Annotated in this window: 42 protein-coding genes (1 of these 42 cut by a window edge); 17 read left to right on the forward strand and 25 right to left on the reverse strand. The window is 54.7% G+C overall.

Annotation, left to right across the window (positions count from 1 at the left end; genetic code table 11):
• The 6 genes from nqrE to AC0IM9_RS09340 form a co-directional block, all read right to left on the reverse strand.
• Nucleotides 1-356: the 5' portion of an NADH:ubiquinone reductase (Na(+)-transporting) subunit E gene (gene nqrE, locus AC0IM9_RS09315; RefSeq protein WP_140913990.1), read on the reverse strand. The gene continues 253 nt to the left of window position 1, outside the view; only the first 356 of its 609 coding nucleotides appear in the window; its start codon is at nucleotides 354-356; its stop codon lies beyond the left edge, outside the window.
• Nucleotides 356-1,024 carry an NADH:ubiquinone reductase (Na(+)-transporting) subunit D gene (locus tag AC0IM9_RS09320; RefSeq protein ID WP_054759006.1) on the reverse strand — a complete coding sequence of 223 codons (669 nt, stop codon included), beginning with the start codon at nucleotides 1,022-1,024 and terminating at the stop codon, nucleotides 356-358. Before AC0IM9_RS09320 ends, nqrE begins: the two co-directional genes overlap by 1 nt.
• An 8-nt stretch (nucleotides 1,025-1,032) precedes the next feature.
• Nucleotides 1,033-1,893 (reverse strand): Na(+)-translocating NADH-quinone reductase subunit C, encoded by an 861-nt coding sequence (locus tag AC0IM9_RS09325; RefSeq protein ID WP_482803823.1) that lies wholly within the window; start codon nucleotides 1,891-1,893, stop codon nucleotides 1,033-1,035.
• Complete coding sequence (locus AC0IM9_RS09330; protein ID WP_140913988.1) at nucleotides 1,886-3,085, reverse strand: NADH:ubiquinone reductase (Na(+)-transporting) subunit B; 1,200 nt, start codon at nucleotides 3,083-3,085, stop codon at nucleotides 1,886-1,888. The genes AC0IM9_RS09325 and AC0IM9_RS09330 overlap by 8 nt, the downstream gene beginning before the upstream one ends.
• Entirely contained in the window at nucleotides 3,086-4,429 is a 1,344-nt protein-coding gene (locus AC0IM9_RS09335) for a Na(+)-translocating NADH-quinone reductase subunit A (RefSeq protein ID WP_140913987.1), read from the reverse strand. It abuts the gene before it with no gap.
• A gap of 188 nt (nucleotides 4,430-4,617) precedes the next feature.
• The gene (locus tag AC0IM9_RS09340; protein ID WP_505331440.1) at nucleotides 4,618-5,322 is read right to left on the reverse strand and encodes a metallophosphoesterase; all 705 of its coding nucleotides are present in this window, start codon (nucleotides 5,320-5,322) and stop codon (nucleotides 4,618-4,620) included.
• Nucleotides 5,323-5,441: 119 nt separating this feature from the next.
• Here AC0IM9_RS09340 and ispG point away from each other — a divergent pair, with 119 nt between their 5' ends.
• On the forward strand, nucleotides 5,442-6,662 hold the full coding sequence (gene ispG / locus AC0IM9_RS09345) for a flavodoxin-dependent (E)-4-hydroxy-3-methylbut-2-enyl-diphosphate synthase (protein WP_140913985.1): 1,221 nt from the start codon (nucleotides 5,442-5,444) through the stop codon (nucleotides 6,660-6,662).
• Between the two features lie 49 nt (nucleotides 6,663-6,711).
• Here the strand turns inward: ispG and AC0IM9_RS09350 are convergent, their stop codons facing one another.
• From AC0IM9_RS09350 to AC0IM9_RS09360, 3 genes are all read right to left on the reverse strand, one after another.
• A complete protein-coding gene (locus tag AC0IM9_RS09350; RefSeq protein WP_482803825.1) occupies nucleotides 6,712-7,887 on the reverse strand; it encodes an NnrS family protein in 1,176 nt (391 codons plus the stop codon).
• Nucleotides 7,880-8,683 (reverse strand): ferritin-like domain-containing protein, encoded by an 804-nt coding sequence (locus AC0IM9_RS09355; protein WP_482803826.1) that lies wholly within the window; start codon nucleotides 8,681-8,683, stop codon nucleotides 7,880-7,882. Before AC0IM9_RS09355 ends, AC0IM9_RS09350 begins: the two co-directional genes overlap by 8 nt.
• 838 nt (nucleotides 8,684-9,521) lie before the next feature.
• On the reverse strand, nucleotides 9,522-10,580 hold the full coding sequence (locus AC0IM9_RS09360) for an OmpA family protein (protein ID WP_482803827.1): 1,059 nt from the start codon (nucleotides 10,578-10,580) through the stop codon (nucleotides 9,522-9,524).
• 404 nt (nucleotides 10,581-10,984) lie between these two features.
• On the opposite strand from AC0IM9_RS09360, the gene AC0IM9_RS09365 reads away from it, so the two are divergent.
• From AC0IM9_RS09365 to AC0IM9_RS09375, 3 genes are all read left to right on the forward strand, one after another.
• Complete coding sequence (locus tag AC0IM9_RS09365) at nucleotides 10,985-11,299, forward strand: BON domain-containing protein (protein ID WP_445370797.1); 315 nt, start codon at nucleotides 10,985-10,987, stop codon at nucleotides 11,297-11,299.
• 14 nt (nucleotides 11,300-11,313) lie between these two features.
• The gene (locus tag AC0IM9_RS09370; protein ID WP_140912789.1) at nucleotides 11,314-11,544 is read left to right on the forward strand and encodes an ElaB/YgaM/YqjD family protein; all 231 of its coding nucleotides are present in this window, start codon (nucleotides 11,314-11,316) and stop codon (nucleotides 11,542-11,544) included.
• Between the two features lie 90 nt (nucleotides 11,545-11,634).
• Nucleotides 11,635-12,000, forward strand: coding sequence for a phage holin family protein (locus AC0IM9_RS09375; protein ID WP_260839336.1), 366 nt, complete (start codon nucleotides 11,635-11,637; stop codon nucleotides 11,998-12,000).
• A gap of 441 nt (nucleotides 12,001-12,441) precedes the next feature.
• Here AC0IM9_RS09375 and AC0IM9_RS09380 read toward each other — a convergent pair whose 3' ends face one another.
• Together AC0IM9_RS09380 and AC0IM9_RS09385 are read right to left on the reverse strand one after the other, a co-directional pair.
• A complete protein-coding gene (locus AC0IM9_RS09380) occupies nucleotides 12,442-12,591 on the reverse strand; it encodes a lmo0937 family membrane protein (RefSeq protein ID WP_140912787.1) in 150 nt (49 codons plus the stop codon).
• 97 nt (nucleotides 12,592-12,688) lie between these two features.
• Entirely contained in the window at nucleotides 12,689-12,865 is a 177-nt protein-coding gene (locus AC0IM9_RS09385) for a CsbD family protein (protein ID WP_140912786.1), read from the reverse strand.
• Nucleotides 12,866-13,561: 696 nt separating this feature from the next.
• Between AC0IM9_RS09385 and AC0IM9_RS09390 the strand changes: the two genes are divergently transcribed.
• Entirely contained in the window at nucleotides 13,562-14,134 is a 573-nt protein-coding gene (locus AC0IM9_RS09390; RefSeq protein ID WP_482803828.1) for a hypothetical protein, read from the forward strand.
• A 127-nt stretch (nucleotides 14,135-14,261) separates the two neighbouring features.
• Here AC0IM9_RS09390 and smbP read toward each other — a convergent pair whose 3' ends face one another.
• The 3 genes from smbP to AC0IM9_RS09405 form a co-directional block, all read right to left on the reverse strand.
• Entirely contained in the window at nucleotides 14,262-14,579 is a 318-nt protein-coding gene (gene smbP / locus AC0IM9_RS09395) for a small metal-binding protein SmbP (RefSeq protein WP_445370801.1), read from the reverse strand.
• An 85-nt stretch (nucleotides 14,580-14,664) separates the two neighbouring features.
• On the reverse strand, nucleotides 14,665-14,856 hold the full coding sequence (locus tag AC0IM9_RS09400; protein ID WP_482803829.1) for a hypothetical protein: 192 nt from the start codon (nucleotides 14,854-14,856) through the stop codon (nucleotides 14,665-14,667).
• Between the two features lie 132 nt (nucleotides 14,857-14,988).
• The gene (locus AC0IM9_RS09405) at nucleotides 14,989-23,709 is read right to left on the reverse strand and encodes a GH36-type glycosyl hydrolase domain-containing protein (RefSeq protein WP_482803830.1); all 8,721 of its coding nucleotides are present in this window, start codon (nucleotides 23,707-23,709) and stop codon (nucleotides 14,989-14,991) included.
• 36 nt (nucleotides 23,710-23,745) lie between these two features.
• Here AC0IM9_RS09405 and AC0IM9_RS09410 point away from each other — a divergent pair, with 36 nt between their 5' ends.
• Complete coding sequence (locus AC0IM9_RS09410) at nucleotides 23,746-23,892, forward strand: hypothetical protein (RefSeq protein WP_482803846.1); 147 nt, start codon at nucleotides 23,746-23,748, stop codon at nucleotides 23,890-23,892.
• On the opposite strand, the gene AC0IM9_RS09415 is transcribed toward AC0IM9_RS09410, so the two are convergent.
• The gene (locus AC0IM9_RS09415; protein ID WP_140912781.1) at nucleotides 23,851-24,009 is read right to left on the reverse strand and encodes a DUF3309 family protein; all 159 of its coding nucleotides are present in this window, start codon (nucleotides 24,007-24,009) and stop codon (nucleotides 23,851-23,853) included. The two genes, AC0IM9_RS09410 and AC0IM9_RS09415, sit on opposite strands and share 42 nt — an antisense overlap.
• Nucleotides 24,010-24,075: 66 nt before the next feature.
• A complete protein-coding gene (locus AC0IM9_RS09420; protein WP_140912780.1) occupies nucleotides 24,076-24,207 on the reverse strand; it encodes a DUF3096 domain-containing protein in 132 nt (43 codons plus the stop codon).
• Nucleotides 24,208-24,658: 451 nt separating this feature from the next.
• Between AC0IM9_RS09420 and AC0IM9_RS09425 the strand changes: the two genes are divergently transcribed.
• Together AC0IM9_RS09425 and AC0IM9_RS09430 are read left to right on the forward strand one after the other, a co-directional pair.
• Nucleotides 24,659-27,187, forward strand: a complete 2,529-nt coding sequence (locus AC0IM9_RS09425; RefSeq protein ID WP_482803831.1) for a chemotaxis protein CheB — start codon at nucleotides 24,659-24,661, stop codon at nucleotides 27,185-27,187.
• 120 nt (nucleotides 27,188-27,307) lie between these two features.
• Nucleotides 27,308-29,419 (forward strand): sensor domain-containing protein, encoded by a 2,112-nt coding sequence (locus AC0IM9_RS09430; protein ID WP_482803832.1) that lies wholly within the window; start codon nucleotides 27,308-27,310, stop codon nucleotides 29,417-29,419.
• A gap of 81 nt (nucleotides 29,420-29,500) precedes the next feature.
• Here the strand turns inward: AC0IM9_RS09430 and AC0IM9_RS09435 are convergent, their stop codons facing one another.
• From AC0IM9_RS09435 to AC0IM9_RS09455, 5 genes are all read right to left on the reverse strand, one after another.
• Nucleotides 29,501-30,085, reverse strand: a complete 585-nt coding sequence (locus tag AC0IM9_RS09435) for a hypothetical protein (RefSeq protein WP_482803833.1) — start codon at nucleotides 30,083-30,085, stop codon at nucleotides 29,501-29,503.
• Between the two features lie 33 nt (nucleotides 30,086-30,118).
• The gene (locus AC0IM9_RS09440; RefSeq protein ID WP_445370807.1) at nucleotides 30,119-30,406 is read right to left on the reverse strand and encodes a sll1863 family stress response protein; all 288 of its coding nucleotides are present in this window, start codon (nucleotides 30,404-30,406) and stop codon (nucleotides 30,119-30,121) included.
• Between the two features lie 135 nt (nucleotides 30,407-30,541).
• A complete protein-coding gene (locus AC0IM9_RS09445) occupies nucleotides 30,542-30,955 on the reverse strand; it encodes a carboxypeptidase regulatory-like domain-containing protein (protein ID WP_482803834.1) in 414 nt (137 codons plus the stop codon).
• 116 nt (nucleotides 30,956-31,071) lie between these two features.
• Nucleotides 31,072-31,956: an OmpA family protein gene (locus AC0IM9_RS09450; RefSeq protein WP_140914321.1), complete on the reverse strand. Its 885-nt coding sequence runs from the start codon at nucleotides 31,954-31,956 to the stop codon at nucleotides 31,072-31,074.
• Between the two features lie 20 nt (nucleotides 31,957-31,976).
• Nucleotides 31,977-32,363, reverse strand: a complete 387-nt coding sequence (locus tag AC0IM9_RS09455; RefSeq protein ID WP_482803835.1) for a DUF4398 domain-containing protein — start codon at nucleotides 32,361-32,363, stop codon at nucleotides 31,977-31,979.
• Nucleotides 32,364-32,647: 284 nt separating this feature from the next.
• Here AC0IM9_RS09455 and AC0IM9_RS09460 point away from each other — a divergent pair, with 284 nt between their 5' ends.
• Nucleotides 32,648-33,202, forward strand: coding sequence for a PAS domain S-box protein (locus AC0IM9_RS09460; RefSeq protein ID WP_482803836.1), 555 nt, complete (start codon nucleotides 32,648-32,650; stop codon nucleotides 33,200-33,202).
• 407 nt (nucleotides 33,203-33,609) lie between these two features.
• Here the strand turns inward: AC0IM9_RS09460 and shc are convergent, their stop codons facing one another.
• The gene (gene shc, locus AC0IM9_RS09465) at nucleotides 33,610-35,589 is read right to left on the reverse strand and encodes a squalene--hopene cyclase (protein WP_482803837.1); all 1,980 of its coding nucleotides are present in this window, start codon (nucleotides 35,587-35,589) and stop codon (nucleotides 33,610-33,612) included.
• 372 nt (nucleotides 35,590-35,961) lie between these two features.
• Between shc and AC0IM9_RS09470 the strand changes: the two genes are divergently transcribed.
• Nucleotides 35,962-36,681, forward strand: a complete 720-nt coding sequence (locus AC0IM9_RS09470; protein WP_445370811.1) for a Crp/Fnr family transcriptional regulator — start codon at nucleotides 35,962-35,964, stop codon at nucleotides 36,679-36,681.
• Between the two features lie 195 nt (nucleotides 36,682-36,876).
• Here the strand turns inward: AC0IM9_RS09470 and AC0IM9_RS09475 are convergent, their stop codons facing one another.
• A complete protein-coding gene (locus AC0IM9_RS09475; protein ID WP_482803838.1) occupies nucleotides 36,877-37,215 on the reverse strand; it encodes a hypothetical protein in 339 nt (112 codons plus the stop codon).
• A 443-nt stretch (nucleotides 37,216-37,658) separates the two neighbouring features.
• Here AC0IM9_RS09475 and AC0IM9_RS09480 point away from each other — a divergent pair, with 443 nt between their 5' ends.
• Nucleotides 37,659-38,372, forward strand: a complete 714-nt coding sequence (locus AC0IM9_RS09480; RefSeq protein WP_140914314.1) for a Crp/Fnr family transcriptional regulator — start codon at nucleotides 37,659-37,661, stop codon at nucleotides 38,370-38,372.
• A 54-nt stretch (nucleotides 38,373-38,426) separates the two neighbouring features.
• On the opposite strand, the gene AC0IM9_RS09485 is transcribed toward AC0IM9_RS09480, so the two are convergent.
• On the reverse strand, nucleotides 38,427-38,795 hold the full coding sequence (locus tag AC0IM9_RS09485) for a DUF4870 family protein (RefSeq protein ID WP_140914313.1): 369 nt from the start codon (nucleotides 38,793-38,795) through the stop codon (nucleotides 38,427-38,429).
• 471 nt (nucleotides 38,796-39,266) lie between these two features.
• Here AC0IM9_RS09485 and mgtA point away from each other — a divergent pair, with 471 nt between their 5' ends.
• The 6 genes from mgtA to AC0IM9_RS09515 all read left to right on the forward strand — a co-directional run bounded on the left by mgtA (nucleotide 39,267) and on the right by AC0IM9_RS09515 (nucleotide 44,117).
• On the forward strand, nucleotides 39,267-41,858 hold the full coding sequence (mgtA, locus tag AC0IM9_RS09490; RefSeq protein ID WP_482803839.1) for a magnesium-translocating P-type ATPase: 2,592 nt from the start codon (nucleotides 39,267-39,269) through the stop codon (nucleotides 41,856-41,858).
• Nucleotides 41,859-41,941: 83 nt separating this feature from the next.
• Nucleotides 41,942-42,322 carry a hypothetical protein gene (locus tag AC0IM9_RS09495; RefSeq protein WP_482803840.1) on the forward strand — a complete coding sequence of 127 codons (381 nt, stop codon included), beginning with the start codon at nucleotides 41,942-41,944 and terminating at the stop codon, nucleotides 42,320-42,322.
• A complete protein-coding gene (locus tag AC0IM9_RS09500; RefSeq protein WP_482803841.1) occupies nucleotides 42,267-42,827 on the forward strand; it encodes a PRC-barrel domain-containing protein in 561 nt (186 codons plus the stop codon). Before AC0IM9_RS09495 ends, AC0IM9_RS09500 begins: the two co-directional genes overlap by 56 nt.
• 54 nt (nucleotides 42,828-42,881) lie before the next feature.
• The gene (locus tag AC0IM9_RS09505; protein WP_482803845.1) at nucleotides 42,882-43,100 is read left to right on the forward strand and encodes a BON domain-containing protein; all 219 of its coding nucleotides are present in this window, start codon (nucleotides 42,882-42,884) and stop codon (nucleotides 43,098-43,100) included.
• Between the two features lie 17 nt (nucleotides 43,101-43,117).
• Nucleotides 43,118-43,639 carry a hypothetical protein gene (locus AC0IM9_RS09510; protein ID WP_445370815.1) on the forward strand — a complete coding sequence of 174 codons (522 nt, stop codon included), beginning with the start codon at nucleotides 43,118-43,120 and terminating at the stop codon, nucleotides 43,637-43,639.
• A complete protein-coding gene (locus tag AC0IM9_RS09515) occupies nucleotides 43,560-44,117 on the forward strand; it encodes a ferritin family protein (RefSeq protein WP_482803842.1) in 558 nt (185 codons plus the stop codon). The genes AC0IM9_RS09510 and AC0IM9_RS09515 overlap by 80 nt, the downstream gene beginning before the upstream one ends.
• Before the next feature lie 236 nt (nucleotides 44,118-44,353).
• On the opposite strand, the gene AC0IM9_RS09520 is transcribed toward AC0IM9_RS09515, so the two are convergent.
• The coding region (locus AC0IM9_RS09520) for an IS3 family transposase (RefSeq protein WP_482803843.1) at nucleotides 44,354-44,957 on the reverse strand (604 nt) is incomplete at its 5' end.

Consider the following 44,957-nt stretch of genomic DNA (forward strand, 5'->3'; position numbering starts at 1 on the left):
AAAGGCAGGAAGATACCCAGCGCGTTGTACAAAGCCGGTACGAACTTATCCAGGAACATTTCCAGAATTTGCACGATCGCGGCGATCATACCGATACAGCTCAGCAAGCTCAAAAAGCTCAAATCCACGCCGGTGATACCCAGCCAAGCCAAGGCATCTTCTTTCAACAAAGTTTGATAGATGAACTGGTTGGCCGGTACGGTCAAGGTTTGCACGACCATTACCGCAATGCCCAAACCCATGGCGGTGGCTATCTTCTTGGACACGGCCAAGAAGGTACACATGCCCAGGAAGAACGACAGAGCCAGGTTTTCAATGAAAACCGCTTTAACAAATAATGCGATATAGGCGTCCATTAGTGATGCCCTCCTTCACCGTGAGCAATAGCCATGATTTTGAACTCATTGTGTTCGACTTGTTTGGGTTTCCAGGTACGGAAGGCCCAAATAATCAAGCCGATAACGAAGAAAGCGCTGGGCGGCAACAGCATCAAGCCGTTCGGCACGTACCAGCCGCCGTCTTTGACCAGCGGCAGAATTTCGATGCCCAACAACTTGCCCGATCCTAGAGTTTCGCGCACCAGCGCCACCAGAATCAGAATCAAGCTGTAGCCGGCGCCGTTGCCGATACCATCGATAAAGCTTTGCAGCGGCGGATTTTTCATCGCGTACGCTTCGGCGCGACCCATCACGATACAGTTGGTGATGATCAAACCGACGAATACCGACAGTTTTTTGCTGACATCGAACGCGAAGGCTTTCAGCAACTGGTCGACCACGATTACCAGCGAAGCGATGATAATCATCTGCACGATAATCCGGATGCTGCTCGGCGTGTGCTGGCGCACGGCACTAATCGCCGCACTGGAGCAGGCTGTAACCGAAGTCAGAGCCAACGCCATGATCAACGAGGTCGACATTTGCGAGGTCACCGCCAACGCCGAGCAAACCCCCAACACCTGCAAAGTGATGGGGTTGTTATCGACCAACGGTTCAAATAATACTTTTTTGGTTTCTTTGTCCATGACGACTCCTAACCGTTTGCTTTGATTTTGTTCAGGTAAGGCGCAAAACCTTCCGGCCCCATCCAGTACAGGATCAGATTGCTGACGCCGCGGCTGGTCAAAGTCGCACCGGCCAAACCGTCGACCTTGGTCGCAGCATCCGGACGGCTATTGTCGACCGTGCCTTTAACCAAGGTCAAAGCCACTTCGCCACTGTCACCGTAAACTTTCTTGCCTTTCCACAGCGCACGCCAGTTCGGGTTGACCACTTCGCCGCCCAGACCCGGAGTTTCGCCTTGGTCGTACAGGTTGATGCTTTGCACGGTTTGGCCGTCGGCATCCAAAGCGAGGAAACCGTACATGGTCGACCACAAACCGTAACCGTTGATCGGCAAAATAATGGATTGCAACTTATCGCCGTTCTTGACCAGGAATACCTTAGCCAACTTCGCTTTGGTACGGATGCTGGCGATGTCTTTTTCCGGCGGAATCACTTCGTTTTGCGCAGGATCCTTGGCAGCTTTGCGTTGGTCGTATTCTTCGACGTTACCGTCCACGTATTCGCCGGTCGCAATGTCGACCAATTTAGCTTCGATCCGTTCTCTGAAAGCTTGGTCGATATCGGTACCGTCTTCCAGCAAGCCTGCAACATCCAGAATATTCTTCTTCATGTCCAGGGCCTTGTTATGGGACTGCAAAGGCCGCAACGCCACGGTGGCTATCGATACCAGAACCGCGCAGACCAAACACAGCGCCAGCGCGACGTTAACCGTTTTTTCCAGACTATCGTTGCTTAATGCCAGGATGCGGTCGGCATAAACCCGGAACTGCGCGTAGTACTTACACAACTGCTCGTTAAAGTTATTGGTCTTGTTTTCGGCATTAGGCATGACGTTTGATCCTTCTTCTGATATTCGCTTGAATCACAAAATAATCAATCAATGGTGCGAACATATTGGAGAACAGAATCGCCAGCATGACGCCTTCCGGAAAGGCCGGGTTGATTACGCGGATAATGATGATCATGACGCCGATCAGCACGCCGTAGATCCAGCGACCGATATCGGTATTGGCTGCAGAAACCGGATCAGTAGCCATATAAACGGTACCGAAGGCAAAACCGCCCAATACCATGTGCCAGTACCAGGGAATCGCGAACATCGGGTTGGTGTCGCTGCCGATCACGTTCAACAAGGTCGACATGCCGATCATGCCGATCATGACGCCACCCATGATGCGGTAAGAAGCGACGCGGGTATACAACAGGAACGCAGCACCCAGCAGACAAGCCAGAGTCGACGTTTCGCCCATCGATCCGGGGATGAAGCCCAGGAAAGACTGAAACCAACCGAAGCTACCGGTGATGGCGTCCAATCCGCCGGCCGAAGCCAGAGACAATGCTGTCGCACCACTATAGCCGTCAACCGCAACCCAGACCGAATCGCCGGAGATTGAAGCAGGATAGGCGAAAAACAGGAAAGCACGGCCGGTAAGTGCCGGATTCAGGAAGTTTTTACCGGTACCGCCGAATACCTCTTTACCCAACACGATACCGAACGAAATGCCCAAGGCCACTTGCCACAGCGGAATACTGGCCGGCAGGATCAAGGTATACAGCATTGACGAGACCAGGAAGCCTTCGTTGACTTCGTGTTTACGTACGGTGGCGAACAACACTTCCCAGAAGCCCCCAACCGCCAACGTGACGATATAGACCGGGAAGAAATACAACATACCGTGCACCAGGCACGAAAACGGGTTGTAAGGGTTGTAGCCGAACAAGGCCATCGGAATGCTACGCCAGCCGTCGATATCGGTTGCGCCGATTTTCTGCATCGCCAGATTGGCTTGAAAGCCGGTGTTATACCAAGCCATCAAAATGCAGAATGCCGTGGCGATGACGACGAAAGTCATGGTCCGCTTCAGGTCGTTACCGTCCCGGACATGAGTAGTACCGCGCGTTACATCGGACGGGGTATACATGAAAGTATCGACCATCTCGTACAGGCCGTAATACTTTTCGAATTTGCCGCCTTTTGTAAAATGCGGCTCTATGCTATCTAATAAGTCTCTAGCCGACATTTATCCTTCCTTCTCGATTTTGGTTAAATTTGCTCTGAGCACCGGCGCAAAATCGTGTTTACCGGGATCGACGAAAGTGAACAGGGAGACGTCTTCCTCGTTCAATTCCAAACAGCCCAGGGCTTGCGCAGTATCGGTATCGCCGACGACAATCGCTTTCAACAACGGTGTCGGCAGAATATCCAGAGGCATGACGGATTCGTAAATTCCGACCGGGACAATGGCCCGGTTACTACCGTTTTTATCGGTAGTCAGTGGAAACAGGCGTCCCGATTCACGATCTTTGGATGAGACATAGACGTTCAAAGCCGAATATTTGTCTTTGCCCGGCACGATCCAACCAAAAAATTCGCGGTCGCGGCCTTCTTTCAGTGCGGAAACCTGCAGTGCATAAGTACTCAGATAGGCAAACGGCCCCGCAGCTTCGTGCCCGTAAAGCACGGAACCGGAAATGACGCGATTCTCGCCGTCTTCCAACTCGCCAGCCGCCAGCTCCAACAAGTTAGCGCCAACTCGGGTCTTGACCAAGCGGGGCTTTTTAACGGTCGGACCGGCCAGAGACACAACGCGCTCGACGTTCAGCTGACCAGTAGTGAACAGAGCACCGATAGCAATCACAGCCTGATAATCGATGTGCCACACGAATTTGTGGACATTGACCGGGTCGATGAAATGGATGTGCGTGCTGGGCAAACCGGCGGGATGCGGGCCGGCAAACTCAGCGGTCTGCACGCCGGCAACTGCAGAAATGTTGGCGCCGGCGGCTTTACACAAATAGGTCTTGCCGGCCAGTTTCGAAATCACGGTCAAACCGTTGGCGAAATCGCCGGCTCTGTCGGCTATCACTACCGCCGGATCGGCTGCTAAAGGACGGGTATCGATTGCGGTGACGAAGATAGAACTCGGCGTCGAATCGGCCGCCGGGACTTTACCGTAAGGACGAGTCACGAACGACGTCCACAAGCCTGATGCTTGCAAATTCTGCTTGATTTGTTCGGCAGACAATCCGGCCAACTCGGACTCGGCATACTTGCTGAACTTTTCGTGCTGGTCGCCTTTCAACTCGATCACCACAGATTGCAGCACCCGCCGATCACCACGGTTGATGGCTTTGACGACGCCCGCCCCGGGCGAAGTGAAATTTACGCTGGGATTTTGCTTATCCACGAACAGAGCTTGGCCCACTTTCACCTTGTCCCCTTCCGCGACCAGCATTTTCGGCTTCAGCCCGACGTAATCGGCGCCCAACAGCGCGACCGATTTGACGGCGTTACCCTCGCTTATTTGCTGTTCGGGCTTACCCGTAATGGGCAAATCCAAACCTTTCTTTAGTGTAAATTGCATAGTTAATACGCCTGCTCTCCAGACAAATTTCAGCAAAAAGCCCCCTTGGACACAGCATTCCTCGAGAGCAGTTGAAAACTTAAAACCTTGCCATTACATCACAAGTTATCGGCTTTCTCAACGATAAATCCCGAGCCGCAAGCCAGGAAAAGCCGCTTGCCAAACCGTCTGAAAAATGATTACCGGAATCAAATTTCCACGACCTTATTGATGTCGAAACCGGCGACGGTTTTCCGCCCCAAATACCCGCGGGTATTGCTCAAAATCCGGGCGTCGGCGATCCGGTAGTCGCCCAAATTGTGCACATGCCCGTGAAACCAGGCGGCAATTTCGTACTCGTGGAACAGCGGCTTCAGGTCGTTGCAATAGGCGATTTTTTTGATCACGTTCGGCGAATCGATCCAACTCCATTCGGTCGGCGCATGGTGAGTCACTACCACTGTTCTTCCGGGATAAGGATCAGCCAGCCGCTGTTCCAGCCAAAGCCGCGATTCCCGGTGCAATTCGACGAATTGCTCCGGCCGAAACGCTTGGTGGCCGAACAGAATCTTACGAAAATCGTTCAACGATCGACCAAGCGCCTCGGCCTTGTCCAAACCGTCGACGAACAAATCGCTCCACAGGGTGCACCCTAAAAAACGCACCCCCTGAAACACGAACTGCCCCTTTTCCAGAAACCGAATTTGGGTGTTGGCACACTGCTCCCGCAGCATCTCCAGCGTTTGCCGATACTCGTAGCCGTAAAACTCATGATTACCGGCAACGTAAATTACCGGCTTGCCTATTGCCTTCAACCATTCCACGCCTTGACTGAAAACACCGATGTCGCCGGCAGCGACTACGATATCGGCATCGGTGTCGGGCAAACTTTGGTCGCCAAACTCTAAGTGCACATCAGAGAAGTAATTTATCCGCAAAATTTTTCCGTCCCGTGGCTATGGAGGTATAATTTTAATCCTAAGTGAATTACTTGGTATTTTTAAACAACTCGAGTTCCTGAAAACACAATTCTATGTCGATTAGCCCCAGAAAACACACCCAACAGGTTTTGGTAGGTAACGTTAAAGTCGGCGGCGGCGCGCCGATCGTAGTTCAATCCATGACCAACACCGATACAGCTGATGTTGCAGGAAGCGTTCAACAAATCATGGAACTAGCGACCGCCGGCTCGGAAATCGTCAGAGTCACAGTCAATACCGAAGAAGCCGCCAAAGCCGTTCCGGAAATCGTCAACCAACTGGAACAAAAAGGCTTTTCAGTACCGATTGTTGGCGACTTTCACTTTAACGGCCACAAACTGTTGGAAAAGTACCCGGACTGCGCTCAAGCCCTTGCCAAGTACCGCATCAACCCTGGCAACGTCGGCAAAGGCAAAGCTCGCGATCCGCAATTCCAGCAAATGATCGAATTTGCGATTCGCTATAACAAACCGGTCCGGATCGGCGTTAACGGCGGCAGCTTGGACCAAGCGGTATTGACCCGCTTGCTGGACGAAAATCGCCAGCTAGCACAACCCAAAGAGCTTCCTGCCATTACTCGGGAAGCGATCATTCTGTCGGCACTGGAAAGCGCCGCCAAAGCCGTCGAACTTGGACTGGGCAAGGACAAAATCGTGCTGTCTTGCAAAATCAGCAACGTGCAGGAGTTGATCAGTATCTACCAAGACATCTCCAGTCGTTGCGACTACCCCCTGCATTTAGGCTTGACTGAAGCCGGTATGGGCTCCAAAGGCATCGTCGCCTCCGCCGCCGCTTTGGGCGTATTGATGCAGCAAGGCATCGGCGACACCATCCGCGTCTCCCTAACACCAGAGCCCGGCGCCTCACGTACGAAGGAGGTTATCGTCGCTCAGGAAATTTTGCAAACCATGGGCTTTCGTTCGTTCACGCCAATGGTCATCGCCTGCCCGGGTTGCGGCCGTACCACCAGTGATTATTTCCAACGCCTAGCCCAGGATATCCAAGCTTTCCTGCGCGATCAAATGCCAATCTGGAAAGACAAATACAAAGGCGTGGAAAATATGGAAGTCGCAGTAATGGGCTGCGTCGTCAACGGCCCCGGCGAAAGTAAGAACGCCAACATTGGCATCAGCTTGCCGGGTAGCGGGGAGTCGCCTGTCGCGCCGGTATTCGAAGACGGCGTCAAGACCGTGACCTTAAAGGGCGACCATATTGCCGAGGAATTCCAAGCACTAGTCGAACGCTACATCGAGACGCACTACAGCGCCCAGTAACTCCCCGACCACAAAAAAGGCGGCTTTCAGCCGCCTTTTTTATTGCCTGTCAGCCGGGTTGACCGTCGATCCGCGGCGATATCAGTATCGGCGCATAATAAAAAGCGAATAACGAAAACGCCGCCAACCAGCTGTAGCTGGAAATCATGACAAAGCCGCCGTACCACGCCGGCAGCAACGCCGGAAACATTACCCTGAACAGCGTCGCGATATTCAACAGTAAAAACGCAATCGCCACTACATTCGAGGCCTTCAGCGCCCGCCCGGTATGCCCCAACGCCACCCTTGCCATCATCCCCAGTGTCAATACGCCGATACCGCCGACCGTAAAGGCATGCAGTGCCAATACCGGTTGAACCCAGGCAAATGCCGACAATGCCACCAAGCCGAATCCGAGTATTAACCAACCGTAACCGATGTATAACACCCATAACAACGGCACGTACCAGATCCGCGCGTTGTACCAAGCGGACACCCGCAACACATTGATAACCAGAGCCGCAATTGCCGCGACCGCCAACACCGCACCGGAGACGTCAAACATCAGCAACCCAAAAACCGCCACGCCGGCAGCGACCGCAGCCAAGTCCAAAGCAGGATTGCGGATGCAAATCACACCTGACAATCCGCGTTCGGTAAAAAACGGAAATACCCGGCCGGCGATTACCAAAATCATCGCCACCACTACCGCAACTACCAGCGTCAACCCCAAGCCGGCGCTGGTTGCCGACACACCCAAAATCTGAGCGTGCATCAAGCCGTTACCGAGCGTCAGCAACAGCAATAAAGCGATAAAAACCAGATTTTTGAAATTGCCCGTCTTCAGCAAGGGCCGGACCAAGAAATAAGCCACCGCCGGCAGGAACAGCATATCGACCACGGCGATCAATCCGTCCGGCAGCAAACCCGAATAAAACGGCAATACCCGGCCGTATGTCCATAAAAAACTCAATGAGGCCAATTGGTCCGGGTTGACGGTTTGCAAACCGGTCCAGTTTCTGACGGCGGTCAGCAAAAAACCGGCTATCACCGCCGCGGTGTAACCCAACAACATCTCATGCGCATGCCACAGGCTACCGGCGAAGTAATTGTCGATATGCAAGGCGCCTTTGGACATCGAATTCCATAGTGCAATCAAAGCCAGCGCCGATAAACCCGCTAGCGCAAAAAAAGCGCGAAAGCCCATTGCAAACAGCGGGTAATCAAAAACCGGTTTGTTATTCATGCGCCCTTTCCTCCAGCCAGTCGAGTTCGTTATCCGAGAAACCGGCGATTATACGCACTTCTCGGTTAAATGGCCCTTTGGGTTTCCCCTTGTAATAACCCAAAATCAAATCCTTATAATGCTGCTCGGGGGGCAGTCCCTGCTGCCAGGCCAGGCTCTTGAACCAATACGAACCGCGCTCGACATGGCCGATTTCGTCGGTATATACCCGCTCCAATATGGCAGCGCCGTCCGCATCGCCCATCGCCGCCAGCTTGTCGCGCATGCCCGGCGTCACGTCCAATCCGCGCGCCTCCATACAACGCGGCACGATCGCCAATCGGGCTAAAATATCTTCTGCCGTATCTTCCGCATGAGACCACAAGCCTCCGTGCGCCGGCAGATCGCCGTAATCGCAGCCCAATTGCCTTAGCCGGTTGCGGATGAGTTGGAAATGTTGCGCCTCCTCATCGGCAATCAGTAACCAATCGCGGTAAAAATCGTCGGGCAAGCCGCGAAAGCGGTAGATAATGTCCCAGGCCAGATAGATTGCGACGAATTCGATATGAGCCAAGGCATGGAAAAAAGCCGCCTTGCCTTCGTCGGTATCCAAGCGCCGTTTCGGCATGTCCCGCGGCATCAATAATTCAGGTTTTGCGGGGAAGACCGTAGCAGCGATCGGCAATGCCTCGCCGACCGGCGCAAACGACAGCCGATTTTCCGCCAATAGTTGGCGGGCCTGGAAGGTAAAGGCAAGTTTTCGCTCGATATCGGCGTCGAACAGACACCGCTCGGCAAATTCGAACACTGATTTCATCTGGAATTAAGACGGGATTTGATCAATTCAGAAACTCAAGCTATCAACGGAAATTGAGATGAACGATATACGTCATACTTAAGCAAGCCCGTTCAAACCGGAAGCCGTACCGCTAAATGTCGTGCAAAAACGGGGAGGATGGGCTAACTGAATATGGCAAGGTATGCGCATCTATCAAGCGAACACCTTAAACCCCGTGTTGGCAACGCAAAATCTTGTTTAGAGAAATACGACACTTCAAATATAGAGCGCAGTAAAAAATCGAGTAAGTCATTGAAAATATTGGTTGGGGCCGAGGCATCAGAACCCACGACACTTACTCCCAGTCAATTAGCGCCTTTTATTAGAAAATAAAATCAACAACTTGTAAATCTCGCAATTTTAAAGTTCTACTACAGCGAGACCAATATCAATGTCGTATCCATCTTGCAGTACTAGATTTTTACTACACTGGCGCGCTAAAGGTCTTAGCGCCGAGCAGGGAGAACCTAAGCTCTGTTGAGCCAAGGTAACGTGCGTCGATGAACGGTGGGGGCGCCACAGGCAGGGATAGCGCGCTTTCTTTTTGCCGATTTTTCCCAGCAGAATCCCGGAAAAGTCAGCAAAATCGCCCCGACCGCTCACGCCTTCGGCGGCTCCGGTTCGTGCACATCACATCGTTCGACCCAACAAGCGGATCGAAACATTGGCTCTCGCATGATTTGACGCCGTTTCACGACGCCTTGCAGGTTTTCTGCGCTTCGCTGCGAATATCCGGCCGGCGCTACGGCTATCTCGAACTAAAAATCTTCACTTCGCTCGCGCTCCGTTTCCAAGATTTTCAGCAGGTAAGTGGTAATCACTCTTCGATCCAGATCAACTCGACCCGCCGGTTTTCGGATTTACCGGCTTCGGTTGCATTGTCGCCGACTGGCCGGGTTTCGCCATAGCCCTTTGCGGATAATCGGTTGGTAACACCTTTTGCCTTCAGGTATTCAACAACCGAATGCGCCCGCCTTTGCGACAGTTTCATATTGTAGGAATCACTACCTTCGCTACTGGCATGGCCTTGCACTTCAATTTCATTTTTCTGCGGAAACGCGATCAAATCCCTGGCTACGCCGTCCAGCAGTTGTTTGGCGTTTTCGCCGAGTTCGGCGGAATCGTATTTAAAATGCTGCCCTTTCAGTATCAACCGAACCGCGCAACCTTTGATGTCGACCGTGGCGCCTTTGATAGTCCCCGGGCATTTGTCCAGACAATCGTTGACGCCGTCGCCATCGGAATCCAACGTGCTGCAATCGGGTTTGGGCGCCACCGCGAACGGCACTGGCGCGGCGCGGGTGTCAGTCTTCGCCGCGTATTTGGGTTTATCGCCAAACGGAATCACCACGCCTAAATTGACGGTCATGTCGTGAAATTCGTCGGTGCCGGCTTGAACATGGGCGTTCAAATTATTGTTGTAGCGGTAACGCACATCGCTGCGTATCAGCAAATTGTCGTTAACCTCATAACTGGCGCCGATACCGGCCTCGCCGATAAAACCGATACCGCAGTTGGCGGAGGCGCAGGTGTTCATGCCGCCCAAACCCACCACCGCATAAGGCGAGAATTTATCGCGGAACAAATAGTACTGTACATCGGCACCCCCGCCGGCCAGATCCCACGGACCGTTATCGCCGCCAAAGCCTTGATAAAAACCTTTTATCTCGACGTTAAAATGCTGATCGATGATTTTACCGACGCCGACACCGCCCCCCCAACCGTCGCTCGCACGCCTGTCGCCACCGCTGTTGATAAAGGTTGCAAACGGCGCAACATACCAGCGGTTATCTTGATATTGATCCGCGGCGCGCACCTGCGGCACCATTGCCATGCCGACTAAAGAGGCGAAAGGCAGTAAGTGTTTATTCAGCATAATCTTTCCTTTAAGTAAAAAATGGGAACACGTAAATGGCGTCGCCGATCAGACCAGCCATCCCGACTCGCTTAACTTTCTCGACGATCTGTTGTAAAAAAGCTGTCAAGTAGCTTATTCGCAACAGAGATAGACTGTCGGTACGGTAACGCACATAAGCACACTGACCTCCAGTTTCTAAGCAAACACCCATTACTTCCTCAACACAGACGTCGCGGCATTACCGGCTTGGTACTTTATGTACGCTAGCGCACCGACTGATTCCGGAATAACCCGTTAAAGTGATCTCAAGGTCTCAGAACCCCAATCCAGCTCAAGCGGGACGCGTTCAGTGAGTTGCATAGCGACGAGCGCTAAGCGGCCATCGAATAGTGTCTTTACGTTCCAATTCCGGAGACATACCCATGAAAAGCCTGACTAAATTATTTTCCGCATTCCTTGTGGCCCTGACATTACTGGTTTCGGCCGGTTGCGCTTCGACGAATAGGCACGAAGGCACCGGCGAATACATTGACGACAGCGTCATCACCACCAAGGTGAAAGCGATGTTGTTCGATGAGCCCAATCTGAGATCCGGTCAAATCAATGTCGAGACGTTCAAGGGGATAGTGCAATTAAGCGGTTTCGTCAGTTCCCAAGCCGACATCAACAGGGCAGTGGAAATTGCCCGCAATGTAAAGGGCGTAACCTCGGTAAAAAACGATATGCGCCTTAAATAAGAGGATAAAACCAGATGGAAACAATCGATAAAGCATCCAATTACGTCCACGAAGCCGTGGATAAAATCGCCAGCGCATCTCATCAAGCGGCGGATACGCTGGATCAAAAAAGCGAACAATTTAAAACCGCCGAGCAACGCCTCGTGAAAAACTGCCAAGGCTATATTCGCGATAACCCGGTCACATCGTTGGGCATTGCGGTTGCGGCCGGATTTTTACTCAGCCGACTATTGAGCAGTCGTTAGGCCTCAAGCCAAGTGAGCTCGAACTCCGTAAAGCAAAACCATGGTTCCGTGTCCTCCACCGCACCTGCCGAGCAGGCTAGCGAGGCCGGAGTGCTGGCGGATATCCAGGCCCTATGGGATCAATTGTATGGTTTAGGCCAGGATCGCTTTCGGCTCGCCGCGTTAGAAACGCGCCGGGCCGGCCAAAGTTTAGTGACCATAATCGTCGCTGGAATCATGCTCGCTTTATTGCTCAGCGCCGCTTGGCTGGCTCTGCTTGCGGCCGGAGTACATTGGCTGGCCGAGTACGGGCTGGCGGTCGGCACCGCGATATTGATTGCGGTAGCCATCAACTTGCTGTCGGCACTCGTGCTTTGCAGCCTGATCCGTCGCCAAAGCCGTTATCTTCAATTCCCGGCCCTGCAGCGTAGTTTGAAAACACCGTTAAAGCCGCCTTCAAACCGGAGGCGAGGATGACGCCGGTGAAGCTCGGACACAAAGGCACATCCCATTGTTTGCATACACAAATCCGCGACGCGGAACGGCGCGTGCTTAATCGGCAACGGGCGGTCACGACCTGCAAACTGGAATTGATCGGGAGTATACGCAGAAAAATGGTGTCTCCAGCCAGTTTGATACTGGCGGGTAGTATCGGATTCATAACCGGCGAACTCAGCAAATGCCCGCCGCGCGAACCACGCAAGACGATTACGGATTCAGGAACGGCAGAACCTACTCGGCTTAGAAACGTAATCGACCTGATGTTGATGCTTCATACCTTATATTCCGCGTTACCGGTAACCAGGTTGATGAAGCGCTTCAATCAACCCAGTTCCCCTAACTGTTAATCGATCGATCTAACCGCGAATGCCCTGCGGCGACCTTACGGAAGTCTCGTCGCCGAGGCACCACTCTCCGTCACAACACTCTTCTGCCTTGAATAATACGCAGAGCAATCGCAATCAGCGCGAGAACCAACAAAATATGAATGAAACCGCCGAGTGTGTACGAAGACACCAACCCCAGTACCCATAGGATGACTAATAAAATTGCAATAGTTTCGAGCATGGTATCTCTCCGTTAAAGGCTACGAATAGCCGATGGAAAATCTGGATATGCCGGCAAATGGCCGCAGCATTTATCCTTGAAAAAATGACGCATGTATTTACAGCTTGTTTTTTAGCTCCTGCTTCAAATCGCCAAATCCGGCTTCCAACTTGCCTAAGTTTTTTTGAACGTTTCCCTCTACCTGCAAGGACTTGTCGTCAACCAGAACACCGACAGCTTCCTTAGCTTTACCTTTGAGTTCTACGACTCGGCCTTTCACTTGTTCTTTGTTCATGCGGTTCTCCAGTGGTGTCAGCCATAGGCAAAATGCCATGACCAAGGCGGAATACTCTGATCTCACCCGTGGCAAACGATACCGCCAAAACCTGACAGGGTCGGTGCGCCAGCGTACATAGACTGAATACTAGATATCAGACGGATCGATTCCACCGAGCCGGAACCGATCCATATCCAAAACTCGAATTTCCACTCTGGCCCGCAGGGCTAAAAATGGGGCAAGAGCACCAAGCAACCTATGTTGGATAACGCACCGACGCTCCGGGTAGGCAAAGCTTAAACTGTTACTGTGTTTGCTGGACCGTAACCCCAAAACGACGCAATCGCTTGACTTGCAAAGGCCTGCTGAACTCGGTTCGTAAACCCATAGCGATGCCAGCGCCAGCGCTGCTCTTACCAGACGGCAATCTCCGGACAATCTGGCAATCGCATCAGTCGCGGTTGGTTTAGCCAACTCCGGAGCATGAGCTTTAACCATTACGCTAGCCTGGAATTTGATCTGCGGAACGATTTTTTGGCGGGTATCCCTATGCGCTCGGGCGATAGGTCCAAAGGCAGCACGACTGTATATGGCTACGCAATTAACAGTCGAAAAAACTCTGTCGCAGCCGGCATTGCAAAACGATACCCGGCTGGGGGGGTAAGTCGGCCACGGGATGGCCGTTTGTTAACATAACATTATTTGGAAAAACCTATGAAAATCAATCCATTCGTAAAAACCTCACTTGCTGCTTGCCTGTTAGCCATGTCTACCGCTAGTTCTGCTAGTGTTTGGGCACCGAACGATGGCGACGCGAACTTTCTGGCATTCAGCCCGACATCGTTTCCGTTTCCCTCACTGTCCGATACCTTCGGAATTTTCGAAGACACGGCTAACATCGCTAGCGCCACTCCCGTCGTCACATTTACCGGTGTCGGCGCGGTATCGTTTGCCGCCAGCGGCTCCAATTACACTGTCAACACCGGTACATCATCCGGTACGCTATTGGGCTCCAGTAATTTTCAAATTGGAATGCTGTCCGGCGGTCTTTGGAGTTCGGCGTTTGGCAATGCCAATCTTGGCTCGGACGCGACCTTGCTAATGTTTGCAGATGCGGGAGCGTTTAACAATTTGCACTTTTTGTATTCGTTCGACATCAGCCCTTCCCAAGCCACTAGCGACGGCCCGTCGGCCGTGCCCTTACCGGCCTCGGCATGGTTGATGACTAGCGCAGTGCTGGGTTTATTGTTTACCGGACGCCGTAAATCCAACGTCGTATATTCGTAAGCACCAGCGAAACCGGGCGAGCGGTTTTGCGCGTCCGGCTTATTCTGGTTCCCTGCTTCGACACGATGGGACATAAAAAAACGGCGGGTTATTCATCCGCCGTTTTTACGCGACAACAGACTTGATGCTATTGCGCGGCTTTCAGATGAGCCACGGCTTCTTCGGCAGATTTTTTCGCTAAATCGGCATGGCCCTGTTTCCCGTGTGCAATCGCGGCATCCAGACTGGTGACGGCGGCTTTTAGGTGCTCATCGACAATTTTGATATGGCCCTTTGCGGCATCGGCATGATCGGCAACGGTTTTTACGTCGCCGGTTTTAGCGGCCGTTTGCGCGTGTTCCAACGACAGTGCCATATGGCTTTCCGCCGCCTCGGCATTGACAGCGCAAAAAATCAAAACGCTGCCCGCTGATAGGCCGATCAATTTAGTACGGATAATATTCATATAGTTTTCCTTCAATAATGGGTTCGAAATCTGGACTCATTACCCTCAATAGTAATTTGGCGATCCAGTCTTGGCTGAGCGGCATTCAATAACGATCGTTTTTGTTGGCTTTCTTCACATTGCGTCGGGTAGCGGCAAAGCCGACCCTATCCTTATCGGCACGCATCGGCACCTCACTGCCATCCTCACTGAAATTGTCGTCCCGAGTGTTACCGGTGATCTCTATCACTTTGGCCTTTATCGATTCGACTCGGCCGTTCATGGCTTGTTTATGCATGTTGATCTCCTGAAATGTCGACCATAGCCGAATTAGCCATGATCCAAGCGCGAATTAAGTTTTCTCGACGCTCAACCAACACAATAACCCTAATCCCATCAACCGTCGGTACGGTAACCAACAGATTGACCGCTAGGTGGCAACGACTTGCGCAAGGCCCACAACCACTAAGACTCGATGCTGTTTTCCGTCGTCCCGCAAACCAATGCCTTCGCCAGGCACTTGCGCTACGCCGTCCAACTCGAGGCAGGCAACGCCACGGGTGGCGCCATCCGGATTCTCAACACTGATGTTATAAACACTGGCACCATGCCGATAGACCATGCTGTAGCCTTGCCAGGCTTTCGGAATACACGGCTCGAACAGCAAACGATCGCCGCGCAGTTGTAAACCCAGGATCGATTCCAACCCGGCCCGATAAAACCAACCGGACGCGCCGGTGTACCAGGTCCAGCCGCCGCGGCGGGCGTGCGGTGCCTCTGAATAAATATCCGCCGCCAGCACATAGGGCTCGACTTTATAGGCATAGACCCCGGTTCGGCTGGCGCTGCGCTTGATCGGATTCAGCATGCGCAGCAATTCGGCGGCTTGATCGCCTTCGCCGAGCAGCGCATAGGCAATCACCGACCAGATTGCGGCGTGGGTGTATTGCCCGCCGTTCTCACGGATGCCGGGCGGATAACTTTTGATATAGCCGGGGTCGCGCTCGGTCTTGTCGAACGGCGGCGTGAACAACAACAGCAAATCGTCGCCGTAGCGCACCAGATATTCGCGTACCGACTCCATCGCCCGCCGCACCCGCTCCGGGTCGGCGGCACCGGAGATGACGCCCCAACTTTGGGCGATGGCATCGATCCGGCATTCGGCATTGGTGGCCGACCCCAGCGGTGAGCCGTCGTCGAAATAAGCCCGCCGGTACCAGGCACCATCCCAGCCCTCCGCTTCGACGGCGCTGCGCAGTTGTCCGGCATGCTCCAGCCATCTCGCGGCGCGTTCAATGTCGCCACGCGTTTCGGCAATCGAGGCAAAATCCGACAGGGTTTTGATCAGGAACCACGCCAGCCAAATGCTCTCGCCCTGCCCGCGGTTGCCGACCCGATTCATGCCGTCGTTCCAGTCGCCGCTACCGATCAACGGCAAACCGTGGGCACCGGTAGCCAGACTCAAATCCAACGTCCGCGCGCAATGCTCGAACAGACTTGCTTCTCGACCGGTTTCGGTCGGATGAAAATAGGCGTCGTCCTGCCCCTCCGCCAACTCAGGCCCTTCCAGAAACGGTAATAATTCTTCCAGTACCGCGTTATCGCCGCTGACTTTTAGATAGTGGGCGACCACAAACGGCAGCCAGACCCGATCATCGGAAAAACGGGTGCGCACACCGCGACCGGTGGGCGGATGCCACCAATGTTGCACGTCGCCCGCTTCGAACTGGCGGGCGGCGGCGCGCAGAATATGCGCGCGGGTCAAATCGGGCCTGGTCACCGCCAAGGCCATACTGTCCTGCAATTGATCGCGAAAGCCAAAGGCGCCGCCGACCTGATAGAACGCCGCCCTCGCCCACATCCGGCAGCTCAAGGTTTGATAAAGCAGCCAACCGTTCAACAGCACATCCAGCTCGCGGTCCGGGGTTTTGACTTGCACCTTGACCAGTATGTCTTGCCACGACCGTTTGACCACGGTAAACGCAGCGCCAACGTCATTTAACCTGTGGCGGTGGATTAATTCGCTGGCGTGCGCTTTATCCTTGCCCTGCCCAAATAAAAACACTAGCTCAATATTTTCACCAGGCGCCAGTTCAAAGCTGGTTTGCAAAGCCGCGCAAGGGTCCATACCCGCACCGACCCGGTTTTTCAGTGGTTTGCGGTTTAACAAGCCGGCCGGGGCGTCCAGACTGCCGTTACGACCGAGAAATTCGCTGCGGTTGGCGGTCCAGGCCGTTTGCCGTCCGGCCAAATCAGCAAAAGCGATCTCATCGCCAAATTCCTGAGCCCAAGGGTTATATGCGAACATGGCGCCGGTTTCTGGATCAAGTTCCGTGACAATATGCTGCGCGGTAACGCTACGTGAGGCACCGAGCACCCATTCCAGATAGGCCGTGACGCTTAAGCGCCGACGTCGCCTGGACACATTGACCAGAGTCAACACGGACAATTTGATCGGATCAAGCGGATCGACGAACTGCAACAACTCGCTGTGGATCCCGTGGGAAGCATGTTCAAAGCGGCTATAACCCTGGCCGTGCCGTATCAAATAACTGGCATTCTCAACCCGAATTGGCAGCGCGGTCGGCGTCCACAGTTCGTTGGTTTCGTCATCGCGTAAATAAAATACCTCGCCCGGCGCATCGCCGACCGGATCGTTCGACCAGGGCGTTAATTGGTTCTCGCGGCTATTGCCGCACCAGGTGCAACCGCTACCCAACTCGGAGACCGTGAAACCGAATTCAGAATTGGCAATCACGTTGATCCACGGCGCCGGCGTGTTCTGGCCTTTATCCAGCACGATCACATATTCGCGGCCGTCTTCGGCAAAGCCACCCAACCCATTGAACATTTCCAGCGGCGGTGCCGCCAGTACCGGCGCTTCACCCGTCAGTAACGGCAGGGAGGGCATGGCGATGAACGGCATCGCCGGGCGCGGATGCCTTAACAGTTGTTCGGCCAGGGTACCGCGATTGCCCACCAACATCGCCCGCGCCGCCGTCTGTAACAAACGCCGCTCTTCCAGGGATAACTGACCGGCCTGCTGCACAAAAATCGCACCCTGCCGTTCGTGCTCTGCCAACGCAGAACGCGCCAGATTTTCCCGCACCAGCGTTTCCAGCAGATTGTGAAAGTCCTCGACGTAAGAGGCTTCCCTTTCATTCAGGATCAGCAGATCGACGGTGAGGCCTTTAATCCGCCAATATTCGTGAGCGCGCAGCAATTGCGCAACAATCGCGCGATCTTCCGGCTCGCCGACCCGCAGCAACAAGATCGGTCTATCGCCGGAAATACCGTGGCGCCACAAACCGGCGACATTCAGCTTATTCAGTTGCAGCAACTTCCCGGCCGGCCTTAACGACGGATCGGCATAAATCAGCCGATTGGCCAGCATTTGAAACAGCTGAGCCTCATCCGGCTTGGTATGCAAATGGTGCAGTTGCACATGGGCATGGGTCCAGGCCAGGGCAGACACCCGTTCCCAGGCCATCAGATTATGATATTTGTCGGCCAAATCCGCGGCAGCCTGACGCGAGGCGGCGACCAGCGTGGTAAAGGTCAGATGCTCGGTCGCCCCCGCGGCGATTTTAACGCGAGTGCGCAGGCTGAATATCGGATCGAGCACCGCCCCGACGGTATTGCTTAACGGTCGGCCGTCCATCACAGCCAATGGCGCCCGCAAAGTTTGGCCGCGGCCTATGAAACGAGCCCGGTCGGTTTCATATTGCAAACCATCGCCGGTTTGCCGGTCGGCCAGCACGTGCGCGGCCCACAATTGCGGGTCTTCGGCGGAGCGTTGCCGGCGATGCGCGATTAATGCCCTGGTCTGCGACAAGTACTCGGTCTGGACAAATAAATTGGAAAACGCCGGATGGGCAATGTCGGCCGGCATCGTCGTCAGCACGATTTCGGCATAAGACGTCACTTCCACTTCGCGCTCGCGCATGCTGTTATTGGTCAAACTCAGCCGGCGGATTTCGGCATCGTCTTCCGGCGATACCACGATTTCCAGAGTAGTGACAATGGCGCCATCGGTACGCGTGATCCGCGCCCGGTCCTCGACAAACACCACGTCATAGTGGTCAGGGGTGGCTGTAGTCGGTTGGTAGCCGGCCGACCAGACCTGGCCGCTATCGACGTCGCGCAGGTATAAATAACTGCCCCAGGCATCGCGGGTGGTATCTTCCCGCCAACGGGTGACAGCCAGATTCCGCCACTGGCTATAGCCGGAGCCCGCAGCAGTCAACATGACCGAGTAACGGCCATTAGACAACAGCAGCGTGGACGGCACGGGCGACATCGGCGACGGCACTCGGCGCACCGGCGGTTGCACGGTTTCTTTCACATCGGAGAGTTCCTGCAACAAAGGCAGTACGCTGGTATCGGCGCCGTGCGGGATACGTTCCTGCAACAATAAATCCGCGGCTTGAATCAGCGCCGCGCGATGGAAACGGTGTCGCATCGATCCGTCATGTATCACATTGGCGAACGCTACCAGCGACATCCCTTGATGATGCGCCATATAACAACGCACCAATGCCACACGCTGGCCATCCGCCAGACGGACCGGTGTAAAATCCAGCGCTTCGTAAAAACCATAACGCCCCAGCCCACCTTCCCGTTCCAGGCAGGCGAAGTTTTCGACCGCGGCATGCGGTAGATACATCGCCGCCAACGCCGTGGCGTAAGGGGCTATTACCAGTTCTTCGCCCAAGCCGCGCTTCATGCCCAGACCGGGCACGCCGAAGGCGGAATACTGGTAGGTCAAGTAGATGTCTCGGCCGTTGAACGCCGATTCCGACACGCCCCACGGCACGCCGCGTTCCTTGCCGTATTCGATCTGCCGCTTTACCACCAAGCGGCAGGTCTGATCCAGCAGGCTGTAGCGGGGAGTAAAGGTCACCAACGACGGCATCAGGTATTCGAACATCGACCCGGACCAGGACAGCAAAACCGTGCCGTGGGCGACACGCGTCACCCGCCGGCCCAAATGGAACCAATGGGAACTGGGCACGTCGCGTTTGGCGATGGCGATAAGACTGGACAACCTGGCCTCGGACGCCAGCAGATCGTAATAACTGGGATCGATGGCGCCTTCCGCCACCCGGTAGCCGATGGCAAACATGTGCCGATTGGCGTCGTACAAAAACCGAAAATCCATGTCCCGAAACAAACCTTCAAACCGATCGGCCATGATAGCCAGGCGCCGATGCAGGGCCCCGGTCTGTTCGCCAGCCCGGCGCAGCAGCACAATCAAGGCCTTCTGAGCGGAAGTTGCCTGTTCCGGCCGGGCATATTCTGCATGATCGGCCCAAACAGCATAGCGGTCGGGGAGTTCGCATAGCGGCGTTTCCAAAGCAAATTGCTGGTTTGTTTCGCCACTCTGTGTACAGAGTGGCGGGTATTGCTCGGGAAAATGAATCCACGGAAGCAACATAGCCACATCGCGGGCATGCGAACGGATGTCGTCGAATAAAAAGCCAGCCCAGGCCAGCACTTCGTTATCCTGGCTATCGCCGCGTTCCGCGGCATGCGCATTCGCCAGATCGAGCAAGGCGTTGCCGCACACGGTCAATTGCTGCCACAGCGCGCTCCAGGTAACGGCGTCTGTGGGACGGCTGGCCAGTAGCTCGGTTAAAGTATCGGCTTTTTGCCGCAATTCTTTTAAGGTTACCGTCAGGGTTCGGCGGTTATCGCCGATATTGGTCAAAGCGTCTAGTAATAAGCGATGCGTATCGGCCAGTCCAAGCAACGCGTTGTTTAAATCCAGCGGTCGGCCGGCCATGTCCCGGCAGGCTTGCGCCAGCGTCAGCACATGGCCGGCCAGATTGCCGCTATCGACGGTGGACACGTAACGTGGTTCCAGCATTTGCAAGTTGCGGGTGTCGTACCAGTTATAAAAATGCCCGTGCAGTTTGGGCAAGTCGGTCAGAGTGGCCAGCGTCGCTTCCAGACGCTCGACGGTGTCGATCAAACCTAGCCAGCCGAAATCACGGGCGGACACCACCGACAACAAATACAGACCGAAATTGGTCGGCGAACTGCGATGGGCGATAACCGCTTGCGGATCTTCCTGAAAATTATCCGGCGGCAGATAGTGTTCTGCTGGCGTGACAAAGGCGGTAAAAAACCGCCAGATACGCCGGCCATACAAGCGCAATTGCGCGCTATCGGCCGGCAACAGCGCTTCGGCGCTATCGATTTTAGGCGGCAGACTCAAGGCCCGCGCCACCACCGGCGCCAACCACCAAAGCACTAAAAACGGCGCCGCCGGCACAATCGCGCCCGGATTGAACATCACCACCAACGCGCCGGCACCGAACACCACCGAGGACGAGTGGCTGAGCGGGCGGATTAAATTCTTCAACGCATGGCCTGCCCCGGCTTTAGCTTGCAAGGCCGTCACCCATTTCAGCAATTTGCGGCGCGTGACGAACAAGCGCACCAGCGTGGTGACGATAGCGTCGGTCATCAACCAGGCCTGTTGCGCCAACAGCGTTAACGCCACCAGGCTATTGCACAGTGCCCAGGCGATGTTCTCTAAGGAACTGCGCAAATGCGTGGCAAAAGTAATTCCGCGCCGGGGTAAGGTAAAGCCGGCGGTAACCGCCAGAATGGCCGGAAAAGCCAAGGCCGTCAGCACGAAGCCGATCAGGATCGCCAGTGGCGCATCGGGTATGGTCCAGCTTGCCACCAGGGCGGAAAAGGCTGCCGGCGCCGACAGCGACCGGCGCAGATTGTCGAGCATTTTCCAGCGGCCTATCATCGGCATGCCTTTGCCGAGCGGGCCGAAAATCCAGGGTATTAGTTGCCAATCGCCACGGGTCCACCGATGTCCGCGCGAGGCAGCGACTTCGGTGTGCGACGGAAATTCTTCGAAAAACTCGATGTCGCTAACCAAGCCGCACCGGACGTAAACGCTCTCGAACAAATCATGGCTGAGCTGAGTGTTCTCCGGGACCCGCCCCGCCAACGCCGCTTCGAAACTGTCGACATGGTATAGGCCCTTGCCGCTATAAGTGCCGAGGCCGAACAAGTCCTGATACAGCTCGGATACCGAACTGGAATAGGCATCGGTACCGGAGGCGCCGGCGAAAATTTGGTGGAACATCGAGCGCTCCTGGCGTTGCGGCAAGGTCGGCGTAACTCTGGGCTGCAAGATGCCGTAACCGTCGACGATGAGTTGGCTGTCGGCATCGAACACGGGCTTGTTCAAAGGATGTGCGGCCACTCCAACCAGTTGCGCAACCACGCCCATCGGCAATTTGGTATCGGCGTCCAAAGTAATGACATAGCAAACCCCGGACGGCGCGGCCGCCGGCTGGCCGCCGATTGGCAGAAACGAGGTATCGGAGGCACCGCGCAATAGCCGATTGAATTCCTGCAACTTTCCGCGCTTGCGCTCCCAACCCATCCATTTACCTTCGCTGGGATTCCACAATCGTTTGCGGTGAAACACATAAAACCTGTGCTGACCGTACTTGGCGTTCAATGCGTTGACGCCATCTAGGGCAAGACTGAGCAACTCATCGTCGTTAGGCTGCGTTTCCTGATCCGCATCCGCCCAATCCGACAACAAGGCAAAACTCACCGCGCCATCCGGGTTGGCCAGATAACGGATTTCCATTTGTTCGACTTGTTGCAGTACGCCATTTGCGCTGAAGAACATGGTCGGCACGACCACAAACGTGCTCAATGCTTCCGGCACGCCCTGCTTTAGCTCCAAGCGCGGCAAATGATTGGGCGGCAAACCCGCTAGAATGAAGTGATTAATCAGGCCGACAGCAATATCCGAAGCCGGAAACGCAAGGACCAGGCACAACAAACCCAACTGCAAAGCGTTCACCCCGGACGCAGCGGATACGCTCAACGGCAAGGCCAGCAACAACAGTGTCAATAGTCCCACACTACCGACATAAGCCCAGGCGGCATGTCTGACATAGCTGCGCAACAGGCGTTGTTTGATGGGCGGCCGATAAGCGAGTTTTGCCTCGAAAGCATAACGGCCGGCACCGATCAAATAATAGCCCGGCTCCGTTTGCCGAGCATCGCGGCAGGCTTGATCTTTGGCGATTTGCGCTTCCGCGACGGCCCGGCGCGCAATCTCCACTTCAGACGCCGGCGCGTGTTTGGCTAATTCCTCAATCGCGTGGCGGTAACGATCGCGGGTTAAAAAGTCCATAGCGGTATAGCCATCATGCCCGCGTAGATAAGCATCGACCAGACTGACATCCTCCACAAAGCCCGGCCAATCGAATGCGGAAATGGCGCGCATACTGGTAATGATGTTGCGTACCGTCAGGTTGTCGGCGATTTGCGCGGCATGTTCCCGTTGCACGATGTCGTCCAGGCTCAAGCCTTGCTCGCCCAGCCAGTCGTTCAGAAACGCCAGGGACAGCGCTATCGACGGATGCGGGTCATGCGACCGTTGCAGCAGTTGCACCGCATAGGCCTGGCGTAAAGGTTCGGCGGGCAATTCAGGGCTGGGAACCGGCGGATCGGGCCTATCCGTGCCGGCCACGATTTGTTCGACATGATCGACAAATTCATCCGCCAAGCGCCGGCCGTTTTGCGAACGCATGATGCTAACGGCCAAACGCCGCAGATTTTCGACCAGCAACACCCGCAGCGTAATCGGAATGGCCCATAGTTCGCCCAGTGTCAGCGGATCGACGCTCTGATACGCTTTGACGAACACGGTCAGCAAATCCGGCGCGAAGCGGCTGTCGGTGTGCGCCACCAAGGCCCAGGCGATACCGTAAACCCGGGGATATCCGGCCAATACACCCTCGGCGAGTTTCGGCAATTCCCGCGAATAACTTTCCGGCAGATCGACATGAATGTCGCTGATCTGCTCTTCGATCACATGGAAATTATCCAGCAACCATTCCGCTGCCGGGGTGATGGCATGTTGCTCGCGCACCGCCTTGGCGACGGCTTTGTAAGCTTCCAACAAAACCTGGGCATTCTCGCGCACCCGCGGAATCAGCTTGCGCCCTTTCTTCAAGGTGATAACTTTTTGGGCGTGCGCCAGACTGTCTGCGTGTTGTTCCAACCTTTCCGTGCTGAACAATTCAAAGCGAATCGGCGCTTCCTCGCCGCCAGGATGCTCGCTTCTGACATGCCGCCTTTGTTCTCGCCGCTTGGCCATGGATTTATTCTCCGGTTCTGATGAGAGTGTGGATGCGTGCTGCCCATCGACATCGTCGATGCGGAGCGCGTTGGGAAGACAGTAGGCAAAAATAGAGTGGCTGGGTTGAATGGCATTCAACCCAACGTCTTTGCAGAAGAGCTAAATTTTGCCGAGTACCAACAGAATCAAAACAATGACTAATATTAAGCCTAAGCTGCCGCTGGGTCCGTAGCCCCAGGAACGGCTATGCGGCCAGACCGGGATTAAGCCCAACAACATTAAAATCAGTATGACAAGTATCAGAGTGCTAAGTGACATGGTGATGCTCCTTATGAATTCGGGCCGTTAACGTGCAACTGTTCGGATTGGATTGAATCTGCCCGCTTAGCGGTGTATCAGACCCAACACTCCGACGACGATTAAATACACCGCCACCAAATAACTCAGAAATCGGGGCACCATTAAAATTAAGATGCCTATCGCCAGCGCCAATAAGGGTTCGATTGCCAGATTCATCGCGTACCTCCTCGAATAGTGGAGGTCTGAGCTTAACGCCGAGCGCAAGCGGGGGTCTGTACGCTGTCGCACATACTTATTTTCGGTTGCGCTCCGCCGGCCCTAACGGGACGTCGCTCGGGAACGGCTTTATTTGGGTTTACCGGACGCCAATCTTTCACGACCTGAAGATTGACAACTTTTTGACGAGACAAACCCAGGCGAGTGCGTCAAAACCAGCCGGTGCGCGCAGGCACGGCTCGGCATGCGGTTGAGCTTGACGGTTTCGGATATTGACCGGCCGCCCGTCGCCCGTGAAAATCCGGCTGCCGGGCGTGTGCAAGAATTGGCCGGACCTCTCCGGTAAAAAAGAGACTCGCGGTTTTAGATTAGGGATCGGCTGATCCGCAGTTTAGAATGGTTCTAAAATCCTCATTAGCCAGTAAAGTGGTGATATCAATTCGGTCGGACAATGAACAAAACTGACATGGAGCCAACGATCATCGGCATTGGTGCGTCCGCCGGCGGTTTGGAGGCGATCGAACAATTTCTTTCTCAAGTCCCCCCCAATTGCGGCGCAGCCTTTGTCGTTGTCCAACACCTCGACCCAACTCACCAATGCATGTTGGCGGAGTTACTGCAAAGGGTCACGCCAATGAAGGTGACCCCGGTCAGCGAGGGAATCAAAGTCAAAGCCGACTGCGTCTACGTGATTCCAGCCAACAAAGACCTGTCTATTCGCCAAGGTAAGCTGCATTTGCTAGACCTGAGCACGCCGCGGGGATTGCGTCTGCCGATCGATTTATTCTTCAAAGCTCTGGCTAAAGACCAGCATGAGCGTGCGATCGGTGTGATTCTGTCCGGCATGGGCACCGACGGTACGGAGGGCTTGCGTGCAATTAAGGAAAATGCCGGGATAGCGCTGGTACAAACGCCGGAATCCGCCAAATTCGATGCCATGCCGCAAAGCGCTATCGAAGCCGGTTTGGCGGACGCCATCGCCCCGCCGGATACCCTGTGGGAACACATAGCGGACAGACTGCGGCAAAGTCGCCGCGGAGTGCAGGCGATTTCCGAACCTGTTCTTCCCCTGAAATCGCAAAGTGCGCTGGAACAAATCATCGCCTTACTCCGTGCTCGCAGCGGGAACGACTTTTCCTTATACAAAAAAAACACTCTTTACCGCCGCATCGAGCGTCGGCTGGGGTTACACCAAATCGACACGGTGGCGCATTACGCACTCTATCTGCGCGAAAACCCGCAAGAGCAAGATCTACTGTTCAAGGAACTACTGATTGGCGTTACCAATTTCTTCCGGGATGCGCCCGTCTGGGATCACCTTAAACGCCAGGTGATCCCGGCATTGCTGGCCGAGTATCCCCAGGGCAAGGAACTCAGGGCTTGGGTAGCGGCCTGCTCGACCGGAGAAGAAGCCTATTCCCTGGCCATCGTGTTCAAAGAGGTCCTACGCCAGAACGGCCTGCAACACCTCTACAAACTGCAAATTTTCGCCACCGATCTCGATGCCGAAGCGATCGAGAAAGCCCGAAGCGGGTTTTATCCAGCAACAATTGCCGCCGATGTCTCCCCGGACAGGCTGAATGGCTTTTTTATCGCCAAAGATAACGGTTACTGCATAAACAAGGAAATTCGGGAAATGGTGATATTCGCTCAGCAAAACATCATCGCCGATCCGCCGTTTACCCGACTCGACCTGCTATGTTGCCGCAATCTCTTGATTTACTTGAATCAAGATTGCCAAAAGAAACTGATACCCTTGTTCCATTACGCACTGACCGCGCGCGGTGTTTTGTTGCTCGGCAACGCCGAGACCATCGGCATGTATAACGAGTTCTTTTCGACCATCGATAGCCAGTCCCGGTTATACCGCCGGGCCGAGCAACCCTTGTCCGTTGCCGACATCGAATTCCCAACTAAATATTTTCCCGTAAAAGCCATAATGCATTCTGATTCCACCAAGCCGACAACCATCATAAATTTGCAACATCAAGTCGAGCAATTACTGCTGGAAAGGTACTCGCCGGCCGCGGTGCTGGTCAATGCCGAGGGCGATATACTCTATATTCATGGCCGCACCGGCAAATACTTGGAACCGGCTGCAGGCAAAGCCAATTTGAATATTCATGCCATGGCCCGGGAAGGACTGCGCCACGAACTGGCGAATGCGATCAAACTGGCACAGATGCAATCGGAACCGGTCGTACTGTCGGGCTTGACGGTCGGTACCAACGGGGGCAGTCAGATAATCAATCTCACCGTGCAGGCTATCGACAGGCCGGAGGTATTGAAAGGGGCGCTGATGCTCGTCTTCGCCGATGTAGCAACGCCGAAGCCCAAGAGGCACAGTCGCCGTATCACCCCGAACGCCGAACTGCAGCTTGCGTTGGACGAATTGAAAAAAGCCAAGGATGAAAACCAAAGCCTTCTGGAAGAGGCGCAATCGTCCCAGGAAGAGTTGAAGTCCTCGAATGAAGAACTGCAATCCACCAACGAAGAACTGCAATCCACCAACGAGGAATTGACCACGTCCAAGGAAGAAATGCAGTCGCTGAATGAGGAATTACAGACCGTCAATGCAGAACTGCAAGCCAAGGTCACTGACTTGTCAGGGGTCAATAACGATATGGAAAACCTGCTCAACAGTATGGAGATCGCAACGATTTTTCTGGACAACGCTTTGAACGTTCGCCGGTTCACCAGCCACGCCACGCATTTATTTAAGCTGATTGCCGGCGATATTGGCCGCCCGCTTACCGATATCGTGACCTCGCTGGATTACCCGCAACTGCATCAGGATGCTCAGGACGTGCTACGCACATTGGTGTTTGTCGAAAAACAAGTCAAAACCAACAACAACTGCTGGTTCAAGGTACGCGTCATGCCCTATCGTACCCAGGATAATGTAATTGACGGCGTGGTCATTACATTTATCGACATATCCGAAACCAAGCGGCTGGAAGCCCAGTTGCGAGGAGAATAAGGCATGAAAAAACAGGTGCACCTCGCCCCAGATCCGGCCGAGCTGCGTCTAAGTGCAGAGCGGCAGCTTATTGCCAACCCGAGGCGACAGACCACAGCAGCAAGCGAAGAAAAAAGGCTGATGCATGAACTACAGGTGCATCAGATCGAACTGGAGATGCTGAACCAAAATCTACGCCACGCGCAAAACGAACTGGAAAAATCCTGGGCATCCTATTTCGATTTATACGATTTGGCGCCGATTGGCTATCTCACCGTTAACGATCGAGATGTGATTCTGAATGCCAACCTAACCGCAGCAAAGTTATTGCTCACCACCCGCAAGGCTTTGCTGAAAAAACCGCTGACCCAATTGATTCTGCCGAGCGATCAGGACATTTATTACCTGCATCGCAAACAAATAACGGAAACGGGCGAGCCTCAGGTTTTCGAACTTCGCTTGCTCAAACAGGATGGCGTCGGCTTTTGGGTGCGGCTTGAGATCAACCGCATGGCCGCAGCCGCCGGCGCTGAAAGCTTTCGGGTCGTGATCAGCGATATCAGCGAACAAAAAGCCAAGGACGAGTATCTTCGGCAGGCTGCGGCCATGTTCGAAACCACACGGGACGGAGTCATGGTGACCGACGCCAACACCAGGATTCTGATCGTCAATCGAGTCTTTACCGAACTCACCGGCTATTCGACCGCTGAAGTGCTGCACCAAACCCCGCGAATCCTGAAATCGGGCCGCCAAAATGCGGCTTTTTATCAGGCAATGTGGGCGGAACTCAATGCTACGGGCAGCTGGCAAGGGGAAATCTGGAACCGGAGCAAGAACGGCGAGATTTATCCCCAAATGCTCAATATCAGCGCGGTGCGCAATGAAGATCGCCAAGTGACGCATTACGTGGCCGTGTTTTCCGACATTAGCCAACTAAAAAGCGCGTTCGAGCGCCTCGATTATCTGGCACATCACGATCCTTTAACCGAGCTCCCCAATCGTCTGTTGCTGTTTGCCCGTCTTGAGCACTGCATCGAATTATCCTGTCGCGACCGCAAGTCTTTTGCCGTCCTGATGCTGGATTTGGATCGATTTAAGGACGTTAACGACAGTTACGGCCATCTGGCTGGCGATGAGTTGCTGCAACAGGTCTCCAAACGTCTAACCAGTCGGCTAAGGGGTGTCGACACCGTTACCCGCCTGGGTGGCGACGAGTTTGCATTATTGCTGGAAGATTTATCGCACCCTCAGGATGCAGCTTTGGTCGCTACCGATATTATCGAATCGCTGAGCGAACCTTGGTATTTATCCAAAGGCATTGAAGTACGGATCGGCGTCAGCGTGGGTATTAGTTTATTCCCCGAGCACGGCAAAACATCCGAAGCGCTCCTGCAACAAGCCGATGCCGCGTTGTATCGCGCGAGAGCAGAAGGTCGCGGCACTTTTAAATATTTTTCTGAAGATTTAACCGAGGCAGCCGTTCGCCGCATCAAACTGGAAACGCTATTGCGACGAGCCATAGCGAAAAACGAATTAACGGTCCATTACCAACCCCAGATCGATATCCGGACCGGCACCGTGATCGGTGCCGAAGCCCTATTACGCTGGTACCATCCCGACGAAGGCATCATACCGCCCAGCCAATTTATTCCGGTGGCCGAAGAAACCGGCCTGATTGGCGAGATTGGCGAATGGGTGCTGCTAGAGGTTTGCCGCCAGGGCCAGCGCTGGATCGAATCCGGATTGCAGCCGCTAAAATTGGCCGTCAATTTATCGCCGTGTCAATTCAGACATGGCGATATTGGCGCGCGGGTGACGGAAATCCTGCAAACGACCGGCTTTCCGGCCGAGTACCTGGAATTGGAATTAACGGAAAGCGCGCTGATGGAAAGAGAATCCGAAGCCGTCAAAATCCTCAATTCACTGCGAACCCTGGGCGTTCGCTTGGCGATTGACGATTTCGGCACCGGCTACTCATCATTGGCATATCTGAAACATTTCCCGCTGGACAGTCTCAAAATCGATAAATCGTTTATCAATGATATTCCGGACTCGGACGATGACAAAGAAATTGCCTCAGCGATCATTGGCATGGCACACACACTGAGACTAAAAGTACTGGCCGAAGGCGTAGAAACCCCCGCTCAACTGCAATTTCTCGCAAAGCAAGGCTGCGATTTCTATCAAGGCTACTACAAGAGCCCGGCTCTGCCCGCCAATACCTTTGCCGCGTTGGTCAGCCAGGCTAACTGACGCTGCAGCGGCAATACTTTTCCAAAACGTGCTGACGCGTCGAAAGCCCGCCGGCCTCCATGGTCGTGGCGTTTGGCCGGATTACCGCGTTTGCCGTAACCAGGCCGCATCGACGACGAAGCGGAATGTCTCCAGCCGTCGACCGGAGCTGGCGCTATGGACGTCATTGACGTTATGGATCGGGATTGCCAGCTTGTCATGGCCAGCGTGCGGGTCCGGTTGCCGCCGGGTTTCCTTGATGCCGCCGAGCAGACTGCGCCGCCCCTGGATCAGACTGCCATCGTGCCTCAAGAACATGGCGCCGGCATCGGCCACTCCTGCGACCGCCAGGCTATCGAACCAGACATGAAAAAGCTGGATACGCTGCCGGATTTGTTGCCGATTGCCGGTAACCGCGGTCTCGCCGGGATTGGCGCGCAGAGCGGCTTTGGCCATGCCGGGAGAGTGGGTGAACACGATCACGTGGGCGCCCACTTTACTCACGCGTCCGACGATATTCCGATCGGACATTCCCGGGTAAATGTCGGCAAGCGGATGCGGCACATCGGTGTGGCAAACCCCCCAATACAGAATGTGGACCTGCACGGCATCGGCAATCGTTTTGTAGCGGACTTGCGGTTTCGGCGAACCCAAATCCGATTTCGCCGGGCGATGTCGAAGCGGCATAGGCTAGGCAGGACAGATATCGCAATCGGGTTGTTAGGTTAATTTGGCAGCGACATCGGCCAGCCCGATTCTAAGATCGTCCCATACCTGGTCGGCCGTATCTTTCAACGCCAGCCAGCCATATTTGCCGGATTCTTCCAGCTCTTTCAGTTTTTCTTCAGCCGCTTGTTGCTTGGCGCGCAGGACATCCAGCTCTTCGATGTAGCTCGTTTTCAACAGTGCCGCAGCATTCTCGGCTTTTGCGGTCAAATGGTCGACCTCGGCGCTCCATTCTCTAAGCTGAGTCGCCAAGATTTCGATGTACTCGTTTTTGGTTTTCATGTGTGTCTCGTTGGTGATACTTGTAGGAATGGCAGTATCAGGAGCCATGCGCCGGCGCGGGACGGCCTAAAGCGCTGGCGGCAATTTAGCGGCCGCGGGTAACGGCGTCCGTACGCTAACCCACATATGCCAAACTTAACGATCCGGCCAAGCAAACCCCAACGCCGCCCGGTGTTTGCCGTCGACGGCTACGGATTTACGAATCGTCTGCCCTTCATGATCGGCGCTAACCCGATAGCGGCCGGGCTTGAGCTTGGCAAACAGAATCGGGCCTGCGGAGACGGTATCCAGCACTATCCGGCCATTGCCGTCGCCAATCCTGACGCTTACGCCGCTGAAATACTCGCCGCTATCCTGACTGGAAAACAACAAGCTCAGGTTGTAATCGGTGCGGACGTTATTTAGCGCCGCCCGCTCTTCGATACCGACACCGCCGCTGATAAAGCCCACGTCGCCCTGGTTCTGTTCCTCAAGTGAAGATGCACCGGCGCCGGCCGAGATGCAGTGCAAAAACCACGCAATCATCAAAGCGGTATATCGTTTTTTCATCTTCATCATTCCTCGCTACTTGGCGAGACTTGAAAAACTAAGTTCGCCTTCATCAATTCAGGCAGCGGCTGAACCTGCCGATTGCCCAACGTTCCGGGTGGCCGAATTTGAGCCCGCTAGCGCGTCGCGATATTGCCGTTGGCATCTGACAGGATAATGTCGACCCGCCGATTCAATTGCCTGCTGGCGGCTGTGTTGTTGTCGGCAACCGGATAATCCTCGCCATAACCGCGGGTTCTGACCCGGTCACTGCTGACACCGGAATCCACCAGAGCGGTCCGTACCGAATAGGCTCGGCGCTCCGATAAGTCCTGATTCAGGTCGGCACTGCCCCTGGAGTCGGTATAACCTTCGACCAACACCTTGTAATCGGGATATTGCTTCAGAAAATCGGCCAGTTTGTCGATGTTACGCAGGCCGCCGGATTGCAATTGCGCCTTGTTGCTGCGGAATAACACGTCGCCCAAGGTGATTACCAGACCGCGCGCGGTTTGCTTGGCGTTCAGTTCGTTGATCAAAATGTCCTGTTGGGCGATCAAGGCCTGGTCGCGCTGGCTATTGGCGCCGGCTATCGCCAATTCGCCGGCTTGCCTGTCTACGGTTTGTTGGCTGATCGCCACTTGGCGTTTGGCAGCATCGGCTTCGGCGGTACGCGCGTCGAGACGTACTTGGTTGCGTTTGCCCTCGGCGTTATTCACGGCGGTTTCCGCCGTTTTGCGCTTGGCCGTTGCCTGCGCAATGGCCACTTGTTGGGTGGCGATATAGGCCAGATGGGTAACGGATTCGTCCTCGTCATCTTCGGCGTAGGCGCGGTCGGCTTTTTTGAGCGTGTCGTCCGCCTGCTTCATTTCCAACTCCGCCAGCGTTCCCACTTCGGAATTGATGCGGGCGTTGTTGTAACTGTTGTGGGCATCGATCAAAGATGCATTGGGCACGGTGGTGCAGCCGGATATTATGGCGGCGGCGATCAGCGTATGCGGAAAAATTCGGTAGATTTGCATATTGAACTCCATTGAGGAAATTATTGAGCTTTGCGGTCGATTTCTTCGCGCAGGACGCGATTGCTTTCCTGCAGCTCGCGCGCCGCTTTTTGAGCCTTTGCCGCCCGCGCGGTCGCCGCAGCCAGTTGAGCGTCGATTTGGGCCTGTTCCGCTAATTGCCTGGCTTGCAAATAGTCTTTCTGGGACATCGCACGTTCGGCGGCATCCAATTTCTGCACGGCGGCCCGCAACGGTATCGGCGCATACTCGTTACCTCCGGCGCTACTGGCACTATTGACCGCCGCTTTGGACACGGCCATTTGTTCGGTCGGAGCCGGTATACTGGCGCAGCCGGCCGCGAATAGCGCAGTGGCCAAACCGATGCCGTATATGGTCCGAGACGGTAGAGGGTGTTTAATGATTGTCATGATTTTTTGTCCTGTGCGTTAAACATCGAATGCCACCGCAGCCCGGCCTTGCCGCCTATCCCGTTGCGGTCGATTGCCGTAAAGTCGCTGAAATTTTTCAAGCTCCAACCCGAGGCGGATGTTAGGATTAGCAGAGAATTGGCCTAGGTAAGCGTCGGGGTCGATTAGACGCCTTTGTGCGATGCAACACAGTTCGTTAACGCACATAGGCCCGTCCTGGCGGGCGATAGGGATTCGCTTGGTAACAACTTGGAGTCGATATGTCGACCTGGAGAAACTGCGGTATGAACTTAAAATGGGATAGAATCGAGCGGCGCAAGTCGCTGAGAGAAAAAGCCGAAGCCATGGTATCCAGTGTCTCGCCACCAGCGTCAATGAATATCCAGCCGGCGGAAATGTTGCTGCACGAACTGTTGGTGCACAAAATCGAACTGGAAATGCAGAACGATGAGCTGCAACGAACCCATCAGGCTCTGACGGAATCCCGAGATCGCTATAAGGACCTTTACGAGTTCGCCCCGGCCGGCTACCTCATCATCGATGCCGAAGATCAAATCAGCGAAATCAATCTGGCTGGCGCCGCGTTGTTCGGGGCAAATCGCGATCGCTTGCACTTGGCGCGCTTCTCCAGGTTTGTCGCCGCAGAATACCGCGACCACTGGTACCGCCAGTTTCGGCAAATGATGGATTCGGCCGACGCCGAAGGCTTGGCGTTCGATCTGGAATTACTGCACCAAGACGGGTCGGTGTTTTATGCCCATCTCGACTGCCGGCGTCGGGAATTTACCGATACGCAACCTATGCTGCTGGTGTTTCTAACCCAAATCGGCAAGCGTTGAACGTCTGCTGCCGGACCGGTTTTATGGTAGAAGCGACTCCCCTTCCTTCGAATACAGGCTTTCGATCAAGCGCCGTTCCTCGTTAGTCAGCGATATCCGGGAAACTGTTTGCGCAGGGCGAGCCTGCCCGGCAACGTGCGCCAAACGCCGCTCGCAGTTGCGCCTGTCCCCTACCCGCGTTTTTCGACTGCGCCGGTCGGATTTCGGCCAGGCCAGATAAGCGTTTTCGATATTTTCCAGCCACTGCGGCGAAGCAAATGGATAGGGAATTTGCCGCCTATCGGCCAGGCGACGGCTAGACGCCGAGCGGCGCGGTTTTGAGCGCGAATCATGGGTATTCATCCCCGTTGCTCCTGTCGGTGCCAAGTCTATCGGTGCCCCGGAACCGGCAATCCGGCGGCATCACCCTACCCGCTCATGCCGCTGGTTCTTCGTGCCCGGCCATTTCGATAGCGGGCCAAAGCCCATAGCGGGAAAACCTTGTCGTAGCCATGGTACTTCAGGTAAAAAAACTTCGGAAACCCCGGCGCGTTGAAACAGTCGTCGTGCCAGAATCCGTCCGCCTGCTGGCCTTTTAGCAGATAATTCACGCCGCCGGCCACTTCCGGACAATCGGTTTCCCCGGCTGCCAGCAAAGCCATCACCGCCAACGCGGTGTGGAACGCGGTGCTACTGTCGAATTCGCCGCGGACCCAGGGCCGATGGTAGCTGAGATTGCCTTCACCCCAGCCGCCGTCGGCGCGTTGCCTGGACTTTAACCAGGTTACGGCTTTGCGCACGCTGGCGTCGTTTGCGGCAACGCCAGCGGCGGCAAAACCCAGCAAAACCGACCAAGTGCCGTATAGGTAATTGGTACCCCAGCGCCCGAACCAGGAACCATCGGCCTCCTGCTCCTTACGCAAATAAGCGATGCAACTCTCGATCACTTCGCGGTATTCCAACTGCTCTACATCCAGTTTACCCAACAGCATGACGCAACGGGCGCTAACATCCGCCGTTGGCGGATCCAGCAAAGCGCCGTGATCGGCAAACGGGATCTGGTTTAAATAGTAATGGTTGTTGTCGGCATCGAAAGCGCCATAACCGCCATTGCTTGATTGCATGCCGGCGATCCAGTGCGCTGCGCGCCGGATATTTTCGGCAAACGCCGGCGTATCGGCTTGCAGCATCGCATAGGCCACCACTGCGGTATCGTCGACATCCGGATAATAACTGTTGCCGAACTGAAAAGCCCAACCGCCGCCGGCCAGCCCAGGGCGTTGCACACGCCAATCCCCCGGTTCGTCGCATAACTGTTTGGCCGCCAGCCAACTCAGGGCCGACTGGGTGGCTTTCCGGCAGCAGGCCTCGGCGTTTTGCTGATCGGCCTCCTGCAAAGCCAGTACCGCCAGACCGGTATCCCAAATCGGCGATACGCAAGGCTGGCAGTAGGCGATATCGCCTTTCACCACCAGCAATCTATCGATGGCGGCTCGGGCGGTTTGCCGTTGGGCGTCGTCAGGCGGAACGCCGAGAAAGTCCATCGCTTCGTAAGCGTTGACCATTGCGGTGAAAATAGCCCCCAATCCGTCATAGCCGTTCAATCGAGCCATATACCAGTCCGCAGCCCTGACCGTGGCCTTACGTCGGACAAAGTCGGGTATCAACGGCTCGAGGCACCGGCCAAGCCGATCCAGCACCAGAATGGCCTTGCCTAACGGCGTTTTAACGTGGGAGAAATAGTGCTTTTCTTGATCGGGCGCAGTGATGAAGAGCTCCGCACAGCCGATTTTACGCGGATTGCGCGCCTTCACTCGGTATGTACACAGTACAGAAAGCGGCACCATCACCGTACGCGACCAATACGAGACTTTGTCGATATGAAACGGAAACCACTTCGGCAACAGCATGATTTCCACCGGAAGAAACGGTACGGCGCGCCACGGGATTTGCTCGAACATCGCCAGCATGATGCGGGTAAACACATTGGCCTTCGCTGCGCCACCCTGTCTCAAGATCCAGACGCGGGCTTTCAGCATATGGGCCGAATCCGCAGCGTCACCGGCCAGTTTCAGCGCGTAATAGACTTTAACGGTGCAACTCAAATCGCCGGCGCCGCCTTTGTATAACGGATAACTACCGTCCACGCCGGCCTGGCTGCGCAGGAAGTTGGCAATTTTGGCTTGTAGCGCCGTATCGATCTCGGCCATATGATGCATCATCATGATGTACTCGGCCGGAATCGTGCAATCGGCTTCCAGCTCGAACACCCAATATCCGGCCGGGTTTTGCAGCTTCAACAACTGCGCCTTGGCCATCGCAATCGCCCTATCCAGATTTACCGGCGCCGCGCGGGCAGCGCTGCAGTCAAAATCCACACCGGCCAGCGATGAATTTTCTGTTAGCATGATTTTAATTCTCTGATTTCACCCGTGCGATAAGGCCTGCGGGCCTCCGACTCGGCGCGAAGACATTCAAAAAAAACGCCGCAACTCACATAGGTTGCGGCGACAGTTGGCACACATGGTCTTGGAGATTGCCTGAAACTTGAACATCAATGCTTGGAAGTTACAAAACTGCAGCTTAAATGCCGACAGCATTGCGGTCTGTACGCTATCGCACATAAGCCGCCTATTCGATAGGCCGGCACTACCATTTCTGCGCCCGTCGCTCTGTTCCTTAACGCACAGAGCGGAAATGCACGGCCTATTACAATGGGGCTACACTGGCCGTTATTGCTGGAGCGGATCTAATTTTTTTGATAACTACCAGGGCAGCAAATGAGCGATCTCGACAATCCGCAACTCAACCATTTGCTAAATGCGTTGCCGACTGCCGAATACCAACGGCTGTTACCGCATCTGGAACGCGTGGACATGCCGCTGGGAGAAGTGATTTACGAATCCGGCGGCGAATTGCGCTACGTCTATTTTCCCGCCACCTGCATCATATCCTTGCTGTACGTGATGGAGAACGGCGCGTCGGCGGAAATCGCCGTCGTCGGCAACGACGGCATGATCGGCGTGGCATTGTTTATGGGCGGCGGCAGCATGCCGAATCGGGCCGTGGTGCAAAGTGCCGGATATGCCTATCGTTTGCGTGGACAACTATTGATGCAGGAATTCAACCGCTACGAAGTGATGTTGCATTTGTTGCTGCGCTATACCCAGGCCCTGATCACGCAAATGGCGCAAACCGCGGTATGCAACCGGCACCATTCGGTAGACCAGCAACTATGCCGCTGGCTGCTATTAAGTCTGGACCGGCTGCCAAGCAACGAATTGGCGATGACACAAGAATTGATCGCCAACATGTTGGGCGTACGCCGGGAGGGCGTTACCGAGGCGGCCGGCAAATTGCAGCAGGCCGGTTTGATTCATTACAGCCGCGGCCGAATTACGGTGCTGGACCGGCCCGGCCTGGAAGCGCGGGTCTGCGAGTGCTATCACGTAGTCAAAGCCGAATCCGACAGGCTGCTGCCCCCCCCCCAAGAGCAATAAACTCAAGCGTCAAACGCCGTGAGTCGATTTGGCCTCGGCGCCGCTCGGCATCGACGATTCGGATACCGAATCCGTCGATAGCCGTAACCGGCGCCCATAAAAAAGCCGGCTGTTGCCGGCTTCAAGGATATGACTCATCATTCTGCCGCCTATTTGCTGGTTTCGGCGAGTGCTGGCCGGATTCCGGATGTTGGATTACCGTTCCTGTTTCATTTCAACGATGCCTTGCTCAAGCTCGGCCATGCCTTCATCCAATTTACCGGCTTTGGCGGCTTTGATGGCGGCCTTCAGCTTGGCGTTAGCCCGTTGCAACCGAATGGAACTGCCTTGCTCATTTTGGACTTTTAACGCCTCCCAAGCGACGGTTGCACTGTCGATAAAGGCTTTGGTGTCGCCGGTCTTGCCTGTTTCCAAGGCATTGTTGGACAGGGTGATCAGGTTGGTAAAGTTTTCGTTCATCGGACTGCCGGCGGCATGCGCGCTCAGCGAAACCCACGACAAAACCAATGCCATCAAAAAGTATCTAGTTTTCATAAATCTACCTGGTGTATGTATTTTAAATGCGCAAAATGCCGAATTTCGGTGGCCGACTGAAAGCTTCTCAAGATATCGCATAGTGCGCTATAACCGGGACGTCAAAACTGAAACGCACTCGTGCGAATGCACAATGCGCGCGTTTACATCCCCGGTTGCCCGATGATTCCACCGGAGCTGAAGCGAGGTTACGGCAATAACCGGCTCCGGTCTGTACGCTAAAGCACATAGCCCATTCCACACCCGGCGCGGGCTAAGCCTGCGGCAGGCGAAGCACGGCCAACGTGCGCTAACATACAGACAGCGCAAGTCCGGCGCTATAGTCTCGCTGCCAGGCCGGTGGACGCAGCGTTGCCGGCACCCAGCGCGGGAGTGGCGATTAACCTCCCTCCGGATGCTATTCCCCCCGCAGGATTTCCTTAAAACTACGCCGGAGAACGCCCGTGCCGTCCATCCCAGCCGCGCCTGTGGCCAATCGTCTGCTGGCCGCGTTGCCCGATAACGATCGCCAACATTTGCTGGAACACTGCGAACCGGTCGAACTGGCCTTTTGCCAAGTCTTATACCTGAACGGCGCCCGGATACCGCATGTGTATTTCCCGACCAGCAGTTTTATTTCGCTGGTCACGCCAACCGATGGCGATACCGGTTTGGAAGTCGGTTTGATCGGCAACGAAGGCATGCTGGGTATCACGCTGATATTGGGCGTCGATATCGCGCCGTTTCAAGCACTGGTGCAAGGAGCCGGCTCCGCACTGCGTATAGGAACACCGCTATTTATGCGGGAATTGGCGCGGAGCGGAGCGTTACAGACAGAATTGAAACGCTATTTGTACGTTTCGATGAGTCAACTCGCGCAAACGGCGGCCTGCAATCGTTACCATCAGGTAGAACCCAGATTGGCGCGTTGGCTGTTGATGACGCATGACCGCGCGCACGCCGATACCTTTCACGTCACCCATATTTTTCTGGCTTATATTTTAGGGGTGCGGAGGGTCGGGATTACCAAGGCCGCGCTCTCGTTGCAGGAGCAAAAGTTGATCCGCTATCGGCGCGGCGATATTACGATTCTGGATCGCCGCGGCCTGGAAGCCGCGGCTTGCGGCTGTTATAAAACAGAGCGAGAAACCTACGAACGAATCTTGGGTTGCAAATGAAGCCCAGCCTTCGCCGTTTTTTGACGGCGTCGGCCAAGCGGCTGCGTAGAAGGCCTAACTCAGATCCTGCAAGGACTTATCGGCGGACAAATTCGTCCAACCGATGACGATTCGATAGATCAGCAGCAGCAAGGTCGGAATCAACACAATCAAGCTGAGTTGCGTGTCCATCATCAACAACAAACCGGACAAAGCAAAACCCGCCAACGTCACCCAGACGGTTTTGATCTGCCAATTAAAATGCGACTCCAGCCAGGTACCTTTGACATTGCTGCGATAGAAAAAATTAATCGCTACCCCGATTAGCAAAGGTAATCCCGCAAAGGCAAAGGTCAATACCTGGCATAAGTAAACCGTTGCCGTCAGCTTTTTCAGTGCGGCGAAATCTTCGGTGGGTTTTTCGTTTGTAATTGTCGTGTTCATGATTACTTACCTCCTGGTAAAAAATAAATTCGGGCTTTAGGGGCTCGATCGCCCTGCGGAGCGTCGCTGAGCTTGACCAAACTCAGCTTCGGACTCTAATCTCGAAAAATCACGGCGTCTGTACGCTAACGAACGATAAGCCTGACCTCAACAACTAAAAACAATGGTCTCTCAAATACGCCACATCGCATCAGTACGCCGGCGCACGGACTTAGTGGCCCATTCTGGTTAGACTGTGCGGCGTCAGGCGCAGCCTGTAAATGGCACTCTGTCAATTGCCGCGGCATCCCTAATTTGTAGGAATCGGTTGGCCTCCGTCGGCGTGATAAAGCTGACGAAGTAAGAGCGATGGTGGATGCCGGGCAACTGTAATCATTTTCCCGAACAGTTGCGACGATGTAGCAAGGCCTGATGTCACATCAAGTCCATCACTGATTCCTAGCAATTGTCACCGTTACAATCGACCAAGCGATGAAAATAACCAACGATAAAAATAAGGCTGACAGCGCATGTTGGTGGCTGCAATCGGCCTCGCAACTCAGGACCGCACGCGCTAACGATAGGGACGGATTATCCAGCAGCGAAGCGAAAGCCAAGTTGGCCGAATTCGGTCCCAACCTGTTTCGTGATCGCCAACAACAATCCTTGCTGCTGCAATTTCTGGCTCGCTTCAAAAACCCGCTGGTGATCCTGTTATTGGTCGCCAGCGCTATATCCGCATTCATCGGCGAGATCACCAACTTTGTGATTATCAGCGTGATGGTGCTGCTCAGCGTGACCTTGGATTTTGTCCAGGAACACCGGGCTGGCAAGGCTGCGGAAAGCCTGCGCCATTCGGTTTCAGTTAAAGCTCGAGTGATGCGTGACGGCAAGCCCATCGATGTGCCTGTAGCCGACGTGGTGCCCGGCGACGTTGCCCTGCTCTCGGCGGGCGATATGGTACCGGCGGACGGCTTGTTAATGGAAGCCTGCGATCTGTTCGTCAAGCAGGCGCTATTGACCGGGGAAGCCTACCCTATCGAAAAACATCCCGGCGAATTGCCGGCAGACGCCACCGAGTTGCAGGACGCCAGCAATGCGGTATTCATGGGCACCACCGTCATCAGCGGCAGCGCCACGATGCGGGTGATCAAAACCGGCACCGGCACCGCGATCGGCGCGATTGCGGACAGCCTGACCCGGCAATCGCCGCCGACGTCCTTTGAGGTCGGTACGCATCGATTCGGTTTACTCATCATGCGGCTGACCGTGTTGCTGGTCATGTTCGTGTTGTTGGTCAATGCCTATCTGGGCAAGCCCTGGCTGGAATCGTTTCTGTTTGCCGTGGCGCTGGCGGTGGGATTGACGCCGGAACTGCTGCCGATGGTGGTATCGGTGACGCTATCGCGCGGTGCAATGCACATGGCCGAAAAGCGGGTGATCGTCAAACGCCTGGCAGCCATCCAAAATCTAGGTTCGATGGACGTGTTGTGTACCGACAAAACCGGCACCTTGACCGAGGCCAAGATCAAACTGGAACAACATATCGATCCGCAAGGCCAGCCCAGCGAGCGGGTGCTGGAGCTGGCTTATCTGAACAGTTTCTTTGAGACCGGCCTGAAAAGCCCACTGGATGAAGCGATTCTGGCGCACGAAAATATCGACGTCAGCGCCTGGCAAAAGATCGACGAAGTGCCGTTCGATTTCGAGCGGCGGCGGGTATCGGTGCTGCTGGATAAAGGCAACGGCCGCTTGCTGGTGGTGAAAGGCGCCTCCGAAGAAATCATCACCCTCTGCACCCGCTACGAACAGCAAGGCAGCGACGCGCAACTGCCGCTCGATCCGGTCAGTCGAGCCCGTATCCACGAGCAACATAATGCCTTGGAACGGGAAGGCTTTCGGGTGTTGGGCATCGCCTGGCGCGAAGTGCCCATGGATCATCCGCACGCGGTGGTCGGCGATGAAAGCGAGCTGGTGTTTGCCGGTTTTGCCGGCTTCCTCGATCCGCCCAAACAAAGCGCCGGCGCGGCTTTGGCTGCTCTGAAAGATAGCGGCGTGACGGTGAAGATCGTCACCGGCGACAGCGATTTGGTGACTCAGCATGTCTGCGCGCAATTGAATATACCGGTGACAGATGTGCTGACCGGCAAGGATATAGAGGCAATGGATGACCATGCTTTGCGCATCCGCGTCGAAAAGGCCAATCTGTTCTGCCGGGTCAATCCGGCGCAGAAAAATCGGGTCATCCTGGCCTTAAAGGCGCACGGCCACGTGGTCGGTTATCTGGGCGACGGCATCAACGACGCGCCGTCGCTGCATTCGGCGGATGTGGGGTTGTCGGTGGACTCGGCGGTGGACGTGGCCAAGGAAGCCGCCGATATGATTTTGCTGGATCAGGATTTACACGTGCTACACGACGGCGTGCTGGAAGGCCGGCGCACCTTCGGCAATATTCTGAAATACATCATGATGGGCACCAGTTCCAACTTCGGCAATATGTTCAGTATGGCCGGCGCGGCTTTGTTCCTGCCCTTCTTGCCGATGCTGCCGACGCAGATTCTGCTCAACAACATTCTGTATGACATCTCCGAAGTGCCGATTCCATTGGATCAGGTCGATACGGAGGAGCTGCGCAAACCGCGCACATTGGACATAAACTTCATCCGCAATTTCATGCTGGTGATCGGCCCGATCAGTTCCGCGTTCGATTTTTTGACCTTTTACATCCTGTTAACGGTATTGAAAGCCGACGAAGCCCTATTCCAAACCGGCTGGTTCGTCGAATCGCTGTGCACCCAAGTCCTGGTGATTTTCATCATCCGCACCCGCGGCAATCCGTTCAAAAGCCGGGCACATCCTGTGCTAATCGCCACCTCGCTGTCGATTACGTTGATCGGCGCCGTCCTCCCCTTTACGCCGCTGGCGCACTATTTCGGCTTTGTGTCGCCGCCGGCCTGGTTTTATCTCATCTTAGCGGTAATGGCGGCGGCGTATCTGATGGGGGTACAACTGGTCAAAACGGTCTTTTACAACTGGCATCAAGCATACGGGAAGCGAAATCGATCCGGCCATCGCTTGATCTGATACACGAAACTAGGCTGGTGTTGCGGCAATAGCGCGATCTTTGGCGGCGACTAGCATACCCGGCAATCGAATCAGGCTGTTTCGTGTCCGATTCCGCACTTGGCGTTCTGGTCGATGACAGGCGCGGCTTTTTCTTCGGTATTGCCGACAATTTGCTCAACCGATTCCGTTCGAATTTCCTTGGAGCAATGCGTATTCGTATCGCATCCATCAATTTGGTCCAAACAACCGAGTCCCTAAAAACTTCGCTAATGTCATTAAACAAGGTTAGCAAAGCGCTTGACCCAAAAGTCAATATGTTCGTCAGCTTACCGACCGTGTCGGTTGGAGCAGATAGAGTAGCCACAAGTTTGCGGAGTGTCCGGTCAAACTACAAACCTACCGATCCTTTAACCAATGGTGAACAGTATGAAAACGTTAATCCCTTATGTGGCGGCGTCTTTGCTAAGCGCAACAGTCTTTAGTCCGGCCTACGCGGCAGACGCAGTACAAAAACAAAAAGAACTGGTCGAAAAACAAAAGGAACTCGGCAAAAAACAGGATGAAGTCGACGAGAAACAGGCCGAAGTCAACCAGGCAAATAAGGAAGAATCTATTGAACGCGCCGAGGAAGCTAACAGATCAATGCAACAGGTAAGCCGCGCCAGCAAAATTACCGGTGCCAAGGTTAAAAACACTACCGATGAAAATCTCGGCGACATCAAAGACTTGGTGATCGATCCGGCAACGGGTCAAGTCGTATATGCGGTGGTTTCCTTCGGCGGAGTAATGGGCATGGGGGACAAGCTGTTTGCCATCCCCTGGAGAGCGCTACATTGGACGAGTCCCAAAGATTACTACGTCCTTGACCTGGACAAAGACACCTTAAAGAAAGCGCCGGGCTTTGACAAAAAACACTGGCCGGAAAACTCAGCCAAGTGGGAAGACCAACGCGAGGCGGTCAGTCAGTTCTATCGCGTGGCCCCCTGAGCAAACATCTCAAAGGCGGGGCTTGTTTGTAATGTTTGACGACGCACCGACGCAATCCAGCAAGTCCCATATAGTCAAGCCCGCAACACTGTTCTAAAAGACAAATCCTTATCCATGGATGCGCATAACGCCAAAATCATTACCCACAATGGCGTTGTGACTTTGCGCGCCCCCGTCGCAACGACCGACGAAAGCATAAAACGACAAAAAATCTGCCGGGAAACGGCCGGTGTCGTGCAGGTAGACAATCAACTTGAAACTAAAGCGCCTTAACAGCGTGGGAGTATGTAATGACTAAATCCGTATTTTGTATCGCTCAAACTATCGAGCAAACCGAGAGCATTGTGAACCAGTTGAAGGCCGCCGGCTTTGCCAGCAACGATATTTCCGTGTTGCTGCCCGATAAAAATACCACGAAGGATTTTGCCCATGAAAAACACACCAAAGCCCCGGAAGGCGCGGCGCTTGGCGGAACGGTAGGCATGGGCACCGGCGCCGTATTAGGCTGGTTGGCCGGTATTGGCAGCCTGGCTATCCCTGGTTTGGGCCCGTTTATCGCCGCCGGTCCGATTATGGCCAGCTTGAGCGGCGCCGCATTGGGGGCGGCGGCCGGTGGATTGACAGGCGCATTGATCGGTGTCGGCATTCCGGAATACGAAGCCGTGCGCTACGAAGGCAAAATCAAGGGTGGCGGCATTTTGATCTCGGTGCACGCCAGCAGCAGCGAGGCGATTGACCAGATCAAGGAAATTTTCGGCCACGCGCATGCCGAGGATATCTCTTACACCGATGAAGCCTCGGTACCGGCTTAACTTATACGTCACTCACCAAAGCAATCGAAAACTTGCCATGCACAATATTGAAGCGATCGACAAATTGCTCATAACCGAATTAGGCGCCGCAGCAACTTATCGGCAGATGTTCGAAGCTTTTCGGAAAGACGGCAATTTCACGGAGATGGCCCCTTTAATCGCCATTTACCGGGGCCATAAAAACGCCATCTCCGATTTGCAAGCCCAAATTCGCGAACTGGGCGGCAAGCCTGCCGATCACTCAGGCGTCTGGCAGGCGTGGGTAAAACGAGTTCAAGGCGCCAATAGGTTAACGACGCAAGCGGCTCTCGACATTTTGCAGCAAGGCGAAAAACACGCTGCAGAATGTTATTTGCAGGTACTCAGAAACGCCGAACTGCCCCTGTCGATTCGCTGCTTAATTGAATGGAAGTTACTGCTTATTCAAATATCGCATACCCGAATTTTAGATCGGCTGGTGCCGGCCGACATCGGCTAAGTTTTGGTGCCAGTGCCTTGTCGTTAAGCCGTCGGCTTGAAGCGCTATTCGGCTTTGGAAATCCTTGTTTGCCTTGGCCCCAAATACCCTACGGGCAAACCAATGCATTTGTCGGGCCGGACATTGCTCTTCTTCACCCTGTGGGTCGAGAGTCGACGGCAGACGAGTCGGAATCAGGCCTCACCCTGCTCTAAGCCGTTCAGGGCTGTAATGGTCAACAAAAACCGGACACCACATCAGGCAGCGTTTCTATAAAATTCCCGCTCGAATTCAAGCGGGGATTGATAGCCCAATGTTGAGTGCGATCGGCGGCCGTTATAAAAAGCCAAATAATCGATCACGCTCAGTTTTGCCGCTTCTTGGGTTTTGAATTTTTCGTAGTTGAGTTGCTCATGCTTCAAACTGCGAAAAAATCGTTCGGTTGGGGAGTTGTCCCAACAGTTGCCTTTGCGGCTCATGCTTTGTTGCATCTTCATCACCGCCAAATGTTGACGGTATTCACGACTCGCATACTGACTGCCACGATCCGAGTGATGCAGCAAGCCGGGTGGCGGTTTACGGCGCCAGAAGGCCATTTGCAAGGCCCGTGCGCAGAGCGAGGTGCGCATGTGATCGTCAATCGCCCAGCCCACGACTTGGCGGGAAAACAGATCGATCACTACCGCGACATAAAGCCAACCTTGCAGGGTCCATACGTAGGTAATATCGGTCGTCCATACTTGATTGGGCTTAGCCACTTGGAATTGCCGATCCAGCCGGTTGGGCGAAATGGCCTCGTTATGATGACTGTCGGTCGTGGCTTTAAATCGCTTGGGATAGCGAACCTGTAATTTTAAATCT

It is taken from the genome of Methylomonas sp. Uni0011, from assembly GCF_056850255.1.

Excerpts from the sequence above, each read along its gene's own strand:
- AC0IM9_RS09350 (WP_482803825.1), bottom strand. The coding sequence starts at position 7,887 with ATGAATAACAAACCGGTTTTTGATTACCCGCTGTTTGCAATGGGCTTT.
- AC0IM9_RS09335 (WP_140913987.1), bottom strand. The coding sequence starts at position 4,429 with ATGCAATTTACACTAAAGAAAGGTTTGGATTTGCCCATTACGGGTAAG.
- AC0IM9_RS09450 (WP_140914321.1), bottom strand. The coding sequence starts at position 31,956 with ATGCAAATCTACCGAATTTTTCCGCATACGCTGATCGCCGCCGCCATA.
- AC0IM9_RS09460 (WP_482803836.1), top strand. The coding sequence starts at position 32,648 with ATGAACTTAAAATGGGATAGAATCGAGCGGCGCAAGTCGCTGAGAGAA.
- AC0IM9_RS09355 (WP_482803826.1), bottom strand. The coding sequence starts at position 8,683 with ATGAAATCAGTGTTCGAATTTGCCGAGCGGTGTCTGTTCGACGCCGAT.
- smbP (WP_445370801.1), bottom strand. The coding sequence starts at position 14,579 with ATGAATATTATCCGTACTAAATTGATCGGCCTATCAGCGGGCAGCGTT.
- AC0IM9_RS09500 (WP_482803841.1), top strand. The coding sequence starts at position 42,267 with ATGAAAACGTTAATCCCTTATGTGGCGGCGTCTTTGCTAAGCGCAACA.
- AC0IM9_RS09420 (WP_140912780.1), bottom strand. The coding sequence starts at position 24,207 with ATGAATCTGGCAATCGAACCCTTATTGGCGCTGGCGATAGGCATCTTA.
- ispG (WP_140913985.1), top strand. The coding sequence starts at position 5,442 with ATGTCGATTAGCCCCAGAAAACACACCCAACAGGTTTTGGTAGGTAAC.
- AC0IM9_RS09435 (WP_482803833.1), bottom strand. The coding sequence starts at position 30,085 with ATGCCGCTTCGACATCGCCCGGCGAAATCGGATTTGGGTTCGCCGAAA.
- AC0IM9_RS09445 (WP_482803834.1), bottom strand. The coding sequence starts at position 30,955 with ATGAAAAAACGATATACCGCTTTGATGATTGCGTGGTTTTTGCACTGC.
- AC0IM9_RS09320 (WP_054759006.1), bottom strand. The coding sequence starts at position 1,024 with ATGGACAAAGAAACCAAAAAAGTATTATTTGAACCGTTGGTCGATAAC.
- AC0IM9_RS09385 (WP_140912786.1), bottom strand. The coding sequence starts at position 12,865 with ATGAACAAAGAACAAGTGAAAGGCCGAGTCGTAGAACTCAAAGGTAAA.
- AC0IM9_RS09455 (WP_482803835.1), bottom strand. The coding sequence starts at position 32,363 with ATGACAATCATTAAACACCCTCTACCGTCTCGGACCATATACGGCATC.
- AC0IM9_RS09400 (WP_482803829.1), bottom strand. The coding sequence starts at position 14,856 with ATGCATAAACAAGCCATGAACGGCCGAGTCGAATCGATAAAGGCCAAA.
- shc (WP_482803837.1), bottom strand. The coding sequence starts at position 35,589 with ATGCTAACAGAAAATTCATCGCTGGCCGGTGTGGATTTTGACTGCAGC.
- AC0IM9_RS09370 (WP_140912789.1), top strand. The coding sequence starts at position 11,314 with ATGGAAACAATCGATAAAGCATCCAATTACGTCCACGAAGCCGTGGAT.
- AC0IM9_RS09475 (WP_482803838.1), bottom strand. The coding sequence starts at position 37,215 with ATGAAAACTAGATACTTTTTGATGGCATTGGTTTTGTCGTGGGTTTCG.
- mgtA (WP_482803839.1), top strand. The coding sequence starts at position 39,267 with ATGAAAATAACCAACGATAAAAATAAGGCTGACAGCGCATGTTGGTGG.
- AC0IM9_RS09365 (WP_445370797.1), top strand. The coding sequence starts at position 10,985 with ATGAAAAGCCTGACTAAATTATTTTCCGCATTCCTTGTGGCCCTGACA.
- AC0IM9_RS09510 (WP_445370815.1), top strand. The coding sequence starts at position 43,118 with ATGACTAAATCCGTATTTTGTATCGCTCAAACTATCGAGCAAACCGAG.
- AC0IM9_RS09415 (WP_140912781.1), bottom strand. The coding sequence starts at position 24,009 with ATGTCACTTAGCACTCTGATACTTGTCATACTGATTTTAATGTTGTTG.
- AC0IM9_RS09485 (WP_140914313.1), bottom strand. The coding sequence starts at position 38,795 with ATGAACACGACAATTACAAACGAAAAACCCACCGAAGATTTCGCCGCA.
- AC0IM9_RS09380 (WP_140912787.1), bottom strand. The coding sequence starts at position 12,591 with ATGCTCGAAACTATTGCAATTTTATTAGTCATCCTATGGGTACTGGGG.
- AC0IM9_RS09330 (WP_140913988.1), bottom strand. The coding sequence starts at position 3,085 with ATGTCGGCTAGAGACTTATTAGATAGCATAGAGCCGCATTTTACAAAA.
- AC0IM9_RS09390 (WP_482803828.1), top strand. The coding sequence starts at position 13,562 with ATGAAAATCAATCCATTCGTAAAAACCTCACTTGCTGCTTGCCTGTTA.
- AC0IM9_RS09440 (WP_445370807.1), bottom strand. The coding sequence starts at position 30,406 with ATGAAAACCAAAAACGAGTACATCGAAATCTTGGCGACTCAGCTTAGA.
- AC0IM9_RS09325 (WP_482803823.1), bottom strand. The coding sequence starts at position 1,893 with ATGCCTAATGCCGAAAACAAGACCAATAACTTTAACGAGCAGTTGTGT.
- AC0IM9_RS09470 (WP_445370811.1), top strand. The coding sequence starts at position 35,962 with ATGAGCGATCTCGACAATCCGCAACTCAACCATTTGCTAAATGCGTTG.
- AC0IM9_RS09430 (WP_482803832.1), top strand. The coding sequence starts at position 27,308 with ATGCATGAACTACAGGTGCATCAGATCGAACTGGAGATGCTGAACCAA.
- AC0IM9_RS09405 (WP_482803830.1), bottom strand. The coding sequence starts at position 23,709 with ATGGCCAAGCGGCGAGAACAAAGGCGGCATGTCAGAAGCGAGCATCCT.
- AC0IM9_RS09360 (WP_482803827.1), bottom strand. The coding sequence starts at position 10,580 with ATGCTGAATAAACACTTACTGCCTTTCGCCTCTTTAGTCGGCATGGCA.
- AC0IM9_RS09425 (WP_482803831.1), top strand. The coding sequence starts at position 24,659 with ATGAACAAAACTGACATGGAGCCAACGATCATCGGCATTGGTGCGTCC.